Annotated in this window: 60 protein-coding genes, 1 tRNA gene and 1 other RNA gene (1 of these 62 running past the window's edge); 21 read left to right on the forward strand and 41 right to left on the reverse strand. The window is 41.9% G+C overall.

What is annotated here, in order from left to right; genetic code table 11:
* The 7 genes from LKO26_RS02250 to LKO26_RS02280 all read left to right on the forward strand — a co-directional run.
* Positions 1-2,895 (forward strand): peptidoglycan DD-metalloendopeptidase family protein (locus LKO26_RS02250; protein ID WP_227586200.1); only part of this gene is annotated, 2,895 nt, incomplete at its 5' end.
* A gap of 11 nt (positions 2,896-2,906) precedes the next feature.
* Positions 2,907-3,569 (forward strand): hypothetical protein, encoded by a 663-nt coding sequence (locus LKO26_RS02255; RefSeq protein ID WP_227586201.1) that lies wholly within the window; start codon positions 2,907-2,909, stop codon positions 3,567-3,569.
* Between the two features lie 114 nt (positions 3,570-3,683).
* Positions 3,684-4,685 (forward strand): hypothetical protein, encoded by a 1,002-nt coding sequence (locus LKO26_RS02260; RefSeq protein ID WP_227586202.1) that lies wholly within the window; start codon positions 3,684-3,686, stop codon positions 4,683-4,685.
* The gene (locus tag LKO26_RS02265; protein ID WP_227586203.1) at positions 4,673-5,332 is read left to right on the forward strand and encodes a hypothetical protein; all 660 of its coding nucleotides are present in this window, start codon (positions 4,673-4,675) and stop codon (positions 5,330-5,332) included. Before LKO26_RS02260 ends, LKO26_RS02265 begins: the two co-directional genes overlap by 13 nt.
* A 107-nt stretch (positions 5,333-5,439) precedes the next feature.
* Positions 5,440-5,721, forward strand: coding sequence for a transposase (locus LKO26_RS02270; RefSeq protein WP_227586205.1), 282 nt, complete (start codon positions 5,440-5,442; stop codon positions 5,719-5,721).
* Positions 5,722-5,740: 19 nt separating this feature from the next.
* Positions 5,741-6,016: a hypothetical protein gene (locus LKO26_RS02275; RefSeq protein WP_227586206.1), complete on the forward strand. Its 276-nt coding sequence runs from the start codon at positions 5,741-5,743 to the stop codon at positions 6,014-6,016.
* Positions 6,017-6,862 carry a hypothetical protein gene (locus tag LKO26_RS02280; RefSeq protein ID WP_227586209.1) on the forward strand — a complete coding sequence of 282 codons (846 nt, stop codon included), beginning with the start codon at positions 6,017-6,019 and terminating at the stop codon, positions 6,860-6,862.
* A gap of 111 nt (positions 6,863-6,973) precedes the next feature.
* On the opposite strand, the gene LKO26_RS02285 is transcribed toward LKO26_RS02280, so the two are convergent.
* A complete protein-coding gene (locus LKO26_RS02285; protein ID WP_227586210.1) occupies positions 6,974-7,255 on the reverse strand; it encodes a FoF1 ATP synthase subunit delta/epsilon in 282 nt (93 codons plus the stop codon).
* A gap of 92 nt (positions 7,256-7,347) precedes the next feature.
* Positions 7,348-8,856 (reverse strand): F0F1 ATP synthase subunit beta, encoded by a 1,509-nt coding sequence (atpD, locus tag LKO26_RS02290; RefSeq protein ID WP_227586211.1) that lies wholly within the window; start codon positions 8,854-8,856, stop codon positions 7,348-7,350.
* A 102-nt stretch (positions 8,857-8,958) separates the two neighbouring features.
* On the opposite strand from atpD, the gene LKO26_RS02295 reads away from it, so the two are divergent.
* On the forward strand, positions 8,959-9,879 hold the full coding sequence (locus LKO26_RS02295) for a bifunctional riboflavin kinase/FAD synthetase (RefSeq protein WP_227586213.1): 921 nt from the start codon (positions 8,959-8,961) through the stop codon (positions 9,877-9,879).
* A gap of 12 nt (positions 9,880-9,891) precedes the next feature.
* Here LKO26_RS02295 and LKO26_RS02300 read toward each other — a convergent pair whose 3' ends face one another.
* Positions 9,892-10,242 carry an MmcQ/YjbR family DNA-binding protein gene (locus LKO26_RS02300; RefSeq protein WP_227586214.1) on the reverse strand — a complete coding sequence of 117 codons (351 nt, stop codon included), beginning with the start codon at positions 10,240-10,242 and terminating at the stop codon, positions 9,892-9,894.
* A 67-nt stretch (positions 10,243-10,309) separates the two neighbouring features.
* On the opposite strand from LKO26_RS02300, the gene LKO26_RS02305 reads away from it, so the two are divergent.
* Positions 10,310-10,969: an NAD(P)H-binding protein gene (locus LKO26_RS02305; protein ID WP_227586216.1), complete on the forward strand. Its 660-nt coding sequence runs from the start codon at positions 10,310-10,312 to the stop codon at positions 10,967-10,969.
* A 77-nt stretch (positions 10,970-11,046) separates the two neighbouring features.
* Here LKO26_RS02305 and LKO26_RS02310 read toward each other — a convergent pair whose 3' ends face one another.
* The 8 genes from LKO26_RS02310 to LKO26_RS02345 all read right to left on the reverse strand — a co-directional run bounded on the left by LKO26_RS02310 (position 11,047) and on the right by LKO26_RS02345 (position 18,541).
* Positions 11,047-11,520 carry a glutathione peroxidase gene (locus LKO26_RS02310; protein WP_410681432.1) on the reverse strand — a complete coding sequence of 158 codons (474 nt, stop codon included), beginning with the start codon at positions 11,518-11,520 and terminating at the stop codon, positions 11,047-11,049.
* A 143-nt stretch (positions 11,521-11,663) separates the two neighbouring features.
* On the reverse strand, positions 11,664-12,326 hold the full coding sequence (locus LKO26_RS02315; RefSeq protein WP_227586219.1) for a histidine kinase: 663 nt from the start codon (positions 12,324-12,326) through the stop codon (positions 11,664-11,666).
* A 46-nt stretch (positions 12,327-12,372) separates the two neighbouring features.
* Positions 12,373-13,107, reverse strand: a complete 735-nt coding sequence (gene kdsB / locus LKO26_RS02320) for a 3-deoxy-manno-octulosonate cytidylyltransferase (protein ID WP_227586220.1) — start codon at positions 13,105-13,107, stop codon at positions 12,373-12,375.
* Positions 13,108-13,127: 20 nt separating this feature from the next.
* Positions 13,128-14,381: a pyridoxal phosphate-dependent aminotransferase gene (locus LKO26_RS02325; RefSeq protein WP_227586222.1), complete on the reverse strand. Its 1,254-nt coding sequence runs from the start codon at positions 14,379-14,381 to the stop codon at positions 13,128-13,130.
* A 60-nt stretch (positions 14,382-14,441) separates the two neighbouring features.
* Entirely contained in the window at positions 14,442-16,160 is a 1,719-nt protein-coding gene (locus LKO26_RS02330) for a phospho-sugar mutase (protein WP_227586223.1), read from the reverse strand.
* Between the two features lie 74 nt (positions 16,161-16,234).
* Positions 16,235-16,936: a GIN domain-containing protein gene (locus tag LKO26_RS02335; protein WP_227586224.1), complete on the reverse strand. Its 702-nt coding sequence runs from the start codon at positions 16,934-16,936 to the stop codon at positions 16,235-16,237.
* A 21-nt stretch (positions 16,937-16,957) separates the two neighbouring features.
* On the reverse strand, positions 16,958-17,926 hold the full coding sequence (locus LKO26_RS02340; RefSeq protein WP_227586225.1) for a glycosyltransferase family 2 protein: 969 nt from the start codon (positions 17,924-17,926) through the stop codon (positions 16,958-16,960).
* A gap of 3 nt (positions 17,927-17,929) precedes the next feature.
* Positions 17,930-18,541: a DUF4199 domain-containing protein gene (locus LKO26_RS02345; RefSeq protein ID WP_227586226.1), complete on the reverse strand. Its 612-nt coding sequence runs from the start codon at positions 18,539-18,541 to the stop codon at positions 17,930-17,932.
* 72 nt (positions 18,542-18,613) lie between these two features.
* Here LKO26_RS02345 and ffs point away from each other — a divergent pair.
* Positions 18,614-18,711, forward strand: an RNA gene (ffs, locus tag LKO26_RS02350) — signal recognition particle sRNA small type.
* Between the two features lies 1 nt (position 18,712).
* On the opposite strand, the gene LKO26_RS02355 is transcribed toward ffs, so the two are convergent.
* The 15 genes from LKO26_RS02355 to LKO26_RS02425 form a co-directional block, all read right to left on the reverse strand.
* Positions 18,713-19,495 (reverse strand): NUMOD4 domain-containing protein, encoded by a 783-nt coding sequence (locus tag LKO26_RS02355; protein ID WP_227586227.1) that lies wholly within the window; start codon positions 19,493-19,495, stop codon positions 18,713-18,715.
* 62 nt (positions 19,496-19,557) lie between these two features.
* A complete protein-coding gene (locus tag LKO26_RS02360) occupies positions 19,558-20,238 on the reverse strand; it encodes a metal-dependent hydrolase (RefSeq protein ID WP_227586229.1) in 681 nt (226 codons plus the stop codon).
* A gap of 61 nt (positions 20,239-20,299) precedes the next feature.
* Positions 20,300-21,229 (reverse strand): 1,4-dihydroxy-2-naphthoate octaprenyltransferase, encoded by a 930-nt coding sequence (menA, locus tag LKO26_RS02365; RefSeq protein ID WP_227586230.1) that lies wholly within the window; start codon positions 21,227-21,229, stop codon positions 20,300-20,302.
* Positions 21,230-21,267: 38 nt separating this feature from the next.
* Complete coding sequence (locus LKO26_RS02370) at positions 21,268-22,755, reverse strand: PH domain-containing protein (protein WP_227586231.1); 1,488 nt, start codon at positions 22,753-22,755, stop codon at positions 21,268-21,270.
* Positions 22,745-23,299 (reverse strand): PH domain-containing protein, encoded by a 555-nt coding sequence (locus LKO26_RS02375; protein ID WP_227586232.1) that lies wholly within the window; start codon positions 23,297-23,299, stop codon positions 22,745-22,747. The genes LKO26_RS02370 and LKO26_RS02375 overlap by 11 nt, the downstream gene beginning before the upstream one ends.
* A gap of 79 nt (positions 23,300-23,378) precedes the next feature.
* The gene (locus LKO26_RS02380; protein WP_227586233.1) at positions 23,379-24,215 is read right to left on the reverse strand and encodes a 1,4-dihydroxy-2-naphthoyl-CoA synthase; all 837 of its coding nucleotides are present in this window, start codon (positions 24,213-24,215) and stop codon (positions 23,379-23,381) included.
* 60 nt (positions 24,216-24,275) lie between these two features.
* Positions 24,276-24,503: a DUF2007 domain-containing protein gene (locus tag LKO26_RS02385; RefSeq protein ID WP_227586234.1), complete on the reverse strand. Its 228-nt coding sequence runs from the start codon at positions 24,501-24,503 to the stop codon at positions 24,276-24,278.
* A 127-nt stretch (positions 24,504-24,630) separates the two neighbouring features.
* Positions 24,631-25,512, reverse strand: a complete 882-nt coding sequence (locus LKO26_RS02390; protein ID WP_227586236.1) for a helix-turn-helix domain-containing protein — start codon at positions 25,510-25,512, stop codon at positions 24,631-24,633.
* Between the two features lie 42 nt (positions 25,513-25,554).
* Positions 25,555-26,679, reverse strand: a complete 1,125-nt coding sequence (locus tag LKO26_RS02395; protein WP_227586237.1) for an alanine racemase — start codon at positions 26,677-26,679, stop codon at positions 25,555-25,557.
* The gene (locus LKO26_RS02400; protein WP_227586239.1) at positions 26,624-27,118 is read right to left on the reverse strand and encodes a GNAT family N-acetyltransferase; all 495 of its coding nucleotides are present in this window, start codon (positions 27,116-27,118) and stop codon (positions 26,624-26,626) included. The genes LKO26_RS02395 and LKO26_RS02400 overlap by 56 nt, the downstream gene beginning before the upstream one ends.
* A gap of 13 nt (positions 27,119-27,131) precedes the next feature.
* Positions 27,132-28,043, reverse strand: a complete 912-nt coding sequence (locus LKO26_RS02405) for a universal stress protein (protein WP_227586240.1) — start codon at positions 28,041-28,043, stop codon at positions 27,132-27,134.
* A gap of 197 nt (positions 28,044-28,240) precedes the next feature.
* A tRNA-Ala gene (locus tag LKO26_RS02410) sits at positions 28,241-28,314 on the reverse strand.
* 39 nt (positions 28,315-28,353) lie between these two features.
* Positions 28,354-28,731 (reverse strand): bacillithiol system redox-active protein YtxJ, encoded by a 378-nt coding sequence (gene ytxJ, locus LKO26_RS02415; protein WP_227586241.1) that lies wholly within the window; start codon positions 28,729-28,731, stop codon positions 28,354-28,356.
* Entirely contained in the window at positions 28,728-29,186 is a 459-nt protein-coding gene (locus LKO26_RS02420) for a DUF1569 domain-containing protein (protein WP_227586242.1), read from the reverse strand. The genes ytxJ and LKO26_RS02420 overlap by 4 nt, the downstream gene beginning before the upstream one ends.
* Positions 29,187-29,723 carry a YfiT family bacillithiol transferase gene (locus LKO26_RS02425; RefSeq protein WP_227586243.1) on the reverse strand — a complete coding sequence of 179 codons (537 nt, stop codon included), beginning with the start codon at positions 29,721-29,723 and terminating at the stop codon, positions 29,187-29,189.
* Between the two features lie 121 nt (positions 29,724-29,844).
* On the opposite strand from LKO26_RS02425, the gene pncA reads away from it, so the two are divergent.
* Entirely contained in the window at positions 29,845-30,450 is a 606-nt protein-coding gene (gene pncA, locus LKO26_RS02430) for a bifunctional nicotinamidase/pyrazinamidase (protein ID WP_227586244.1), read from the forward strand.
* 64 nt (positions 30,451-30,514) lie between these two features.
* On the opposite strand, the gene LKO26_RS02435 is transcribed toward pncA, so the two are convergent.
* Complete coding sequence (locus LKO26_RS02435) at positions 30,515-31,570, reverse strand: pseudouridine synthase (RefSeq protein WP_227586245.1); 1,056 nt, start codon at positions 31,568-31,570, stop codon at positions 30,515-30,517.
* A 103-nt stretch (positions 31,571-31,673) separates the two neighbouring features.
* Here LKO26_RS02435 and aroB point away from each other — a divergent pair, with 103 nt between their 5' ends.
* Positions 31,674-32,708: a 3-dehydroquinate synthase gene (aroB, locus tag LKO26_RS02440; protein WP_227586246.1), complete on the forward strand. Its 1,035-nt coding sequence runs from the start codon at positions 31,674-31,676 to the stop codon at positions 32,706-32,708.
* A gap of 340 nt (positions 32,709-33,048) precedes the next feature.
* Positions 33,049-33,657 (forward strand): porin family protein, encoded by a 609-nt coding sequence (locus LKO26_RS02445; RefSeq protein WP_227586247.1) that lies wholly within the window; start codon positions 33,049-33,051, stop codon positions 33,655-33,657.
* Between the two features lie 120 nt (positions 33,658-33,777).
* Here the strand turns inward: LKO26_RS02445 and purF are convergent, their stop codons facing one another.
* The 11 genes from purF to gpmI form a co-directional block, all read right to left on the reverse strand.
* Entirely contained in the window at positions 33,778-35,265 is a 1,488-nt protein-coding gene (gene purF, locus LKO26_RS02450) for an amidophosphoribosyltransferase (protein ID WP_227586248.1), read from the reverse strand.
* A gap of 19 nt (positions 35,266-35,284) precedes the next feature.
* Complete coding sequence (gene purC / locus LKO26_RS02455) at positions 35,285-36,004, reverse strand: phosphoribosylaminoimidazolesuccinocarboxamide synthase (RefSeq protein WP_227586249.1); 720 nt, start codon at positions 36,002-36,004, stop codon at positions 35,285-35,287.
* A 98-nt stretch (positions 36,005-36,102) separates the two neighbouring features.
* The gene (locus LKO26_RS02460; RefSeq protein ID WP_227586250.1) at positions 36,103-36,804 is read right to left on the reverse strand and encodes a DUF3307 domain-containing protein; all 702 of its coding nucleotides are present in this window, start codon (positions 36,802-36,804) and stop codon (positions 36,103-36,105) included.
* 3 nt (positions 36,805-36,807) lie between these two features.
* Positions 36,808-37,410, reverse strand: a complete 603-nt coding sequence (locus LKO26_RS02465) for a SatD family protein (protein ID WP_227586251.1) — start codon at positions 37,408-37,410, stop codon at positions 36,808-36,810.
* A gap of 88 nt (positions 37,411-37,498) precedes the next feature.
* A complete protein-coding gene (locus LKO26_RS02470; protein WP_227586252.1) occupies positions 37,499-37,927 on the reverse strand; it encodes a DoxX family protein in 429 nt (142 codons plus the stop codon).
* Between the two features lie 66 nt (positions 37,928-37,993).
* Positions 37,994-38,875, reverse strand: coding sequence for a GTPase Era (gene era, locus LKO26_RS02475; protein ID WP_227586253.1), 882 nt, complete (start codon positions 38,873-38,875; stop codon positions 37,994-37,996).
* A 63-nt stretch (positions 38,876-38,938) separates the two neighbouring features.
* On the reverse strand, positions 38,939-39,706 hold the full coding sequence (locus tag LKO26_RS02480) for a class I SAM-dependent methyltransferase (RefSeq protein WP_227586254.1): 768 nt from the start codon (positions 39,704-39,706) through the stop codon (positions 38,939-38,941).
* Between the two features lie 75 nt (positions 39,707-39,781).
* On the reverse strand, positions 39,782-40,591 hold the full coding sequence (gene map / locus LKO26_RS02485) for a type I methionyl aminopeptidase (protein WP_227586255.1): 810 nt from the start codon (positions 40,589-40,591) through the stop codon (positions 39,782-39,784).
* A 40-nt stretch (positions 40,592-40,631) separates the two neighbouring features.
* The gene (locus LKO26_RS02490; protein ID WP_227586256.1) at positions 40,632-41,063 is read right to left on the reverse strand and encodes a BT0820 family HAD-type phosphatase; all 432 of its coding nucleotides are present in this window, start codon (positions 41,061-41,063) and stop codon (positions 40,632-40,634) included.
* A gap of 81 nt (positions 41,064-41,144) precedes the next feature.
* Positions 41,145-42,122: an acyl-ACP desaturase gene (locus LKO26_RS02495; RefSeq protein ID WP_227586257.1), complete on the reverse strand. Its 978-nt coding sequence runs from the start codon at positions 42,120-42,122 to the stop codon at positions 41,145-41,147.
* Positions 42,123-42,197: 75 nt separating this feature from the next.
* Positions 42,198-43,733 carry a 2,3-bisphosphoglycerate-independent phosphoglycerate mutase gene (gpmI, locus tag LKO26_RS02500; protein ID WP_227586258.1) on the reverse strand — a complete coding sequence of 512 codons (1,536 nt, stop codon included), beginning with the start codon at positions 43,731-43,733 and terminating at the stop codon, positions 42,198-42,200.
* A gap of 92 nt (positions 43,734-43,825) precedes the next feature.
* Here gpmI and LKO26_RS02505 point away from each other — a divergent pair, with 92 nt between their 5' ends.
* Both LKO26_RS02505 and LKO26_RS02510 read left to right on the forward strand, forming a co-directional pair.
* Positions 43,826-44,155, forward strand: a complete 330-nt coding sequence (locus LKO26_RS02505) for a translation initiation factor (protein ID WP_227586259.1) — start codon at positions 43,826-43,828, stop codon at positions 44,153-44,155.
* 55 nt (positions 44,156-44,210) lie between these two features.
* Positions 44,211-45,065 carry a nucleoside phosphorylase gene (locus LKO26_RS02510; protein ID WP_227586260.1) on the forward strand — a complete coding sequence of 285 codons (855 nt, stop codon included), beginning with the start codon at positions 44,211-44,213 and terminating at the stop codon, positions 45,063-45,065.
* A gap of 160 nt (positions 45,066-45,225) precedes the next feature.
* On the opposite strand, the gene LKO26_RS02515 is transcribed toward LKO26_RS02510, so the two are convergent.
* Together LKO26_RS02515 and LKO26_RS02520 are read right to left on the reverse strand one after the other, a co-directional pair.
* Positions 45,226-45,747 carry a hypothetical protein gene (locus LKO26_RS02515; protein ID WP_227586261.1) on the reverse strand — a complete coding sequence of 174 codons (522 nt, stop codon included), beginning with the start codon at positions 45,745-45,747 and terminating at the stop codon, positions 45,226-45,228.
* A gap of 166 nt (positions 45,748-45,913) precedes the next feature.
* Positions 45,914-46,477 carry a DNA-3-methyladenine glycosylase I gene (locus LKO26_RS02520; protein WP_227586262.1) on the reverse strand — a complete coding sequence of 188 codons (564 nt, stop codon included), beginning with the start codon at positions 46,475-46,477 and terminating at the stop codon, positions 45,914-45,916.
* A gap of 180 nt (positions 46,478-46,657) precedes the next feature.
* On the opposite strand from LKO26_RS02520, the gene LKO26_RS02525 reads away from it, so the two are divergent.
* The 3 genes from LKO26_RS02525 (at position 46,658) to LKO26_RS02535 (ending at position 49,201) form a co-directional block, all read left to right on the forward strand.
* A complete protein-coding gene (locus LKO26_RS02525; protein WP_227586263.1) occupies positions 46,658-46,969 on the forward strand; it encodes a hypothetical protein in 312 nt (103 codons plus the stop codon).
* Positions 46,970-47,068: 99 nt separating this feature from the next.
* Complete coding sequence (locus tag LKO26_RS02530) at positions 47,069-47,878, forward strand: enoyl-ACP reductase (RefSeq protein WP_227586264.1); 810 nt, start codon at positions 47,069-47,071, stop codon at positions 47,876-47,878.
* A gap of 141 nt (positions 47,879-48,019) precedes the next feature.
* The gene (locus LKO26_RS02535; RefSeq protein WP_227586265.1) at positions 48,020-49,201 is read left to right on the forward strand and encodes an acyl-CoA dehydrogenase family protein; all 1,182 of its coding nucleotides are present in this window, start codon (positions 48,020-48,022) and stop codon (positions 49,199-49,201) included.
* 159 nt (positions 49,202-49,360) lie between these two features.
* Here LKO26_RS02535 and ccsA read toward each other — a convergent pair whose 3' ends face one another.
* Positions 49,361-52,675, reverse strand: a complete 3,315-nt coding sequence (gene ccsA, locus LKO26_RS02540; protein ID WP_227586266.1) for a cytochrome c biogenesis protein — start codon at positions 52,673-52,675, stop codon at positions 49,361-49,363.
* A 361-nt stretch (positions 52,676-53,036) separates the two neighbouring features.
* On the opposite strand from ccsA, the gene LKO26_RS02545 reads away from it, so the two are divergent.
* The 3 genes from LKO26_RS02545 to LKO26_RS02555 all read left to right on the forward strand — a co-directional run.
* Entirely contained in the window at positions 53,037-55,526 is a 2,490-nt protein-coding gene (locus tag LKO26_RS02545) for an FtsK/SpoIIIE family DNA translocase (RefSeq protein WP_227586267.1), read from the forward strand.
* A gap of 118 nt (positions 55,527-55,644) precedes the next feature.
* The gene (locus LKO26_RS02550; RefSeq protein ID WP_227586268.1) at positions 55,645-56,292 is read left to right on the forward strand and encodes a LolA family protein; all 648 of its coding nucleotides are present in this window, start codon (positions 55,645-55,647) and stop codon (positions 56,290-56,292) included.
* Positions 56,293-56,362: 70 nt separating this feature from the next.
* Positions 56,363-57,671: the 5' portion of an LptF/LptG family permease gene (locus LKO26_RS02555; protein ID WP_227586269.1), read on the forward strand. It continues 149 nt past the right edge of the window; the window shows 1,309 of its 1,458 coding nt (coding positions 1-1,309); it begins with the start codon at positions 56,363-56,365; its stop codon lies beyond the right edge, outside the window.

Below are 57,671 nucleotides of genomic sequence, written 5' to 3' on the forward strand. Positions count from 1 at the left end.
GATGAAGGCGCCCATCATGAATATTATGTAACGGCCAGTTCGGCCGGTAAAATCGGGGGTTCCAGCCAAACCAATGTGAATGTGACCAATCCCGGTTATAAACCCAAACCCAGGGAAGATTCGCCAAAATTCCCGGCGACCTCTACCTCCACTGTCCCTGAAAAACCAGACTCCGAAAGCAAAATTCTGGACGCTTATTTTGTAAACGGCAAAAATCAGAAATTGACAAAGGCTGCCGTAGGAAATCACGTACAGGTGCAGATCATTACCCGCAACATGCTGGGGAAGCACGTTCAGTACAAAGTCTGGGAGTATGATACGGCTAAAAATGATTTGGTATACGAAAGCGGAAGAATTGAGGTGAAAGGAGACATCATCAACACTTCGGGATTTACCCTTACCCAAGCAATATTCGACAAAGGAATTGATTTCGGGAGACTGGATCCGGACAGCAGCAGTCAGAATTATTTTATAGAAGTCCTTCCACTGGACGTTTCTGCAGAGTCCCAACGTTTCGGCGTCACCCCAGAAGCCCTGATGACCGTAGAAACCGGAAAATCTGCCGCGGTGGTGAGGGAGCTGAAGGGTGAGAAAATTGAAAATATTATTGATGCGTATTTTGCCAAAAAAGAATATACCAAACAAACGGGTGAAGACGCAGGAACATTTGAATACAAATTTGCAGGAAATGGAAACAGAACAGCAGATAATGCCCAAAAAGAAAATATTGCCAAAGCTATTTTGGGCAAACCCAGTGTGGTAGCATTAAAAGATAAAAAACAATACACCACTATTGAAGCTATTAAAGCGGCACTTACTGCTGATGTGTATAATAAAGACCAAAAAATCACCTTTAAAACCTTTAAATTGGGTGAAGACTTCAAAAGAGTAAATAGTGCTCCTTTGGAAGAAAAATTGTATTTGGTAGCCACTACTTCTATGTTAGATGGCAAAGAAGCAACCATAATTATTAAAGAAAAAGATGGCATTATTAAAGGAAGTGCAGGAGCAATTTTGCCAGTCTTGGAAATTACAGAAGAGCAAATGGAACAAAAAAATTCTTCTGGAGAAGTACAGGGAACCGAAAAAACAGAGTTTAAAGGAACAGTACAAGACGGCATGGTAAAAATCCCTATACACCTCCGTCCAAAATCTGATGATGAACTGAAACAATGGAAAGATAAACTGGCGAAAGGTAAACAAGATGGCACCTACACTTATACTTTTGAAAACCAAACCTCTTTACCCAACGGTAGCGGTGACGAGAAAAAACGCATTGCAGGAATCATCTTAAACAATGCTAAAAACGGTTTGCGAGGAAACCCACCAATAGAAAACGGAAAAACCGCATATGCAGAAGAGATAGAAAATGCCTTAACAAAAGAAAAATATGCACAAGGAGAAACCATCACTTTTGTACTATACAAAAAACAGGAAGAATTATTATATCTTCATGTGAAATCAAAAGGACTAAAACAACACGACAAAGAGTTTTTAAAGCAAGAGGGAGCATATTTTCAGATTGGTGGTGGGAAATGTCCTAGATGTACCGAAAAAATTACACTTCAACAAATCGAAGAACTTTTTGGAGAGCTATCTTCTCACAAAGCTTTTAGACAAGAAATAGTTGACAGTCTAAATAAATATATTTTTGAAAAAGGAAGAGAAATTCATATTAATACTTGTTTAAGAAAAGCACATTTTTTCGCACAAGTAGGTGCAGAAACTTTAGGAATTAATCCAGATTGGATGGTAGAAACTGATAAATTTAGATATTCTGCATCACGTTGTTTAGGAATATTTAAAGAGAGGGCAAAAAGATTAAATGCTGCAGGATTATTAGAAACTTATTGTAATGATAATCCTCAAAAAAGACTATTAAATTATATGTATGCTCATGAAAATGGATTTGGAAATGGTAATGGAAATGAAGCGAGTGGCGATGGTTATCTATTTAGAGGAAGAGGTTTAAAACAATTAACAGGAAGAGGAAATTATAGAGATGCATCAAATATTTTAAAAGAAACTTTTTCTGAAGAATATATAGATTTAGAAGCAAATCCTGACAAGGTAAAAGAAGCAAAATATGCCGTATTATCAGCAATTGCTTTTTGGGAAAAACATGAAATTTGGAAGACAGCTGATAATTTAAAAACTTCGACTGATGAAAATATCAAGAAAATAAGAGCATTGGTAAATCCTGGATTAGCAGGATGGAGTGATGCTAAAAAATATTTTGAAAAAGGATTAACTGTATTTAAAGTCAACGAATGTCAACCTGTAGAATCAAGTGATAATTCTGTATGGCATGATCCAATCGATTACTCACAAAGAACATATTATAATTCTTCTGGAGTTCATAAAGAACAGAATGGAGCATTTGGACCAGTTAGATTATATCCAGATGGTAAACAAAAAAATCATCAAGGATTAGATATTTTTGCAGATATAAACACTCCTTGTAAAGCATGTTTAAATGGTACTATTGTAAGTTATAAAAATGAAGGAGCAAATGGATATGGCAATGTATTGGTTTTAGAAGTAGAAGGAAATGACTTAAGGAATGCAAAAAGAAATTATTCACATGAATTTTTATTGGAAAGTGAGAAAGGTGATGGTTTTGATATAAATGCTGACAAATTCTATTTACGATACGCTCATTTAGAATCTGCTGTAAAAACTAGTGGTAAAGTTGATGTGGGTGATGTAATTTGCTACTCTGGTGATACAGGAAATGCCAAAGGAGTTCCAAATCCACATTTACATTTTGAAATTGCAATGAAACCAACAGGTAATGGAATAGGTCTTACCAATCGTTATAATCCAGCCTATTTTGTTAGATTGAAGCCGATAAAAAAAAGTGAACAAGATATTGTAAAAAACAAAAGATCATAAAAAAATATTGTATGTTTAGACCATTTTCATTTTATAAATTAGTATTTATACTACCTTTATTCATAAGCTGTAAATACAGTAAAGAACATAACAAAACAGCTATACCAGCTACTCAGCAAGTTTCAGTATCCGATACTAAACAAGTACCAAAAATTGAAAATGTCAAATCTCAAGTTATTATTGAGACTGATTTTAATGTAATAAAACCTTTCAAATATATTGAAAATGACAATAAATATATTAACAATGACACTCAACTAATTATCAAATCTGATAATACTTTCATGCTGACAAAAAAGGATTTTGTTGTTGATGAAATTGATTTATCAGAGTCTAATTATGAAGGTCCAGGATACAATATATTTTCATTTCAATCCAAATCAAATTCACAATTTGAAATTGTTATAATTGAAGCAACAGCAGATATTGGTACAGATTGGTATTATGTAATTATCTTAAATAATGAAAATCTGATAGATAAGTTTTATATAAAAGAACCTAGAGCAAATTCTGAAAATACAAGTATTGGAGATTTTATAAAAATTTCCATGAAAAATGACATACTTAATATCAAATTTAAAAAAGATAAAATTGCCAAATATTCTGAAAAAATAAATAATTTAAAAAGTGATTCTCAGTATTATTATCTAACCAAACAAATAGGAAATAAATAATATATACATGTCCCTATTGAAGCAGCAAGGAGTTCATTTTTTGGAAGTATTCAAATTGACCCCTGAACAATTTATGAAAACTAAATTTGACTAAACCACAAAAGGGAATAAACTATGAAAATAAAGCTAATTATATTAAATCTAATATTATTAATCAATATTACGAGTTGTAATGGTCAAGATAAAAAACACACATCAGTAATTGAAAAAACAAAAAGCACTAAAATTTCTATTACGGATAACTTTGATAAAGTAGATAAAGTATATTTTGCCCCTAACGATAAGAGCATATATTCAACTTCATTAATTAAGAATTTGGGAAAATATACTATTTACTATATTCCTAAGTCCTCCAAAGACAATGATTATTATCAAAATTTCGAAAAGAATAATAATATTAAACCTTTGTATGACGAGTTAAATTCTTCAACCTATTACTCTCAAGATGACAATAGAAAAATAGATAAAATACTAAAGGAAAAAATAAAAAATGAAGCAGATTTCCAAATAATAGGAACTTTCATTGATAAGAAGTACATTAATATTGAAAATGAAAATGATTATTCAATCAATTTTCCTTTTGTGCAAAAATATTATAAGAAAGAAAACAAGAAATGGATTTTTCTATTTGACAAGAATATTACAAATGATGATGATGAAATAAAATACAATAATCGAAGTTTCATTAATTCACAAATATTAGATAAGGATAAAAAAACTGAAAATCAATATTCAATCAATGGTCAATGGCTTGTAGATTGTGAAAAAGGAGTTGGTAGTTTATTAGTTAATAATAATGATGTTTCATTGACTGTGCTTTATAATCAAATCTATATTGACATGGTAGAATTGAAAAGATATGATGATGAAAATGGTATTGCCTATAAACTTAAAGAAATTCCCGAAGATATTGGTAACATTGGACGAAATCTTAATTGGAAAGAATACTTAAATAATGAACCTATTGCTTATGTTAAAATGATTGATAACAAAACAATGCATTTTTACTGGTATGGATTTTATAATAGCAAAACGAAAAAAAGAGAATTTAAGGAGATTAATTTCAATCAAGAAACTGCTAATAAAGACATCATTTTAAAGAGGTGTACCCAATAAAAAATTATTTTATATTAACCTTATTTTTTATTTTTCTTTTCTCCTGCAAAAAACAAGAAGTCAAGAAAAACATAACTGTACAACAAGATACTTTATCCAAAGTAAAATCTAAATTTGAAAATGTTGACTCTAATAGCCATAAGAAAATTTATATAAATGAAATAGAAAAAAATAATATAACAAACATTGATAAATATAGTAAAGACAGTGCATATTTTAGCAGAACTTTTGACATTAACAAAGATGGAATATTAGATAAAGTTATTAGTAGTAATCCGTATGAAGGTGAAGACTTATTGGTCTATCTAGGTAATAAAAATTCTGAATATACATTAGCATTGAGAACAATTAATTTTTCACAAGATGGTGGGAATCAAATTTCAGATATAAAAGAATCAAAAGAAGGTTTTGAAATTATAACCAGATTTCCTGATCGAGGTGATTTTCAAACTAACTACAGCATCAGTTATAATAAGAATTCTTTTATCTTAAAAAAAATTAAGACAGAATCTTACTCATGGCAAGATAAATATACAAATACATGTATTCAGAATTTAAATTTTAACATGAAAAACTCAATTGAATCACTGTTCAAAACTATAGGAAGTACTAAAGAAGATTGCACAAAACAATATGATAATAAGTAGTCGCTCCTTAAAATAGCATCAACAGATTGACAATCAATATATTAATAGTGTTTTTTCTTGCTTTGTTTGCAGGATTTCGTATCTAGGAGCATTAAAACCTTGCAAATATGTTGGGGAAAAATCCAAAAAAGCAGCCAGAATTATTCCGCCCGATGTTGGTGGACTTTATTGATAACCAACACGAACTTTTTCTACTTTCCGAGAAAATAGACTGGAATTATTTTGAGGAAGAATTTTCCCCGCTATATTCCAAGACGGGCAATCCGAGCCATCCGATCCGCTTTATGGTGGGCTGCCTGCTTCTGAAACACCTTTATAATTTGGGAGATGAGACCCTTGCTTCCGCCTGGATCATGAACCCTTACATGCAGCATTTTTGTGGGAGGTAGTAAATCTCACAAAAATGGTATGAATGGTGATTTAAGATATTTGAGAAAAGATAAAAGGGGAGGAAAAACTGATTTATTTAATAATGGGGAAGATTTAGGTTGGAAAGGACTAGATGAAGATAGACAAAATAACTTTAATGATTTATTATATAAATTTGGGTGGAAAAGTATGCTTTCACAGAATTATGGTGAAAGAAAAAATAAAATTTTACGCAGATGTACTAATGATTCAGATAATAATCACAATGACCATTTGCATATACAAGGATATCAACCAACTTTAAAAGAATTATAAATGAAATATATACTATGCTTATTATTTTTAATACAATTTAAAAATTGTAAATCTGAGACGCAATCTTTAGAAAAAATTTCTAATGGAAATGTTGCATCGATTAAGCAACAAAACACCGTCCAAGATAATTATATAGTAAATTCTATAGACAAAAATTCTATTGGGGAAAAAATTGCTGATAAAAGTAAAATAGAATTTTTGAAAAGCAAATTATTAGAATCATTTGATAGAGAAATAGTAAGACCTTATATGTGGGATATTTTCACTTCATCAAATGACACTTTATTAGAATTTCATCCATTCAAAAATTTTACAATTAATGGTTTTGTCTTTAAATCATACTATATCAATATCCATTACGAAGATGCAACATACCAAGCTATTCTAATAATTAATGATAATAGCGATAACCTATTTGATAGTCTAATTATCTATGAAAATTTAGAATCAGAAGAAAAATACCAAAGAATATCTAGAATCATAGGTGATAAAATAGAAATTCAATTAAAAAACAAAGTTACAGAAAACAAAATTTTCATTATAAAAAACGGTTTATTCTTAGATTATTTTCAAGAACAAAACGTTGACATGAAATGGGGAAATAAAGAGGAAAGGCACTCAGATACAGTTTATGAATATGAGTTGAAAGGAAAAACAAATAATCATTTAAAAGATGGTTATTGGATTGAAAAAAAATACTCAATGAATTATGGAAAAATAATTATCGAAGATGGAACTTATAAAGATGGAATTAAAGATGGCGAATGGAACTATTCTCCAGATGGACCTGTAGATAAAGTTGATTTGTTTAAAAATGGAGTGAAGATAAAAACATATTACCCGTAATGGCATTCATAACTGACACCACACCCAATCATAATACTTACCCTCACCATAGCAAAAGCCCCGTTATTTCGGGGCTTTTACAGTATTGTATTCGTTGTCGTCGGGGTGCAGTCACTCCGCCAGAATGATTCCTTTGTTATTGCTGAATTCAATCACTCCGCTTTTTACCTTGAAGGAATATACATTTTCCTTTTCGTTTTCCTTCACAAACTTATCTGCGAACGGTTCCGAAATTTTATCCGTAAAAATCTTTACTTTCCCGTTGATCAGGGAAGCTACGATCGCGGCGTGATCTTTCATGATGTGAAAATCACCATTTTTTCCGGGAAGCAAAACAGATTTTACATCACCTTCAAAAACCACAAACTCGGGAGTTAATATCTTAATATTCATTTCATTTATATTTGAAGATTCAGATGTCAGATGTCAGATGTCAGACAAGCTAAAGTCTTATGTCTGGCATCTGCTATCCTGTGTCTTATTGATTAAGCGTTTTCTGCAAGCATTTTCTCACCGGCTTCTATAGCTTCCTCTATGGTCCCTTTCAGGTTGAAGGCCGCTTCCGGATATCTGTCCAGCTCACCGTCTATAATCATGTTAAATCCTTTGATGGTATCTTTAATGTCTACCAAAGCTCCCTTCAGACCGGTAAACTGCTCTGCTACGTGGAAAGGCTGAGAAAGGAATCTCTGCACTTTTCTGGCACGGTACACCACCAGTTTATCTTCTTCAGAAAGTTCTTCCATACCCAGAATCGCAATGATGTCCTGAAGTGCTTTATATCTTTGCAGAATTTCTTTTACGCGCTGTGCAGTATCGTAGTGCTCATCACCCAGAATTTCCGGAGTCAGGATTCTGGACGTAGAAGCCAGCGGATCTACGGCAGGGTAAATCCCCAGGGAAGCAATTTTTCTGTCCAGTACGGTAGTCGCATCCAAGTGGGCAAATGTGGTAGCCGGTGCCGGGTCGGTAAGGTCATCCGCAGGTACATAAACCGCTTGTACAGAAGTAATGGAACCGTTCTTGGTAGAGGTAATTCTCTCCTGCATGGCACCCATCTCAGAAGCCAGAGTCGGCTGGTAACCTACCGCAGACGGCATACGTCCCAATAGTGCAGACACCTCAGAACCTGCCTGTGTAAAACGGAAGATATTGTCTACAAAGAACAGAACGTCTCTACCCTGTCCCTGTCCGTCACCATCACGGAAATATTCTGCAATGGTAAGACCGGAAAGTGCCACACGTGCTCTTGCTCCCGGTGGTTCGTTCATCTGTCCGAAAACGAAAGTACACTTAGAGTCTTTCATTTCTTCCAGATTCACTTTAGAAAGATCCCAGCCTCCTTCTTCCATGGAGTGCATGAACTCTTCACCATATTTTATAATACCGGACTCCAGCATTTCTCTCAGCAGGTCATTTCCTTCTCTGGTACGCTCTCCTACTCCTGCGAATACAGAAAGACCACCGTGTCCTTTGGCAATATTGTTAATCAACTCCTGAATCAGTACGGTTTTACCTACACCGGCACCTCCAAACAATCCAATTTTACCCCCTTTTGCATAAGGCTCAATAAGGTCAATAACTTTGATCCCTGTAAAAAGCACTTCTGCAGAAGTGGAAAGCTGGTCAAATTTTGGAGCTTCTCTGTGAATTGGAAGTCCGTTTTCTTTGGAAACCTCCTGAATTCCGTCTATGGCATCACCCACCACATTAAACAATCTTCCGTAAACTGATTCACCGGTAGGCATGGTAATCTGACGTCCGGATCCTACTACTTCCTGCCCTCTCTGCAGTCCGTCTGTTGCATCCATCGCGATACATCTTACAGAATCCTCCCCTATATGTTGTTCTACTTCCAGAACTACCTTATTGCCATCTGCCTTGGTAATTACCAGTGCATCATAGATATTGGGAAGTTCATCTGCATTTTTAAAAACGACATCGATAACAGGACCGATAATTTGCGAAATTTCTCCTTTAATATGGTTTGCCATTGCTAAATTTTTTCTGTGTGCAAATATAGCCAATATTCCCAAATCTGCAATTGCTTCAAAAGAAGATTTTTATCATATTTGCACCACCAAAAAAATTTTCTTTTGAAAATCATTCAGCGCTTTCAGGATTACGAGCCACAGACGCCACTCGCACTTTCCATCGGAATGTTTGATGGGGTCCACATCGGCCATCAAACCATTATCCGTCAGCTCAATACGATTGCTGCAGAGAACCGTATGGAATCTGCCATCCTCACCTTCTGGCCGCACCCGCGCACCATTTTTAATCCGGATGATGACCTGAAATTACTGAATACCATAGACGAAAAAACTTACCTGCTCCAAAAAAACGGCGTTCAGCATTTATTTCTGAAGGAATTTGATGCCCCGTTCCGCAATCTTACCGGTGAAGAGTTCGTACATGAAATTCTGATCCGCACGCTGAATGTGAAACATCTCATCGTAGGCCATGATCATACCTTCGGGAAAAATAAAAGCGGTGATTTTGCTTTACTGGAGAAAATGGCTCCCGACCTGGGATTCGGGGTACAGCAGGTACAGGCCGTGGACTATCTGGGAAAACACATCAGTTCTACCCAGGTGCGCAATGCACTGGCTGCCGGAAACATTAAGGAAGCCAATGCCATGCTGGGCTACGTGTACTCGGTTACAGGAACCGTGGTACATGGTAAAAAAATAGGCCGCACCATCGGATTTCCTACCGCAAATATTGCCACCGATGCATTGAAATTTCTACCCGGAAAAGGGGCGTATATTGTGGAAGTCTTTGTTTTGGGCGAGCGGCACAAAGGAATGCTGAGCATAGGCCACAATCCTACCATAGGAGAGAACGCACTCTCCGTAGAGGTACATATTCTGGATTTTGACCGCGATATCTATGGCGAAAAGATTTCAGTAAATTTCCGTGATTTTCTGCATGAGGAAATCAAATTTGACGGGCTGGAGTCCCTTACCGCACGCCTGGCAGAAGACGAACAACTGACCAGAGATTTCCTGTTTTAGAACGTTTGTTCATCATTTATTCAACGCCTCCTGTACTTTCTTTGTCAATGTTTTAAAAATCATTTCGTAAGAATGATCGATCAGCCGGAAAATCAGATCGGGTTTCAGACCTTCGCAGACCACCGTATTCCAGTGGGTTTTGTTCATGTGATATGCTCCGGTAATCTGCGGATGATGCTCCCGTAATTCTGCAGTCCATTCCGGGTCGGTCTTTACCGTAATCTGCAGAGGTTGTTTCTCCAGCGGAATCAGTAAAAACATCTTGCCGCCCACTTTCAGAACCAGCGTATCGGCATCAAAGGGAAATGTTTCTTCTACGCCTTTCTTTGCGGCACAATAGGTTAAAATATCATTGACTTCCATATCATCTCATTTGGGTTGAAACAAATTTTTGTAAATTTATACATTAATATTTCTTAATCATAACAAAATGAAAGCTTTGGTCATAGGCGCTACCGGCGCTACCGGTACCGATTTGGTACAAACGCTCCTGCAAGATAATGATTTCGAGACCGTGGAAGTGTTTGTAAGAAAGCCTTTGCCCCTGTCGCATCCTAAACTGAAAACGCATATCGTGGATTTTGACAAACCTGATGACTGGAAAAACCTGGTGCAGGGCGATGTGGCTTTTTCCTGTATGGGAACCACCCTGAAAGCCGCCGGCAGTAAGGATGCACAGCGCAAGGTAGATTACCATTATCAGTATGATTTTGCCAAAGCGGCGCGGGAGAATAAGGTGGATGATTTCGTGCTCGTTTCCGCTTACGGTGCCAGCCCAAAATCAAAGATTTTTTATTCCCGCATGAAGGGCGAACTGGAACGGGAGGTAAAAGGTCTGCATTTCAATAAACTCACCATCTTTGCCCCGGGAATTCTGGACCGTAAAAATTCTGAACGCACCGGCGAAGTGCTGGGCGGTAAAATTGTAAAATTCGCCAATAAACTCGGTATTCTGCAGCAACAAAAACCCTTGCCCACCGAAGTTCTGGCGCAAGCCATGGTGAACTCGGCCAAAATAAAATCCAATGGCTATTCCAAGATTAAACTGGGCAATATCTTCAGTTTTGCAGAGAAATCCAATCGCTCCTGATTCTGGCTTGTAAAATATTTCATCCACAAAAAAATCCGTTTCCAGATAAGAAAACGGATATTACAGATGTCTGTATTTTATTTCAGATGTTTGGTAATGGATTCTGAAGTCGGTTTCGTAGTGCTCACATAGGAATCAATCAGTTTCCCTTCTTCATCCACCAAAAATTTGGTAAAATTCCACAGGATTTTGGTGTTTTTTACGCCATTCAGGTCTTTGCTGGTGAGGTATTCAAAAATGGGTGCGATATCGCTGCCTTTTACCGATACTTTACCGGCCATAGGAAAGGTAACGCCATAATTTTTCTGACAAAAAGCGCCGATTTCTTCATTGCTGCCCGGCTCCTGGCCTCCGAAATTATTGGCCGGAAAACCTACCACAACCAGTTGGTCCTTATATTTTTGGTACAATTCTTCCAGATCAGCATACTGCGGGGTAAAACCGCATTCAGAAGCGGTGTTCACAATCAGAATTTTCTTGCCTTTGAAATCGGCAAAATTAATGTCGTTGCCATCCAGGCCTTCCACGGTGTAGTCATAAATATTTTTCATAGCAGTGGTTATATCGGTTTCAGTTTTTTGTTCCGTATCTTTTTTCTGATTGGTGCAGCTCTGAAAAAAAGCGGCAATAGTCAACAGAAATATGAATATTCTTTTCATAAGTTTCAGGTATGGGGTGTTCTATATATGAACGGTTAAAATTTAAAAGTATTGGCCGGCAGTACTTTATTGACCTCAATTTTATGCAGACTGATTACGTAATCACTGTCTTTTTTGGGAGATGAAGACTCCAGTCTGTACGGCATAATGAGACTGCCGGTCTTCCGGAAATCACTGTACGTAAGTGTTTCGTCTTTTTTAATCTCCTTCAGCAGCATAAAACTCTTTACATCAAAAAAATAAATGGTTGTATTCACATTTTTCTGGAGTTCCACCTTATGACAAAGGGCATCACCTACCCTTTCTTTGCCGGTGTACTTTGCGGTAAACCCTTTGCTTTCCCAGTCTATAAAATCATTGTCAAAGTTTTGCGCTTCATAATTCGGATATTCCTGAAGTTTGTTGCTGGCGTAGTTCATGGCATAGCCTTTTTTACCGTCATACCCTTCTATAGCCGTTTCTTTTTTGCTGATGGAAATGGTCGTTTTGGCAAGATTTGGCCTTTGCTGGTAAATGGTCATCGGGTACTCATCATTTACCCCCAGCGTTACTCTGCCATGCAGAATCACACTGTTCAGCAGCTTCCAGTTGGTAAGTCCGCCGGTGGCTTCTATATTTCTGTCAATGATTTCCTTCGCCGTCTGCGCATATATAAAATGTGCTGAAAACAGCGCCAATACCCAAAATATTTTTTTCATTCCTTCGCTTTAATGCTCAAATATAATTTATTTTTTCAGAGAATACCTATTTGTTGCGGTCTATTAATCTTCTTGCTTTCTCCAGATCTGCCGGTACATCAATGCCTACTCCCACGAAATCGGTTTCAATCATTTTTATTTTCATTCCGTATTCCAGATACCGCAGACACTCTATTTTCTCTGCCGTCTCCAGCGGTTCTACGGGCAGCGCAGCAAATTCCAGCAAAGCTTTTTTCCGGAAAGCATACACCCCGATGTGCTTAAAATAATTAGTCTTCACAACAGTTTCACGGGCATAAGGAATCACCGACCGGCTGAAATACAGGGCAAAACCATTGCGGTCTGTAATCACTTTCACATGATTCGGGTTTTCTATATCATCCGGCTCTGTGAGTTTAATCTTTAAGGAAGCCAGTGAAATTTCCCTCTCCGGATCGTCATTAAAAACGGCAATCAATTGCTGCAAAGGCTCGAGTTTAAGAAATGGTTCGTCTCCCTGCACATTCACCACAATATCGCAGTCCAGATCCTGCACTGCTTCGGCAATCCGGTCGCTCCCGGTTTCATGCGCTCCGGTCATGACGGCCTTTCCGCCGGATTTTTTAATTTCTTCAAAAATAATCTGCGAATCTGTGGCCACAAAAACATCATCAAAAAGAGCGGTATCCATCACATTCTGATACGTGGTGGCGATTACCGTTTTATCTCCCAGCATCTGCATCAGTTTCCCGGGAAAACGGCTGGCTTCATATCTGGCGGGTATTACAGCAATTACTTTCATGATATGGTTTAAGTGCTGACTTATTTTAATTGTTTCAGTGCTTCTTCCAGCCTTGGAAGCATATTTTTGATTTCTTCTTGGGACAGACCGCCTGCCGAAGCACGGAACCACGGCATATTCCGCGAATTACCAAATGCAGAAAATGGCACCAGTGCCACGCCGGCATGCTCTATCAGATAAAATACCAGATCTGACGAATCTGCTACAGAACTGCCATCCGGCTTGGTTCTCCCCAGATAATCCAGCTCTATGGTCAGATACATAGCGCCCATGGGCTGAATGGCATTCACAGAGAGCCCGTGGGAACGCATTTCCTGAATCCCGTCGTAGAGCACTTGGAGACTGTCTGCAATTTTCCCTTTGAAGTCCTGTACAAAAAGGTCCACTTCAGTACTTTCATTCAGAAAAACAGACACTGCCTGCTGTTCCGGCTTGGGTGCCCATGCACCAATATGTCCGAGCAGTGCTTTCATTTTATCCATAATTTCCGCAGGTCCGAAACTCCAGCCCACACGGAGTCCCGTGGCCGCAAAACATTTGGATGTTCCGTCTATGTACACGGTATAGGGTTTCAGCTCAGGGAACAAACTTACCGGATTGTAATGCGCCTCACCAAAAGTAAGCAACGCATAAATCTGGTCGTACAAAATATAAAGTGGTTTCTGATCGGCTGTCCGGCTCTTGTTTTCCTCGATGACCAGACTGCAGATTTCGCTGAGTTGCTCCTTCGTAAACATCGTGCCGGTAGGATTGAGTGGTGAACAGATTGCCAGCAACACTGCATCCTTTAAATGCGGTTTCAACTCTTCCGCCGTAGGGAGGAAATTGTTGGCCTGCGACGTTTCCACCTCTATTTTTTCTGCCTGGGTAAGGTAAGAATAGTGATTATTGTTCCAGGAAGGTGTGGGGTAAACCACCTTGTCCCCTTCATCTACAATGGCCTTAAAAGCTGCGTAAATTAACGGTCTGGATCCGCCTGCAATCAGAATTTCATCTGCCGAATATTCCAGACTCCAGCGCTGTTTCAAATCCGATGATACTGCTTTGCGCAGGGACAAAAGTCCGTTGGCCGGAGGATAATTGGTAAGGTTATGCTGGTAAGCTTTCTGAATTTCACTTTTCAGCAATGCCGGAATCGGGTACAGATTGGCGTCCAGATCCCCGATGGTAAGATTGGCAATTTCTGCGCCCTGACTTTTCATATCATTGACCAGATTTCCGATTTTTATAATTTCTGAACCAATGAGATTCGCGGCTAATTTTGAGACTTTCATAAAAATGATGTTTATTGTTAATATTGCCGGCACCGGCCAGCAGGTCAGTGATACTGTGGTTTACAGATTAAGGTCTGCTTTTACCTGCAGAATTTTTGCTTCCAGCAGAGGCAGTTTTTCCCTGAAATCCTCTTCAGAGGTCACGGAATCCTTTACCGATACATAAAATTTAATCTTGGGCTCGGTTCCGGACGGGCGCACACAAACTTTTGTGCCGTCTTCGGTATAGTAAATCAATACGTTCGATTTCGGAATGTCATCCATTATCGTTTTCTTTCCGGTGAGCACATACTGGCAGGTTTGCTCCTTAAAATCTTTCAGTTCTGCTACTGCCGAACCTGCAATCTGCTTAGGAGGATTTTCCCGGAAGTCCGTCATCATCTGTGCTATTTCTTCAGCACCGGTCCGTCCTTTCCGCACCACATTGACCAGACCTTCATAATAAAACCCGAGTTCTTTATAAATATCAATCATGTACTGGTACACTGACTGTCCATTAGCCTTACACCAGGCGGCAAGTTCGCAGGCCACCAGAATAGAGCCGCAAGAATCCTTATCTCTTACAAAATCACCCGTCATAAAACCAAAGCTCTCTTCGCCACCGCAAATGAATTTTTCCTGACCTTCAAAGTCGCGGATCATTTTGCCAATCCACTTGAATCCGGTAAGGCCCACTTTGCAGTCCACCCCGAATTTTTCGGCGATATCAAAGAAAATATCTGAAGTCACAATGGTGGAACCAATGAATTCTTTGCCCGATATTTTACCGGCCTTCTTCCACTGATCCAGAATGTAGTAGGTAAGAATGGTATTGGTCTGGTTGCCGTTCAGCAACTGCATTTCTCCATCCAGATTACGTACGGCAATGCCCAGGCGGTCACCATCCGGGTCTGTACCGATTACAATATCTGCATTGGTGAGCCTGGCAAGATCCATGGCCATTTCCAGCGCAGCCGGCTCTTCCGGATTGGGAGATTCCACCGTAGGGAAATTTCCGCTGGGAATCATCTGTTCCCGCACCAGATCTACCCTGGTAAACCCTGCTTTTTTTAATGCCTTCGGAATTGTGGTATAGGTGGTTCCGTGTATAGAGGTAAATACAATATTCAGATTGTCATAGCCAGTTTTATCTTTCTGATACAGGGAATTTTCTATGCAGGCATCTATATACACATCATCCTGTTCTTCGCCAATCCATTCTATCAGTTCATCATTTCCTTCAAATTTGATTTCATCAAACCGGGTGGCATAGACTTCACGGATGATATTTTCATCATCCGGCGGAACCACTTGTGCACCATCATTCCAGTACACTTTGTATCCGTTATATTCCGGTGGGTTGTGGGAGGCGGTGAGCACAATTCCCGCATTGCATTTTTTGTCCCGTACGGTAAATGAAAGTTCAGGTGTAGGGCGGTGTTCGCGGAAAAGCAGCACACGAATTCCATTGGCCGTCAGTACATCTGCAACCAGTTTCCCGAACTCTCTGGAATTATTTCTTACGTCATACGCAATGGCAACTTTAATGGTCTGATCCGGAAACTGCTGATGCAGATAATTGGCCAGTCCCTGGGTGGCCTGTCCCAGCGTATATTTGTTGAGGCGGTTGGTTCCCACGCCCATAATGCCGCGCATGCCGCCGGTACCAAATTCCAGTTCGCGGTAGAAGGAGTCTTCCAGATCGGGTGAACCGGAGTCTATAAGGAGTTGTACAGCGTCCCGGGTTTCCTGGTCAAAGGTGTCACTGAGCCAAAGATTTGCTTTTTCTAATGTTGTCATAGGTGTTTATTTTTCTGAAAGTAATCCCATTATTTGTGGATTTAACTTTTATAATTTTTAAACTGATAATCATGCTAATCCAGCATTTTATTTTCTATAAGAGCCGTTTTATCTGCTTTGAAAGCCCGGATCGGGTCATTATAGTACAGAAATTTTGCAGTGTTTTTAATGCTACCTTTTAGGGAATCCTTTACTTGAACTTCTGCATAATTGCCGTTTCGGGAGTCAATATCCATATTCTCTACCAGCCAGTACGGTGCTATAAAATTGGCCGTATCCTGAATTTTGAGCACCGCTTTGCCGGTACTTCCTTTAAAATTGGCACGGCTGGTATCAAAAAGTTCCACTTCAGCTCTCCTGGATTTTACTGAACCTATAAAAATAGCATTATTTTTTAAATGAAGCCTGAAATTATCGGTCTGTATTTCACTGGAAATATTCATTTCCACAGAATCCGTCACCGTGATCCGTTCCGGGTTGTATCTGGAATAAACGGTTACACTATAGAAATCAACGCCTTCGGTTTCGCGTTTTTCGCTGATATCCAAAGTACGGTCCTTTACTTTAATATTTAAATTTTTAAAGATATTGGGATAGGTTTCCACACTCACGAAATTTTTATCGCTCTGTACATAAAATACGCGGTAACTGCCCTGCAGGCTCAGGTTTACAAATTCCTCCACTTCCACTTCTGTGGTTTCAATATCTCCTTTTGGTGAAATATTCCCGCAGGAAATGAGGGTGAGGAATACAAACAGGTACAACAGATTTTTCATGGAAGAAGTTTAGAAGGTTAATTAAATAATCTCGTCAATTGTATAATTTTTGTGCTCACGGTTACTGCGGATGATCATTTCTCCCAGGAAACCGGCTATGAAGAGTAAAGTTCCCATCAGCATCATGGTAAGGGAGATAAAAAACCACGGATTATCTGTGATGAGATGACCATACACTCCTTTTGAGACCGCAATCAGTTTGGAAATTCCCAATCCCAGTGCTGCAAAGAAGCCGATGATGAACATGAGCGTGCCCACGGCTCCGAAGAAATGCATGGGTCTGCCGCCAAAACGGCTCACGAACCACAGGGTCACCAGATCCAGAAATCCGCGGATGAACCGCTCGGTGCCGAATTTTGAGGTCCCGTAAGGCCGTGCCTGATGTTTTACTTCTTTCTCTGTTATTCTCCTGAAGCCGGCATTGGCCGCCAGCACCGGAATGTAGCGGTGCATATCCCCGTACACATCTATGGATTTTACTACTTGTTTTTTATACGCTTTCAGTCCGCAATTGAAATCATGCAAATCTACTCCCGAAACCTTTCGGGCAGCAGAATTAAAGAGTTTTGAGGGAAGGTTTTTGGTCATGACGTTATCAAAACGCTTCTTTTTCCATCCGGAAACAATGTCATAATCGCCGTTCACTACCATGGCATAAAGTTCCGGGATTTCTTCCGGAAAGTCCTGAAGATCCGCATCCATAGTGATGATGACCTCACCGTTTGCCCGTGCAAAAGCGGCATGTAAGGCTTGTGATTTTCCATAATTACGGGAAAACCGGATGGCGTGCACCTGTGGATTTTCAATCTTCAGATTTTCAATAATACTCCAGGAAAGATCGGTGCTTCCATCATCTACAAACCAGATTTCGTAAGAAAGATTTTCGCTGCTGCAAACGCGCTCTATTCTGCCGAAAAGTTCTTCCAGAGATTCTTCCTCATTCAGAAGGGGTATGATGATGGAAAGGTTAAGGGTATTCAAGTTAATCATTCTTTAGGAGTTAGAGGTCTGTTCGGTATCGGGCATTTCAGAAATTCTGGTTCTGTAGAAGCTCCCGAAAAACAATGACAAAAGTAAAAAATACACACAATACCCTGCAAAGACATAGCCGAAATATTTTAGGGTAAACATATCTTCATTTTTGGATTCTTTGGCTGCAATCCGCACTTTAGCTTCTTCATATTTGGCAACCAGCTCATCCATCTCCACACTTTCCGGCTTAATCATCTGCCTGGCATCGCTGTATTCTTTTTCCAGCGACCTTTTGTAGCTGTCTATATACTGGTAGTTCAGCAGATCTTTGGTATCAGTATCCACATAGGTTATGTACACAAAAATAGAAGCCACTGTAAGCAGGCCGCCTGTGAACATGGGAATAAATGCGCGGCCATATGCCTCTTTGAAGGTGAGGTATTTCTTCCACCGGCTATAAGAACTCACAGAGAAATAAGCGCCCAGAGCAAAAACCAGCGGAACAAAAAAAGCATTGAGGGTAATGGAATTGCGATAATAGTCTACATCTCTGAAGAAAATATTCGTGATAAAGAACGCAGTCATGATGACGGCAAAAATCAATAAACCAACGGTATAAACGTTTCTGAACATAAGTTTTAGTTATAATTTTAATTTTTTTTAAGTTTGAATTTTGAATTTTAAATTAAACCCGTATCTTTGCATCGGCAAGTCCTACACAACCAGCTCCTGTGAATCCTCCAGGGTGGGAACGCAGCAAAGGTAAACGGTTGTAGCGGTGTGATGTAGATCGCTTGCCATTTTTTATTTCTTTTTTTCTTCTATTAAATCTTCCAGTAACTTTACATGACCCCAGTTCTCACCGGTTTTGATGCGGTGAATCTGCATGTCTGTCACATGAAAACGTTTGGCCAGTTTGCGCAGGGTATCCCCTTTTTTCAGCCTTTTTTTGATAGCCAGCACATCTGCTTCGCTTAGTTTTGCATTTCCTGCGGTAGGTTTCAGATCCATGAATTGCTTTTTAAAAGCATACAGCACATTTTTGGGATGCTTCTTGGCACGCGCATTCAATTCTTCCTGTGAAGCCCACGCCAGATTATTCATGTGATTATTTTCTTTGTCAAAATCTTTATGAATAAGAAATTCTTTATGCTGATCTGCCGGCGGATCCAGAAACAGTTCAGCCACCGCTTTATGCTTCAGAACAGCCACATGAATACAGCGTTTTTTGTCTATTTGCTGGTTCAGTTTTTTTCTTTTCTGTATCAGTAAATCCCGTTCCTCCCGTAACTCAGCAATATTGCTCAGCTGATGGTCTTTTTTGCGCGAAGTTTTAATCAGATCATTAAGTTCATCTATTTTTTCCTGCAACGTTTGAATTCTTTTCTGATCAGCCGCAGACCTTTTTTTAAACAGTTTCATCCGCAATATGGGATACCCGCCCTGCAGCGAGCCTTTTACGATCTTACCTTGCGGATGGAATTTCGTAAAAGTTCGGGTATTGCCGAAATTAGATACCTGAAGCCGGAAAACACCTTCATACTCATAATTCAACGGATAATCTTTCCAAATTTCTTCTTGCGTCATTGTTTTATTACTTGAAAAACAAAAGTACAAAACCACATAGAGACTCCGATGATATTTCTGATTTAAAAATCAAACACTTCGCCCAATGCAGGCAACACCAGCTCTATTTCCCTTTCGGCAAAGAGCGCTTTTGCAGCTCCGTGATCTATGCGGATGGGCGGGAATGTATCAAAGTGACAACCAATTACTTTCGGGGTTTTCAGCAATTCGGCGGCGGCAAAAGATGCTTTTCGTGCGCACATGGTATAATGCGCTCCCACCGGCAAAACAGCCATTGTAATATCTCCGTACAGCCTGGGAAACAGTTCCATATCTGCCATCACACCGGTATCCCCCGCGAAATAGAGGTTCTTGCCGGGCAGTCTGAAGATATATCCGCAAGGCTGACCACCATAGGTACCATCCGGAAAACTGGACGTATGAGATGCGGGAACCATAGAGATTTTCAGATCTTCTATTTTGGCAGAACCGCCGAAGTTGATATCGATGGAATTTTCATGCCCGAAATACTCGCAAATCTCCGGCTGACCAATGATCTGAGCATGCGGATGATTTTGAAGCACCTCGCGCACATCTGCCGTATGGTCACCGTGTGCGTGGGTAATCAGGATATAGTCAATACTTTGTGCGGAAAGATCAAAACCACTCTGCTCTTTCTGAAAATTATAAAAAGGATCACTTAAAATATTCTTACCCTTGTAGCTGAACAGAAAGCAATTCTGCCCCAGAAATTTAATCTTCATATACGGTTGATTTTGTAGATTTATTGATGATTGATGATGCTAAATTACACAATTATGCCGGTTAAAAATAATTGAGTCCTACCGCCAGCATTACCGACATGGTGAGGGTGAAAATCCCGATTTGCTTCAGATAAGGATCCAGTTCCCGGGGATCTTTGGTCTGCAGAATTCTTCTTCTCATCGCAGCCATCGGGAATATCAGAATCATCACGATAAACGCATAGTAATTTCCGGTTTCATGAAATTTGTTCATCATTAAAAAAACCAAAATCAGTAGAATTGGCAATTGCAGCAGCACCATCTGATAGACCATGGCGTAGGTGAATCCCAGCCTCAGGGCCAGTGTTTTTTTGCCGCTGGCTGCATCGCTTTCTATATCCCGCATATTGTTGAGATTCAGCACTGCTGCGCTCATCATACCAATGGCTGTTGCCGGCAGTAAAATATCCCAGTGGAAAGTTTTGGTAAAGAGAAAATAACTTCCGCATACCGAAACCAGACCGAAGAAAACAAATACAAAAACATCTCCCAGCCCCATATACCCGTAGGGTTTTTTACCCACGGTATAGCCTATAGCTGCCAGAATACAGGCAATACCCAGTGCCGTAAAGATATAAAATTCGCTCATGAGATGATCTCTGAAAAACGCAAAATACAACAGTGCCAGTGTGGCCGCCAAAGCAAGAATTGAAAACAATATTACCGCATTTTTCATCTGTGCGGCAGTAATGCGGCCGGCAGCTACCGCACGCATTTCAGCTTCTCCCAGCCGGTTAGTATCTGTACCCTTCACCCCATCACCATAATCATTGGCAAAGTTAGAGAGAATCTGATACAGCAGCGTGACCAGAATGGCCAGGGCAAAAATCTTCCAGTCCCAGAAGCCTCCGTCTTCGGTGAGTCTCCAGCGGGCAATAAAACTTCCCATAATAATGCCGCTCATAGAAAGCGGTAACGTGCGCAGCCTTGCGGCTTGTATCCAGTCTGTCATATATTTTTGATCTCAGAAATGATTTTACATTTCTTTCATTAAACATTCCAATTTTTATTTTCCGCTTTAAAGATGATGTAATTGGTCCATCTTTTCAAAGTACACAGTGGTGCCGATTCCATGCCCAGACTACCGCCCGCAGTGTAGACCGTCACAGCTCCGGTATTTCGCTTTCTTTGCCAGAAAAACTGCGAAACTTCCACCATCTGGGCATCCTCTACCCGAGCCATTCTTTCGTCCACATCCCAGATTCCGGATCGCTCTCTGATGTAATTTTCACCGAAAAACAATGTACTGTTACGGTATTTTAGCACAATTAAAGGGCTCACAAATATACTGATGATAATGCTAAAATACATGGGAAATTCCAGGAAATACAAAAACGGCAGTATGCAGAGCGGAACCAGAATTGCCCAGATGGCCAAAACATAAAATAATCTGCGCTTTACCGGCTTTACCGCCTCCTGAAAAACAACTTCTCCGCCGAACAGAAATTTTTGCAGCACATCTTTTTCCTTGCTATTGCATGCCGGAACTATGGTGCTGGTTTTTTCTTCATCTTCATCCTCGCCAATTTGAGTAATCTTCAGGCTCAGCACGTCCATTTTCTTTTGCAAAGGATTCTGCGTCACACAGAAAATCTGAACTTTCTCCGGATTCACCATTGTTTCACGGCTATTGAAGAGGCCATAAGACACTTTCATCCGCTCATTAACCATTGAAATCCGTGCATCCCAGAACCTGATGATTTTCCTGACCGCATTGATGAACACTGCAGTGACCAAAAACAGAAACACCCCTGCAACGATGAGTATATTGGACCACAGAATATAATCCTGCAGCAACTGATCATTCATCCAGGGCGGCATGCCGGTCATAAAATACTCTGACAGTTTATCATAGAGGTAAAAAATCACTCCGATAAGCGCAAAAATGCTGTAAATGTAATCTGAGGTAAATCCCCATTTTATCAGGGAGACCACGGAAATCCGGAACTGTTCTTTTGTCTGCACAGGGGCTTCACTATCCGCGGCAGCCATTTCCGGAATCGGTTTGTCAGTTTTTCCTGCCATGAGGGCTTCCCGCAATTGTTTTGCGGTCCCCGCTGCCACTGCATTGATTCTCAATTCTTTTTTATCGGTGCCCGGCGAATCTATCTCTACCTGATAGATGCCCAGAATTTTATGAAAAAAAGGCTGATTAAGGGTCACTTCCTGAATTTTATGACGTTCTATCACGGTAATGGACTTATTGACAATGGCCTTTTCAATAACAAATTCACCGGTTTCCGGATTCAGATGATAAGTAAAATTCCGGTATTGTATAAAGGCGATAACAGCGGCACCCACCATCAGCAGGAGTATGCATCCGCCAATGAAAAGCTGGCGCTGTAATGTATTCTCCCGGGTAAAAATAATGACAAAAACAAACCAGAAATTCTTCAGAAACTTGCCCATCAGATACAGGAAAAGAATTCCCACACCCAAGAGGGACTGTCGTTGTGGCAAAGAAAAATCAATCTTCATCCGGCGTATTTAAAGAAACTGCTGTTGCGGTTTCGTTCTCAATCTTCTCCATAATCAGGCCTTTTATCCTTTCTGCAACTTCTGCCGGCAACCCCGGAACCCGGAGCATTGCTGCACTACCGCCTGCAGTATATATCACCAGTGTTTTGAGTTTCAGTGTCCGGGAGAGCCATCCTTCCAGCAGCGTAATATGCTGTATTCTGTTGAAAGGGACTATTGATGTTATTTCGCGAACCAGCCCCCGGCGATAAATAAGATCCCTTTCACGTACGGCATATTTGCGGTACTTGAATTCCCTTACGGTAATTAATCCGGACAAAATCATCATTACCAATAAAAATACACCCCCGCCATACGCCCACGGTATCCATTCTGCCGGTAAAAAGTACAATCCGGTCATAAATCCGGACCACAAGATGAACCAGAACACCGCAAAATTAAAGTAAATGACGGTCCGGTACCGGCCGGAAACAGGTTCCAGCGAAACTGATTCATAATCCGGCAGCGCTGTCATATGGAGCTGCGCATTCTGAAATTCGGTCATGGGCTACAGGAATTTAAAACAAGCGAACGGCGTTTTGCCAGTCTGCTCCGTTTTACGGGAATTTATTTTTGATTAAACGTTAAGATATCCACTGATTTTCTCCGAAATCGGGCTTTCTTTTTTCGAGGAAGGCGTTGCGTCCTTCCTTAGCTTCATCGGTCATATAAGCCAGTCTGGTGGCTTCGCCCGCAAAAACCTGCTGCCCCACCATGCCGTCGTCCGTAAGGTTCATGGCAAACTTCAGCATTCTGATGGAAGTAGGTGATTTGGCCAGGATTTCCTGTGCCCACTGGTACGCTGTATCTTCCAGCATAGCATGTGGAATTACCGCATTGACCATTCCCATAGCCTCGGCCTCCCGTGCGGAATAATTTCTTCCGAGGAAAAATATTTCGCGTGCTTTCTTCTGACCTACCATTTTGGCCAGATACGCCGAACCGTAGCCACCGTCAAAGCTGGTGACATCTGCGTCTGTTTGCTTGAAAATAGCATGCTCTTCACTGGCCAGCGTAAGGTCACACACCACGTGCAGTGAATGTCCGCCGCCTACAGCCCAGCCATTTACTACGGCAATGACCACTTTTGGCATGAAACGGATGAGTCGCTGAACCTCCAGGATATTGAGTCTGTGGCGACCGTCCTGGCCTACATAACCCTTGTGGCCGCGTGCTTTCTGATCGCCCCCGCTACAGAATGCATGACCGCCGTCTTTCGGACTGGGACCTTCTCCCGTGAGCAGCACGACCCCTACCGACGGATCTTCCGAGACATGGTAGAAGGCATCGTAAAGTTCGGAGGTGGTATGGGGACGGAAGGCATTGCGCACCTCGGGTCTGTTGATTGCAATCCTGGCCACTCCGCCGGATTTCTGGTAGGTAATATCTTCGTATTCTTTTACGGTAGTCCAGTTGATCATTTTCTGAAAATTTTCGGTAAAAATACGAAAAAATAAGGCGTGATTCAAAGCGTGAACAGGTCAGTCACTTTCCTCTTCTTCGCGTTCATCATTCACTTCGCGCAAAATTTCTGCAGCGCTTTCAAAATCAGCTTCATTCACCATCAGCATATAATTTTCTGCCACAGGCATCACGGCCACATGGTTGACGAACTCATTCCGGATGTACGATGGTATACCGCGCGATTCCAGTTTGGTCTGCGCAATCTGTACTTCATACAGGTAAAAGGTTTTCAGCAATATCTTCATCGGATTCATTTTACCTAAAGGTACGATAATCCGGCCAAACTCTTGTTGCAAAAAAAATGCAGGCTGGATTTCTGCTAATTCCTGACCAGTTCATATTTTCAGTTCAAAAACCAGGTTCACTTCACTATTATCCACCATAAGAACTCTTGCGAAAATTATCCGGAGTAATTCCTGCGGCTTTTTTAAAGTATTTGCCAAAATGGGAATTATCTGTAAACCCCAGTTCCAGAGAAATCTGCCGTACCGATAAATCTGTGTGAGACAGCAGTCTTTTGGCTTCCAGAATGACGCGTTGTCTGATGATTTCACCAGCCGGCTTGCCAGTAAATTCCTTCACGAGAATATTGAGGTAATTGGGCGTAACAGACAGTAGTTGAGCATAATCCCGGGTGGATTTCCATTCTCTGAAATTTTTATTCACCCGCTTTTTAAACTCAATAACCAGTGTTTCCCGGTAATCCGGCGTCACGAAGTCCGACTGATTGCGGTCTGATAGAGAATCCATCTTCAGCACACATGATTTGAGTAAGAGGCAAATGATTTCATCTGTCACCGCACCTTCTTTTTTAAATTCCAGTTTGATATTTTCAAAGGTATGGAGCCAGAAAGGCAGTTCATCTTCAGGAATATCCACAAAAACGGGCAGGTTTTCCACCGCTGTATCACTTTTCACCAGATCGTTTCCGGTGAAAATAAGGTTGTAGAAAGATTTGGTAAAGAGAAGAATGTAACCTTTGATATCATCATTCAGTTTCCAGGTATGAATCTGGTCGTAGTTGATGAAGAAAAGCCTGTTGGGCAAAATTTCATACTCCTCAAAATCGATAATATGTGATCCCGAGCCCCCCAGACACAGAATGAAACTGTAAAAATCATGACGATGCGATTTTAAAAGATGTCCTGCATTTTTTAAAAAATGTGCGAATGAATACATACTGAAATCCATCATATCTCCCCCATCTTTCTGAATGGTGCGGAGTGTATATTTCACCGGTAGTTCATTGTTCATCCCTAATCAATCTGAAGACAAAGATAAGTGATTACTCCTGAATCAGTGCAGCAGATTGTGCGGTATACTTTTCTGCACAGGCAATTCACAACCACTTGTATCCAGTTGTTTTTCCACATAATCAGAACTCATAAGGCGGAGAAGCGCCATATAATTGATGCGAAACGGAATGAAATCGCCCACCTGATATTCACAGTCTGATGCATCCAGATCCAGCACCATCATATCACTGCTGCTGCCTGCAATTTTCAGATTTTCATCCTTTGCCCGGATATTGGACGGCGACAAATCCAGCAGCCCTACATCCACAATGGCACGCGTGGTTTTCTCGCGACGCTGCTGTTCCGTAAAATCCTTTTGTTCGCCGCTGAGATTACTGCCCAAAGTACCTTCAGGAATATTGGGTTTTGTTTTAATTTCAATGATTTCTGCGTGTAGGGTAAACACATCCTGATGCATTTCTCCGATCAGGGAATCATCATAGACATTGGTCCCGAAAAACAGGGTCTCGCCCACCCTGAAATGGTTGATATAGGGAGGCATTTTATTGTCTATAATCAATGGAACTGCCACAGACGCTCCCCCCGAAATATAGGGGATTTTCACACCGAAGTTGGCTTCAATCTCATCCTTACACTCTTTCAGTTCGCGCATTTTTTCGTAATCCGGCAGCACCCCGTTCATACAGGTAAGATTTGTCCCGATGCCTACCACCTCAATATGGGGCAACCCGTCTATTTTATTGAAAAAATCAAGCAATCTGCTCCGCACAACGCCTTCACGGAGTTCGCCCATCTCTATCATGATGACAATTTTATGAACTTTTCCTGCCTGTACTGCTTTTTCAGACAATAATGCCAGTGTTTCGGCTTCCGTATTGAAACTCACATCAGCATACTGCAATATCTCATCAGCAGAAGTAAGCGGAACGGGCTTTATGTACACCGTCTGAGCATGAGGATTAAGTTCCTTAATTTTACGGAGATTAGATATTCTGGAATCACAGAATTCGTTGATAGGTAAAGATAAAACCTCATTCAGAAAGGTTTCATCTCCACACAATACTTTGGTTACGATACTCCATTCTATATTTTTCTGTTGAAAAAGACGGTTAAGAAATATGAAATTCTCCCTGAGCTTTTTCGTGTTCAGTGTTACTATCGACATTGTTGTTTTTTGTTAGGCGCATCTCCAGATACTTGGAAGTAAAGCCCAGTTTTTCGTAAAGTTGTCTGGCCGGGTTGTCCGGTTCGCAATGCAAAGCAATATCGCCCTCACAAGCATGGATTGCTTCCTGCATCAGTTTCCCGCCTATTCCTTTGCCTCTGTACCCGGAATGAGTGGCAATATACACCAGAATATTCTCCGGTATATACCGCTTCATTCCGGTTTTGTTTACCACTACAGCACCCAGAATTTCATTATTCTCCTTGGCGACCAGAACGTGTCCGCCCTTTCCACCATTTTTTTGTCCGGCATAATCCAGTGCCAGTTGTATATCTTCTGCAGGATCACCAAACTCCTGCAGATGTTCAAAGAGAAATTCTGTGATTTCATTCTGAAAAGATTGCGGCAGTTGCTGATCTGAAAATCTGATTATTTGCATATTTCTTTATTTTTTATACCGGAAAAACCGGATAAGGCATCTCTGTATATTGCTCCAGCGCCGTAACTGTTTTCGGCTTCCGGCAGAACAAAACAGGTATTTTTGATTTATAGATGATATTTTCGGTAAAATTATTCTTGAATATTTTGGTAAGCGGTTTTTCTGTGGTCACATTTACTGCCAGTAAATCAGCATCACACTGCTCACTTTGTTTCAGAATTTCCTCTTCGGGATTCTCAGAAAAAACAATCTCGCCCACATGGCATTTCAGTTTCTCTTCCCTCAGTTTATCCTGCAGAGCACTGACCGTCTGCGTAACTGCCGATAAAGCCGCTTGCTTCTTTTCTGAAGCAATGCCCTGCAACCGAATTTCGGAATCATTCTTCAGAGCAATAGGCAGCACCGGATCCAGTTTGGCCATCACCCCTTCTGTATGTCGTACGGGATACAAAACTTCTGAAAAATCTGAACGGGTACATACTGACGGCACACTGAGTACCGGCACTATACTGCTGCTGATAATTTCGTAAGAATTGGAACTCACAAAACCTGGTCTTTTGCCGGGATAACGCACTCCCAAAATAATGAGACTCATGCAGTGTTCTGCGGCATAATCCGCAATACAAGCGGCCACCGAACCTACTGCAGTAGCCGTTTCTACCGGAATTTTATATAAACTTTCAAATTTTTTTCGTGTTCGGTTCAGTTGCGAGCGTGAATTGTCCAGAAGTGCCTTTCCATGGTAGTAAAATTTACCCGAAAAGGCGCTGCCGGTGCCCAGCAGACCAGATTTCACCACATGAAGAAAATGAATTTTCGCATGGTGTCTGAGTGCCACATCGGCGACTATTTTAAGGAAGCGGTCCTGATTTCGTGAGAAATCCAGCGGGACCAGTATTTTATTAATTTCATTAACCATCATCATTAATTTAATGGTGCAAAGGTACGTTGCCTGCACCGGAAATGATGGTTTGAGCACACGGAACCGTGGTACATTTTATCTTTTGGAAAAATATGGTTCTTGGGAAAACTTTGCCAAAGTTTAAATAAAGCGGTGCAAACTTTGGCAAAGTTGAAGTTTCACAAAATAAAAAATCGCCTGCCGGAGCAAGCGATTTGAAGTGGAGAATACGGGATTCGAACCCGTGACCTTTTGACTGCCAGTCAAACGCGCTAGCCAACTGCGCCAATCCCCCGTTTTGATGGTGCAATATTAAGAATATTTTTTGAATTATCTAAATTTTTTCTGCAGAAATACTGTGATGAGAAGCATCATGGATCACTTTGCCAGATTCAATCACCAATACCTGAGGGCTTTGGTGCTGAACCTCAAATATTTCCGAAATACGGTTGGATAAATCCCTGTGTTGTAATAAATCCAGAAAATAATACTCCGCCTGTTTTTCTTTGGCCTCTGTCGCCTTCTCAAAATTCCGGAGTACAGTTTTACTGATATGACAGCGGGTAGAATGTTTGAAAATAACCACTTTGCGCTCAAATGATTTTTTGACAGCCTCATCCAGCATGTCTTCCGTATGCAGTGGTTTCCAGAAATCTGCCGCGCCGGAATTATCCTGAGTGCCACCGCCAAAAATATTCTTAAAAAAGCTCATAATCCAAATTGTTTTAAATGATGATTGATATGTTTATATTCCATGAATCCCCAATCTTCAGGTTCCATGCTCCCGAAAAGCTGATGTGTAGCCGGCAGTTCATTGTTCCGGACTAATTCCTGATAGGTGCCTAGTGCCCGCAGTAAATTCTTCATCGCTTCATCAAAATCTACTTCACATTCCACTTTCAGCACCTTATAGGTGGGCATATTTCGCGGAATGCCATTATTGAACAGCCGCATTTCTGTCCGGGTCAGCATCCCGATCCAGCGTACAAATCCGGAAGTTTCCGGCAACAGCACTTTTCCCAGTGGAATCTGCAGTACCCGCATGCAATGCTCCAGCATGCAGGCAGCGTTCATCTTTCCCCAGCGGGGCGTGGACTTTTCCTCCAGTCCGGAGAGCCGCTGTAAAATCTCCCGGTAATCACTTTCTCTGTGAAGACTTTTCAGCATTTACCAGTTCCTTTCCTTTTTTAATGATTGCAGGTGCGCCAGATGATGATTACAGTGCCATGCGTAAAATGCAAGACTCTCCCTCAGGGTCACGTTGCGGTTCAGTTCCGGGTGAAAAAATGTACTTTCAAACTCTTTATTGGTCAGTGATTTTAATTCATGCACCCACCTTTTATGAAGTCCGCGGAGAATCTGGAGGGCGGGCTTGATTTCAATGGTAAAACTGTCCTGCAATTCAGCCCATGCGACTTCATTATAAGTTTTTACCGTGGGATTATCTTCCGTAAGTGCCAGTTTAAACCGTATAAAACTGTTCATATGACTATCGGCCAGATGATTAACCAGTTGCCGCACCGTCCAGCCACCATCCCGGTACTGGGTATCCAGCCGGTCATCATCCCAGTCTGCTACAAGATTTTTCAATTTGCCGGGAAATTGTTTCAAAACCAGGATATGGTCATCCAGATCAGTATCAGTCACTTCAGAAGGCGACTCATATTCACCGATAGGAAATTTTTTGAGGTCTGTTGTTTTCATAATCAGGACGATTTGGCATGGTTGCTGTTTTGGCTGGAATTTTGAATTTTTATCTCTGTAAAGTTACAGTTTAAACCTGATATTTCCATACAGGTGTTTTTATTTTATTTATATTTAAAGCATGAAAAAAGCGCTTATTATTATTGATGTTCAAAATGACTTTTGCGAAGGCGGTGCACTGGCCGTACCAGAAGCCAATTCCATTATTCCCTATATCAATCTGCTGATGGAAGAAAATGAGTACGACCAGATCATTCTGAGCCAGGACTGGCATCCTGCAGATCACAAAAGTTTTGCATCTAATAACGGTAAAAAAGTGGGAGAAACCATTACCCTGAACGGCATCCCTCAGTTTATGTGGCCGGACCACTGTGTGCAGGGAACTTATGGAGCCGAATTTCACAAAGATCTGAATCAAAGCAAAGTGACTCATATTGTACAAAAAGGCAAAAATGCGGATTTCGACAGCTACAGTGCGTTTCAGGACAACAACCATTTTATGCAGACCGGTCTGGATGATTTTTTAAAATACCATGAAATCCAACTGGTGGAAATTGTGGGACTCGCACTGGATTATTGCGTGAAAGCTACCTGTCATGATGCGGTACAGAAAGGTTATATTACGTGCCTTCACTTTAACGGCACCAAGGCGGTCAATGTAAAGCCCGACAACGGAAGGGATGCCATATATGAAATGATTCAGAATTCGGTAACGGTTCTGGGCTAAGGAATGGCAGTAAAGGTAAAAGCAACCCCAGCCGGGTTGCTTTTTTTATGGGTTGTAAATAAACTTAAAGCATTTTCAGGTTGTTAACTTCCAGGTCGGTGAGGATCCGCCAGTGTCCGCGTTTGATGTTTTTCTTGGTCAGTCCGGCAAACATTACCCTGTCCAGTGCTTCCACTTCATATCCCAGACGGGTAAAGATTCTGCGTACCACACGGTTCCAGTTCAGGGAGATCTCTATGCCCACTTCATTTTTCGGACTTCCTTCTATATAAGATATTTTATCTACCACCGCTACGCCTTCTTCCAGACGGATTCCCTCTGTGATGGCGTTCAGGTCATTGCGGTCAAGCTTTCGGTCCAGTGTGACATGATAAATGGTTTTGGATGAAAATGACGGATGCGTCAGCTTTTTTGTAAGATGGCCGTCATTGGTAAGCAAAATCACACCGGTGGTTGAACGGTCCAGTCGTCCGATCGGGAACACGCGGTATGGCGATGCGTTTGCCACAAGATCCATTACTGTTTTACGGGCCCGTTCGTCTTTGGTGGTCGAAATATAGCCTTTGGGCTTATTCAGCAGCACATAGACCGGCTTTTCAGGGGTAATCCCCTGCCCGTCGAACACTACTTTATCGGTTTTTTGAACCTGGTAGCCCAGCTCCGTCACCACTTTACCATTTACCTCTACCAGACCTTGCAGAATGAGGTCATCTGCTTCGCGGCGACTGCAGATTCCTGCATTGGCAATATATTTATTAAGGCGGATGGTTTCCCGCGGAACCTCCTTGGAAATTTTCTGAAGTTTTCTTTTTTGCACATAAGAGCGGGTTCTTTCAGATTCATCCCTGGGGCCATGTGGCTTTTTGTGATAATCTGCAGATCCTCTCTTTTTAACACCCGGATTTTTCTCAAAAGATTTAAATTCTCCTTTGGTATAGAGTTTAGCCTCTCTGGGAGTTCCCGAACGTTCATCGCCTTTTGCCGGTCCGGATTCTACCCTGTCACTGCCTGTTCTTCTGGTTTTGCCTACCCGTGGCATGCTTTTACCATATTGAGGCTTATCAAACTTCCTCTCTCCTGTACGTTTAGGTTTTCCGGAATTGCTGTTATCGCGACTCATATATTCAATAATTTTTGCAAAGATATGCTTTTTTGGGTGGAAGGGTATGGTACGGGAGCCAACTTTAATCATCCTAAAATCTTACATTTGCGAAAAATTTCTGATGATTACATTTCTGGACTCCGGTTTTTCACAACTCAACGATTTTATAGACCAGCTCAATCCCGGAAGGCTGCTGATTCTGGTAGATGAAAACACCCATGAACACTGCCTGCCGACCCTTCTGGGTAACCTTGAAACTACCGTACCGTTTGAAATAATAGAAATTGAAGCCGGTGAGGAAATGAAAACCATAGAAACAGCTGTACAATTGTGGGAAATTCTGGCCGAATTTGAGACAGACCGCAGTTCGGTGCTCATCAATCTGGGCGGCGGAGTCATTACAGATTTGGGCGGGTTTGTAGCTTCCACGTATAAAAGAGGCATCAGATTCATCAACATTCCCACCACCTTATTGGGAATGTGTGATGCGTCCATTGGCGGAAAAACCGGTATCGATCATCGCTTTATTAAAAATCTGGCCGGAACGTTCTGCCTGCCTGCACACATTTTCGTGTATCCCGAATTTCTGAAAACCCTTCCCTCTACCGAATTGCGCAGCGGCTTTGCAGAAATGCTGAAACACGGACTGATTGCCGACAAGAAGCACTGGCAGGAACTGACCTCCATCACACAACTTAGTCCGGAAGCGGTCATTGCGCATATTGAAAAATCCATGAACATCAAACAGCGAATTGTGGATGAGGACTATCATGAAACCCATATCCGTAAAACCTTGAACTTCGGCCACACGGTGGGTCATGCCATAGAAAGTCTGTTCTTACAACTGGGAACTCCCCTACCGCATGGTGAAGCTGTTGCGGCAGGAATGATATGTGAAACCTGGATTTCTTATCTGGAAGATTTTATTTCTGAAACGGAGGCAAATAATATTATTACTGAACTGCGCAGATTTTACCCGACTATCCCTGTTGATTCGTCTTATTTTGAAAAATTATTATTGCTGATGAGCCATGACAAGAAAAATACCGGCAGCAGCATCCGGTTTGCCCTTCTGAATGAAACAGGTAAAGCGGGTTATCATTATGAAGTCTCAGTGGAAAACATACTGCTTGCTTTAAAAATTTATCAAAAATAACGCAAAATTTTACGCAATTGATGGCAGATGAAATTCCTTAACAAGCCGTTGTCAGAATTACAGCATCTTTTTCTATTAATTTGATTAACAAATATTTACATACAAATTATATTTTTTGCATAATTTAAACATTGGTTGGAATAATTCTTGGCACAGCGTTTGCAAAATACACTCCCGTAACAAAGAAAATTTATATAAACCCTTTGGCAATACACGTTTATGGTAATTGTATAAGCAATAAAAAAAATTATATAATTCCTTACTTATTGAAAACAACGACTTTTGCTGAATCGTTAATAAATTAACAAAAATTAAGAAAGTAAAATTTAAAATTAAAGTTATGAAAAAGTTATTTGTAGGTGCAGCTATCGCCATGAGTTCATTGGCATTTGCACAACAATTTGGTATCAAAGGAGGCATGAACCTGTCTACTATTTCGAATACAGAAGATGCATTTGCCGCACCGGGTGATGCCAACGTAAACTCTAAGTCAAAAGTAGGCTTCAACGTGGGTGTTTTTGCAAACCTTCCTATTGCTGAATCATTCTCTATTCAACCTGAACTTTTGTACAATGCTCTGGGTACTAAACTCACCGGCGAAGATGAATTAGGAAACGAGGATGCTCTAACCTGGAACCTGGATTACCTGTCACTGCCGGTTATGTTCCAGTACAATGCTACTCCTGCTTTTTATCTGGAAGCCGGACCACAGTTCAGCTACCTGCTGTCCAGCAAATTAAAATACAATGATAACACCACAGACAACGATACCGATGGAATGAATAAATTTGATGTTGGGGTAGGTATTGGTGCCGGATACTGGATTACACCGAACTTTGGGGTAAACGCGAGATACATTGCCGGTTTCACAGACATCGTGGAAGACAACCCAACAGACAATATGCTTAAAAACAACAACCTTCAAGTAGGTTTAGCGTATAAATTTTGATATCAAAAACACCTATGTCATCATAGAGAAAGGCCGGATTTTCCGGTCTTTTTTATTTGGCATCAACAATAAAAAAAAGCAGCTCATCACGAACTGCTTTTGCTTTTATTCTTATTGTTTCTAACTGAATAGTTGGGTTTCATTTCCTTTGGCAACCGGGTATTTCTCGGTAAAGCAGCCAAAACAATGGTTGGGACTGCCCAGAATTTCAATGAGACTTTCCACACTCAAAAATTCCAGGGAATCCACCCCCAGATAATCTCTGAGTTCTTCCTTGCTCATATTGGCAGAAATCAAATCATCCTTTGACGGCGTGTCTATTCCCAGAAAACAAGGCGCTATAATAGGCGGAGAAACACTTCTGAAATGAATTTCCTTCACCCCGGCATCTTTCAGAATCTTCACCAGCCGCTTAGACGTTGTTCCCCGTACAATAGAATCATCAATAATCACAATCTTCTTATCCCTGATTTCGGAGATAATGGGATTCAGCTTCAGATTGACAATACGCTCTCTCATTTCCTGAGTCGGCACAATGAAACTCCTGCCGATATACCGGTTTTTAATGAGTACCGGACGGAACGGAATTCCCGACGCTTTAGCAAATCCAATGGCAGCCGGCACACCAGAATCCGGAACCCCGATAACCATATCTGCCTCCACAGGAGCCTGATGCCAGATTTTCTCTCCGGATTTCTCCCGGATTTCATGAACGTTGATATTCTCCAGCGTAGAATCCGGACGGGCAAAGTAAATATACTCAAAGGAACAGATTTTGTTCTGGCAGTCTTCTTTCACTAGAAAACTGTGCAAACCTTTCTCGTTTTCGTTGGTGTACACAATCTCACCGGGCAAAATATCCCGCATATATTGTGCACCCACTGCATCCAGTGCCACAGATTCTGAAGCCACCACATAGGTATTCTCATCTGCCACCCCCAGCACCAGCGGGCGGATTCCATGAAAATCCCGGAATGCAAAAAATTTGTTGCGGGTCATACCCACAACCGAGTATGCCCCATGTATTTTCTCCATAGTCACCTTGATGGCAGCCCGAAGTCCCAAATCCAGATTTTTCTGAATCAGCCTCAGAATCACCTCAGAATCAGAGGTCGCGCGGAATACCACCCCTTCGTCTTCCAATTCTTTCTTTAGTTCTGCCGCATTGGTCAAATTTCCGTTGTGTGCAATGGAAAGTACAATCTGGTCATATTCATTCTTGGCAAAAAACGGTTGAAAGTTATACTTCTTTTTATCACCAGCCGTCGTGTAGCGGGTATGTCCTATAGCAGCATTACCCATAAAGGCTTCCGGTTCCTGGATTTCTTTATACACATCCAGCACCAGACCTTCGTCTTTGATGTTCACAATTTTTCCCTGCTTCATTACCGAAATACCACAGGCTTCCTGCCCGCGGTGCTGCAATGCAAACAGTCCGAACTGTGAGAGCGAAAAAGTATCCAGATCGGTATCCGAATACATGCCAAAGATTCCACATTCTTCTGATGGTGCATCAAAAGGATCGTCGGACTTCAGCAGATTTCTTCCATAAACCCGATCATTAAATTGCTTTAAATAATCCTGTTTATATTGTTCTAAATCAGTCATTTTATTATGAGATGATATATTATTTATTTAATACTTTTTTCAGTCTTTCATAGATTTCCACATAGGCTTCGGTGACTTCTCCCAGATCTCTTCTGAAACGGTCCTTGTCCAGCTTTTTCATGGTGTCTTTGTCCCACAGGCGGCAGGTATCCGGAGAAATTTCATCGGCCAGAATAATGGTTCCGTCCGAAGTTTTGCCCAGTTCAATCTTAAAATCCACCAGGATGATATTCATCTGATCAAACAGATCAATCAAAATATCATTGATTTCTGAGGTAAGTTCATACATCCGGTCCAGTTCCTCATAGGTAGCTGCACCCAAAAACACGGCATGGTGATCATTAATAAGCGGATCTCCCAGTTCGTCTTTTTTATAACAAATATCAAAAATGGTTACGGGCGATTTGATGCCCTCTTCTACTCCCAGACGCTGAGCCATGCTACCGGCCGAATAGTTGCGCACCACCATTTCCAGAGGAATAATGGATACTTTTTTCACCAGCTGCTCTCTCTCGTCCAGTTTTTGAATGAAATGGGTAGGAATCCCCTTGTCATTCAGATATTCAAAAATCAACGTGGTGATAGCATTGTTCATTTCACCTTTCAGGTCCACGTTTCCTCTTTTTTGTGCGTTAAAGGCGGTTGCATCGTCCTTAAAACGTACCACTACTTCATCCGGATTACTTGTTTCAAAAACCTGTTTTGCTTTTCCTTCATAAAGCATTGCTCCTTTTTCCATTTTTACTTTCTATTTTTATTCTTTATTAATCTGAGAAGCTGCCCTCCTCTTATTTCTTTCAAAAAAAATCGTTTTCTATGATGTTCCTCAGAGAAGCATCAAGATATCATCACCAGAATCCCGGCAAGCACCGCTATACCGAAACTCAGTAAAGTTCCTATCAGCACATATTCTGTAAGTTTCCGCTGTTTCGCTTCAGCCAGATCACTGAATCTGAAGACTGACTTTGCCGCAATCATAAACCCCACTCCTTCCCAGTGGTTCACCACAATAAACGTAAACACCAATAATCGCTCCAGATAACCGATGTATTGTCCCGCATTCGAAAGGCTGTCGGTTTGCAGTTTACTGTGCTCCACCGTAACCGGCGACCAGGTACTGAGGAGTGTTTTAATGATGATGGACGAAGGTATGGTGAGAAAAACTGCAGCAGTAATATATTTTATGGTCTGCGGATGCTGTAGAAATGAGAAATCAAGCGCGCCGGCCAGCCCGGCAATCCACATCAGAATAATCAGATGAAGGGCCTGATCTGCAAAGAACCAGATTCTTTTGGTTTCGGGTTTCTGAAAATGAAGTTTCAGCGCATCTACCGCCAGGTGTGACACTGCTGCCAAAACCGCCACCCACCATAGTTTAAGATTCCAGAGCAACAACAGAGCCAGCAGAAAGTGGACCCCGGTATGGAGATACAAATAGGCACTCCGGGTTTTGTGCGTTTCTTTGTGGGCAACCCATTTGTTCGGCTGCAAGATAAAATCTCCGATGAGGTGAGCCAGAATGAGTTGGGTAATGATCATATTCTAAAGTTGAGCTATTTTTTTGCGGAAAAACAAATCCGTTTCAGCGATGAGGTCATAATTAGCCCGTTTCAGACGCTGGCTTACGGAAGACTGAGAGATATTAAGCTGCTGTGCCACCTGTTCCTGATTCTGATCCGAATCCCGGATAAAAATGTTGACGATTTCAGCGGAAACCACAGACCAGTTGTCCATACCTACACTCATCCACTTGAAGGTGAGGTTCATCATTTCATCAAATTCCGGATGGTCTGAGCAAATGCTTAAATTCAGTTTTTCAGCCTTAATTCTTTCAAAATTACGGCCGGAATTCACAAATGCAGACCCGTTGGACTGGGTCACCTTCGGTGCCAGAAAATCATGTCCGCCTATACCGATGGACAAACGAACATCCAGCCCGGGAATGTTCTTGATTTTCGATTTGATTTCAATGGATTTACTGAACGCTTCAGCAGGATCATCAAGCAGATACTGAAACTCATCTCCGCGGTAAATTTCCCAGCGTTTTTCATCTGCCCCGCCGAATACCTCGTGCAAGGCCTTGAGCCATATTTCAGGCTGTATAGACTGGGAGTTGATGATGTCTCCGGTGATGACCGCTTTCATGAATGCAAATATAAGAAAATAACCTCATAACTGAGGTTATAAATTAAATAGCTTATAAATGTAATTATTATTGAAATAGCTTATAAAATCACCACGAAGATTCCCTTCTGTGTGCAATCATGCGATCTACCGAATATTTACCAGGACCAAATGCAGATAATATCAGATACACGGAAAGATAGAGCAGACTGGATTCCCGCTCGCCAAAAGCATCACCACTGTGAACAAAAAGACTGATGACCAGCATGCACATGATGAGGAAAAATACCGCAGGTCTGGTAAAAAGACCTAAAATAATAAAGATGGAACAGACAAATTCTGCAAAAACCGCCAGAATCATCGAAAAACGCTCACTAAGTCCCAGGAAGCGGTAAAATTCTACTTCCTCACCGGAAGCCAGCAGCATGAGTTTGGGAAAACCATGGGTAATCATTGCAAATCCAATAAAAATACGGACGATCAACAAAACAATATCAGCAAACAGAGGATTCACTCTGGTTGAGGAAAAATAATTCATACCATTCAAATTTCATTCAAATTTAAAGAAAAACCTTCAAATATCGCCGAAGATAAAACGAATACTCTACCGGTACCCGAAATTTTTCAGATCCCGGTCATTTTTCCGCCAGTCTTTTTTCACTTTCACAAACAGATTCAGATGAATTTTTTTGCCGAAAAATTTTTCCAGATCCAGCCTGGCCTGGGTACCCACTTTTTTTATCGCATCACCTTTATGCCCTATAATAATGCCTTTCTGAGTATCCCTTTCCACATAAATAATGGAATCTATAAAAATAATTCCTTCTTTTTCCTTAAACAATTCGGTGACGACCTCTACGGAATACGGAATTTCTTTTTCGTAATTGAGCAGAATTTTCTCACGTATGGCTTCGTTCACAAAAAAACGTTCGGGCTTGTCTGTAAACTGATCTTTGTCGTAATACGGCGGATTTTCCGGCAGGAGCGACTTCAGTTTAGGCAAAATAACATGGGTATTAAAACCCTTCAGCGCCGAAATAGGTAAAATTTCAGCTTTGGGAATCCTTTCGTGCCACGCTTCCATGGTTTTCTCCAGTTCTTCCTGGTTAGATTCATCTATTTTATTGATGAGAATGAGCACCGGAACCGGAATTTTATTCAGCTTATCTACCAGAAATTCAAAGGGTTCGGTCTTGTCCAGAATATCTACGATAAAGAGAAAAACATCTGCATCCTGCAGTGAGTCTTTCACAAAATCCATCATTTTCTCCTGCAAACCGTATTTGGGATCCAGCACACCGGGCGTGTCCGAAAATACAATCTGTAAATCATCTTCATTATAAATCCCGAAAATACGATGGCGGGTAGTCTGTGCCTTTTGGGTCACAATGGCCAGCTTTTCGCCCATCAACTGATTCAGAAGGGTGGATTTTCCGGCGTTTGGCTTGCCTACAATGTTTACAAAACCTGCTTTATGATTGCTCAAAATGATAAAATTAAAAGTTATGAAGGGTTCTTATTTCTGCAAAGTTAACGATAAATGAGCAGACTAATCCTTGAATATCAACGGAAGAATTTCGTTCTCCATTAAGCCGTAGCGTTTAATTTCTTCTGCTGAAAATTTTCTGGAATAATAATCTGGCACTGTCCGGAACCCCACGCTTTCCAGCCGTGAGAAATAATCCATTCCGTACCAGCGCACATGGTCATACTGCCCGAAATGTTTTTGTCTTTCCTTCGGATCACGGATGGTGAAATCTTCATAGGTCTCCTGCAGACTATTTTTCATAGGCACCTGCACGATACCCCAGCCGCCTTTTTTCAGTACTCTGAAGAGTTCACTCATAGCCTTGCGGTCATCCTCTATATGCTCCAGCACATGATTGCAGAACACGACATCAAAGGTTTCATCTGCAAAGGGTAAATCCAGCAGGTCTGCTTTTACATCCACAATCGGCGAAAACAGATCTGCCGAGAGGTAATCCAGATTTTTCATTTTCCTGAACCTGCGGAGAAACTCCTGCTCGGGTGCAATATGCAGCACCTTATAATTTTTACTGAAAAAATCGGTTTCATTCTGCAGATACAGCCACATTTGCCTGTGGCGCTCAAGACTCAGTGTCCCCGGCGACAAAGCATTTTCACGGGGTTTGCCATATCCGTAAGGCAAAAATTTGCGGTAAGATTTTCCGTCTATGGGATCGGTAAACCGGTTTCCTTTAAAAAACTGATAGATCACCGGCCGTGCCCATACGCTGAACTGAATGAGCCAGGGTCGCGGAATTTTATTCAGGATAAATTTTGTAAGTTTTTTCAATGATCTGTTTGTTATTTGAAGAGAATCGGGCTGATTATAAATCATTAAAAACACACGTATTCACGGAGCCTCCCGCTACCAGTCATACTGAAAAGGCGCTTCCTCGTCACTTGCGATGCCGAGTGCCTCATAGACATATCCAAAGGTAGAGAGTAAGACCGGCTTCCCGCCGATGATGCATACGTTATGTTCAAAATGCGCAGATGGTGAATTGTCTTTGGAGGTCACCGTCCAGCCGTCACTGTGAAATTTCACTTCATGAGTCCCCAGATTAATCATGGGTTCTACAGCCAGTACAATTCCGTCTTTCAGCACTTTGCCACTGCCCTTTCTTCCGTAGTTGGGCACTTGCGGATCTTCGTGCATTTTTCTGCCCACACCATGTCCTACCAGTTCGCGAACCACGCCGTAGCCGTGCTTTTCGCAATGGGTCTGAATGGCATTGGAGATATCGCCCACCCGCTTGCCGCGTACGCACTGCTCCAGACCTTTGTACAAAGATTCTTTGGTGATGTCCAGCAATTTTTTGGTTTCCGGAGCTACCTCGCCCACTTCAAAAGAATAGGCATGATCTCCGTAGAAACCGTTCATGTACACCCCACAGTCCACAGATAAAATATCTCCTTCCTTCAGTGGAGTATCATTCGGAATCCCGTGAACTACTTCTTCATTTGGAGAAATGCACAGGTTTTTCGGAAATCCGTACATTCCCAGAAAAGCAGGTTCGCCTCCATGGTCACGTATAAATTCGCCACCCAGTTTATCCAGATGGTTGGTGGTGGTTCCCGGCTTTATTTCTTTAGCCAGCATTCCCAGTGTTTTGGAAACCAGGAGCGCACTTTCGCGCATCACCCGCAGTTCATCTATTGATTTTAATATAATCATAAGTACTTCTAAAATTTGAGAATCATCAAAAATCAGGTGTTTACCAGAACAGTCCTTTCTTTTTGTCTTTTTTCATTTTGGAATAGGCCAGAACTTCGCCGCCATCTACCCGGAACTCTATTCTTTGGTTGATGATATTGTAAATTTCGCCCCATCCCGGAAAACCGCCCAGGTTTCTGTCATCTATAAATAGATCCACATCAATTTTTCTGGAGGCCTCCGCTTCTGAAAAAACTTCACCTTCAAAACTGGCATTAACGGCATAAAATTCCACGCCGTTTTTTCTGCAGAATTCCACTGCTTCGTCCAGGCTTTTACCATGACGGAAGGTCCAGAGAATAAGCCTGTACCCCTCCGACTGTAGTTTTTTAAGTGTTTCAAATGCAAAGGTCTTAGGCTTTCCTATTCCCGGATAGGCATCATCTACAATAGTACCGTCAAAATCAATGGCCAGTTTTTTATTGCTTCTCATCGTATATTATAAATTTTATAAGATGCAAAGATACAAAAAGCGCCGGAGAATTTCCGGCGCTTGTATTTGTACAGTATCGCATTAGCTTTTCACCCATTTGAACTGGTATTCCTGATCCGGAGTAGCAATTCTGTCAGTAATTTTCTGCAGTCTGCCGGGAAGTTTCATCAGATATTCCTGGGCTTTTTCTGCTTTTTCATTAAGACCGGTAATGTGTTCAATTTTCCAGTCGTTCAGCAACTCTGCCAGAATATTGATATAGTCCTGACCGGTATAGACCATAGCGCGCTGCGCTGCATCTGAGAAATGCCCCCACAGTTCGCCCGCTTTCTGACCGGATTCCCGCATTAAATGCGCAGGCATTACAATTTTCTTGCGCATCATATCTTCAAAAGCCAGCATCATTTCAGATGCGTCCAGTTCAAAAATTCTGGTCACGAAATGTTTATACGCTTTTGCATGCCGTGCCTCATCTGCTGCAATAACGCCGCACATTTTGGCGAGTTTTGTGTTACCCGACTGCTTGGCAAGGGTACCCACCCGACGGTGCGAGATATTGGTTGCTGTTTCCTGGAAACTTGTATATACAAAGTTTCTGTAAGGATCCATGGATGTACCCAGATCAAAGCCATCCTGAATCAGGTATTGGGTGGTAATCTCAATTTCCCGCATATTCACGCGGCCGCAGAGATAGAGGTATTTATTCAGCAGGTCTCCGTGACGGTTTTCTTCTGCAGTCCAGCTTCTTACCCACTGACTCCAGCCGGTTCTTTCTTCCTGATCTACGCCGTCTATGCCCATAATCCAGGACTCATAGCTGGGAAGTGCTTCTTCCGTGATACAGTCTCCGATTAATGTCACAAATAAATCATACCCCATTTCCCGGGCGTAAGTCTGAAGCTCCTCCACATCATATTTAAAATTATCTGAGGAAGGATCGGGCAGAAAATCTGTCGGCTGCCAGATCTTTTCAACCGGCGTCAGATAAGAGGAAATGAAGTCTCCAACCTCTTTACCCAAGTTCCGCATTACTTCTATTCTTACTAATTTATTGTACATTTCTTAACATTTATAGCCTACAAATATAGGAAATTATATTTTTTACCGGCGATTTACTCTGCATTTGTGCAGGTATTAACTGACCAGAATTTCTCCGGTCATGATCTCCGGTAGTTCAATGCCCATCACGGTCAGCACCGACGGGGCTATATCTCCCAGTTTTCCCGGTTTCAGATTCCAGGTCCGCTCTTTATCCATGACAATCAGCGGAACCAGATTTGTGGAATGCTGGGTATTGGGACTGCCATCGGGATTCATCATCACATCAGAATTGCCGTGATCTGCCAGTATAAATACCGTATAGCCATGCTCATAGCCGGCCAAAGCTACTTTCTCAATGCACTGATCCACTGTTTCGGCCGCTTTAACAGCCGCCTCAAACACGCCGGTATGACCTACCATATCTGTATTGGCAAAATTGAGACATATAAAATCTGCAGATTCACTGATGATTTCCGGCAGAATTTTTTCGGTAATATCAAATGCAGACATTTCCGGTTTGAAATCGTAGGTAGGCACGTCTTTGGGACTGGGACACAAAATCCTTCGCTCTCCCAGAAAAGGAGCCTCTCTCCCTCCGGAGAAAAAGAAGGTCACATGCGGGTATTTCTCAGTCTCGGCAACGCGAATCTGCGTTTTACCATGTCTTTCCAGAATTTCACCCAGCGTGCCCTGCAACACTTCTTCGTCAAAAACAACTTTAATATTTTTAAACTCCTTATCATAATTGGTAAGGGTTACGTAGTATAAATCCAGATGTTTCATACCATATTCCGGGAAATCACGCTGAGAAAGCGCCTCTGTAATTTCGCGGCCACGGTCTGTGCGGAAATTAAAGCAAATGACCACATCTCCCTCTTCAATTCTGGCAACCGGCAATTCATGTTCTCCCAGGCAAACGATGGGTTTCAGAAATTCGTCGGTAACCCCGTTTTCATATGAATCTTGTATGGCATCGAGTACGCGGCGTGTTTCATATCCGGTGCCTACCCCCTTCACCATGGCGTCATGCGCCAGTTTGACACGCTCCCAGCGGCGGTCGCGGTCCATTGCATAATACCGGCCAATAACCGAGGCCAGTTTACCGGTAGTTTGATCCATGTGCTGAAGCAATTCTTCTATGAAACCTTTTCCGGAGTGTGGATCACAGTCGCGGCCGTCTGTAAATGCGTGCACAAAAACATTATGTTCAAACCCATATTCGTGCGCTGCGGTAAGCAAGCCTTTCAGGTGGTTGATGTGAGCATGCACGCCTCCGTCTGACACCAGTCCTGCAAAATGTATTTTTTTATGATTACGGAATGCATATTCAAAAGCCTGGGTAATCACGTTTTCTTTACCCAGTGTGGCGTTTTCTACTGCCATATTGAGTTTCACCAGATTCTGATACACCACCCGGCCGGCGCCCAGATTCATATGCCCCACTTCTGAATTCCCCATCTGTCCGAATGGTAAACCTACAGCAATTCCGCTGGCTTCCAGAGATGTATTGGGATAGTTCTGGTAACACGAATCTATAAACGGAGTATGGGCTTTACTGATGGCAGATACTTCCGGGTTAATCCCTAACCCCCACCCGTCCAGGATGGCTAAAATGGCTTTTTTTGACATTTCTCACTTTTATTTGACCTACAAATTTACTTATTTTATGTAGATTTGAGTTTTTAAACAACGAAATTTAAAATCAAACCCAATAAAAGCCTATGGATCTGAGAGATCAACTGAAAAATCTGTTTCCGGATCATGAAGAGCAGGACTTTGAAATGCCTGACGAAAAAGAACCTTTCAAACAAAAGGAGCCTCTGGTGTGTAAATTTGAAAAGAAAGGAAGAAATGGCAAACCTGTAACGCTGGTAGAAGGTTACGAAGGCAGTGACGAAGACCTGAAAGACCTTGCGAAAAAGATTAAAACAACGCTGGGAACCGGCGGCTCTGCAAAAGACGGAACCATTGTAATACAAGGCGACAGCCGTGACAAAGTGATGCAGATTCTGAAAGATCTGGGTTATAAAACCAAGCGCGTGGGCGGCTAATCATCCTTCCCTTTCCAGCAATTCCTTTTTTTGAAATCATTAAAAATAAAAAATTATGCTTAATAAACTTGCAGCCTCAGAACTGGTACTGAATGAGGACGGAAGTGTCTATCACCTGAATTTATTGCCCGAAGATATTGCCGGTAAAATCATTCTGGTAGGCGACCCGGACCGCGTGCCGAAAGTATCTCAGTTTTTTGATAAAATAGAAATCAGAAAGAATAAACGGGAGTTTTACACCCACACCGGAACCCTCCGTGGCGAACGCATTACGGTCATGTCATCCGGAATCGGGACAGAAAACATTGACATCGTGATGAACGAGCTGGATGCGCTGGTTAATATCGACCTGCAAAAAAAGGCGTTCAAATCCGAACATACTGCGCTGGAACTTTTCAGACTGGGGACCTGTGGCTCCGTAAATCCCGATATAGAAGTGGATCAGATGCTGGTGACGGAGAATGTAGTGGGCCTGGACGGATTGCTTCATTTTTATTCTGATTATCAGTTTGAGAATGACTTTTCCCGAACATTTATGGCCGGATTCCCATATGAAAATATTAAAGGGATGCTTTACTTTTCAGATTGGGCACAGGATATTGCACATTATTATGAGGATGCGAAATACCGTGGCAACACAGCTACATTTCCGGGTTTCTACGCACCACAAGGCCGCCAGCTGCGTCTGAAGGCGCTGGATGATCAGTTTCTGGAAACCCTGAATGATCTGGGAGTCAGCAATTTTGAGATGGAAACTTCTGCCATTTATGGACTGGCAAAATTACTGGGACATAAGGCTTTGACCGTGAACAATGTGATTGCGAACCGGCGCCGCGGAGAATTTGCTGCAGACCATCACGCTTCAGAAAAAAAGATGATTGCCTGGGTGCTGGACCGCATTATTCCTTAAAATTGAAAAGCGCCTCACGGCGATTTTTTTATTCAATGCTCACAGTTTTTTTCGTATTCTGCGATGACTTTCTGATAGAAATCCAAATGAAAATCCAGGGCATAATTTTCAAAAAACCGCACTCTTTCCCGGCCACGAAGCCCTCTGGCTTTGGTTTCCTTTAGAGCACGCTGACGAAGATAATCCCGGTCTCTTCTAAACTTTTTTTGAACTCTTTATCGTTCTTCAGGTTGTCATAAAAAAAATCAATATACTTACTAAACTCAGGGCAGTCTTTGCCCACCAGACGCAAGGCTTCCACCCTTTTTTCATCCATCTTACCCAAATTCAACAAGTTAAGACGGTCAAAGTCTATAGGCATTACCGTAAAATCATCTTTTTCATTTCTAAGATAAAATTTACTGAATAAAAATGTGCAAATGCTTCCAGAGCACGAATAGAGATTGGAGCCATAAATTTTAATTTTGCCATCGTATAATAAAGGTTGCCATGAGTTATAAGCTTTATCGTCTACTACACCTTTGTCGTTTACAGCCTTCAGTTTCAACCGCTCCAGACCCAAACGTTCATCCTCGAACTCATCCAGGAACTTTACTTTTTGTAATTCCGAAGCATCTACTTTTAATAATTTACCTTCTGGCTCCAGCTTATATTCAAATTTATAGATATCTGATTCTTTCATGAATGCATACAGACTTTCGGTAGGAAATGTATATACCACAAACAGAACAGCAGTGAGCGCAAAGAGCAGACTGAAACTCAGTAAAATTTTCCTTATAGTTTATTTTTTCTCAAATATAATCAAGAAATCGAAACGCTGAAGATTAATTTCCGTTCTCGTCAATTGATTAATTTGTTGCATAAGCAATACAATTGACCAGGTGATCATTCACCATTCCCGTAGCCTGCATATGGGCGTACACCACCGTAGAACCCATAAACTTGAATCCGCGCTTCTTCAGATCTGCAGCCAGCGCATCTGAAATAGTTGTAGTGGCAGGAATATCCGATAATTTTTCACGGTTATTGACCAGCGGTTTTCCGTCTACAAAACCCCAAATATACGCAGAGAAAGTTCCGAATTCTTTCTGTACCTCCATAAACCGCTGTGCATTGTTAATGGTGGCCAGAATTTTCAAACGGTTGCGGATGATTCCGGGATTATTCATTAAATCTGCTACTTTATCGGCGTCATAGCGGGCAATATCCTGATACCGGAAACCATCAAAAGCCTGCCGGATGTTCTCCCTTTTTTTCAAAATCGTATACCAACTGAGGCCGGCCTGAAAACTTTCCAGCACCAGAAACTCAAAGATAGTATCATCATCATACACCGGTTTACCCCACTCCAGGTCATGATAATTACGGTACAGGTCATCCTTTCCGCACCAGCCACAACGTATTATTTCCATTTTGTAAAATTTGAGCTAAAGGTAAATAAGTTTAATCAAAATTGCTTCATCAGCGAGCCGTTTACAGAAATTGCGTAATGATTTATACAATCTTCAGTTTAACATAATATTAAGAACATGGGGGAACAGAAATTGATGCTTTTCTGATACCAAATCATATTAACAATAAATATTACAACAATGGACAACCGAGATTACAACAACGCAGAAAACGCAGTGAACAAAGCACAGTGGAAAGCAAATGAATATGCTGAACGGGCAAAGGATTACATCCGTGAACAAAAGCGAAACAATATGGAGCCTACTCAGGAAGGCTGGATGGAGCGCGCGCGGGAGAATGTTGCTGATGCGTGGGAAGACACCAAAGATGCTGTTTCAAACGCTTGGGAGAAAACCAAAAACTGGACAGAAAATGCCTGGGAAGACACCAAAGATGCTGCAAGCGATGCTGCAGATAAAACAAAACAGGCGTGGAATGATAAAACCAACTGATTATAATTTCTTTTAACAATGGGAGCCGAAGCAATTCGGCTCTCTTTTTTTGTGCAGCCAACAAGAATTTTCATACATTTGTTTTTTAAATAAAAATTTATGTCACACGGATTACTCAAAGGAAAAAAAGGAATTATTTTCGGTGCTTTAAACAACCAGTCTATTGCCTGGAAAGTTGCAGAAAAATGCCATGAAGAAGGTGCGGAGTTTATTTTATCTAATGCGCCCATAGCTATGAGAATGGGCGAACTGAATGAACTGGCAGAAAAAACCGGCTCCGAAGTAATAGGTGCAGACGCCACTTCTGTAGAAGACCTGAACACCCTCTTTGATCAAGCCATTGCCAAATTCGGTAAAATTGATTTCATACTGCACTCCATCGGGATGTCCATTAATGTGCGCAAAGGCAAACATTATACAGAAATGAACTATGAATGGCTGGAGAAAGGCTGGGATGTTTCTGCTGTTTCATTTCACAAAGTAATGCGTGTAGCCTGGGAAAAAGACTGTATGAACGACTGGGGATCCATCCTGGCACTTACCTATATTGCCGCACAGAGAACCTTTCCGGATTATAACGATATGGCAGATAATAAATCTTACCTGGAAAGCATTGCCAGAACCTTTGGGTACTACTGGGGCAACAAAGCAAAAGTCCGGGTCAATACCATTTCCCAATCTCCTACCATGACGACCGCAGGAAGCGGCGTGAAGGGATTCGGTGGATTTTTCGGTTATGCAGATGATATGTCACCACTGGGCAACGCTTCAGCTGAAGACTGTGCCAACTACTGCGTCACCATGTTCAGTGACCTTACCAAAATGGTGACCATGCAGAATCTGTTTCACGATGGCGGCTTCAGCAATACCGGGGTTTCACAGAAAGTGATAGACCGTTACGATTCTTAAATCAACAGAAAATTCATCAGATACAATCCGTTCCTTGTGAGCGGATTTTTTGACTTATGTCATATTGATAAATATTCTGACTTTTACGAGCATAAATTTCCCTGAAACACCAAAAAGCCTTATTTTTAACAAAAAAATATTATGTCTTATTATCCTCTTACCACCATCCCGGATTATATGCAAATGGATGCGCTGCTTACAGATGAACACAAACTCATCCGGCAGTCTGTGCGGGACTGGGTAGAAAGTTTCATTATGCCGAAAATAGATGATGCGGCACAAAACCATACGGATATTCCGAATCTAATGAAGGAACTGGGTGCCATAGGTGCGCTGGGGCCTTATATTCCGGAAGAATACGGAGGTTCCGGTCTGGATCAGATTTCCTATGGCATCATTATGCAGGAGCTGGAGCGTGGTGATTCTGCTGTGCGTTCTGCCGCATCGGTACAGAGTTCACTGGTCATGTTTCCCATTCATGAGTTTGGTTCAGAGGAACAAAAGAAAAAATACCTCCCGCAGCTGGCTACCGGAGAAATGATCGGAGCCTTCGGACTTACAGAACCTAATCATGGTTCTGATCCCGGTTCCATGGAAACATACTTTAAGGACAATGGCGATCACTATCTGCTGAATGGTGCTAAAATGTGGATTACCAATGCGCCGCTTTGTGACATCGCGGTGGTCTGGGCCAAAAATGAAGCAGGAAAAATACAGGGACTGATTGTAGAACGCGGATTTGAGGGCTTTACCACCCCCGAAACTCACAATAAGTGGAGTCTTCGTGCTTCCAAAACCGGAGAACTGGTTTTTAACAATGTAAAAGTGCCTAAAGAAAACCTGTTGCCTGGAGTAACCGGACTGAAGGGTCCTCTCTCCTGCCTCAATTCTGCACGATACGGAATTTCCTGGGGTGTGATCGGTGCTGCCATAGATTGTTATTGCACCGCTCTGCAATATTCCAAAGAACGGAAACAGTTTGGAAAGCCCATTGCATCTTTCCAGCTCCAACAGAAAAAACTGGCAGAGTTTGTGACTGAGATTACAAAAGCTCAGTTGCTGTGCCTGCAGCTCGGCCAACTTAAAAACAAGCATGAGGCTACACCGGCACAGATTTCCATGGCCAAAAGGAACAACGTGAAAATGGCAATTGATATCGCCCGGGAAAGCCGTCAGATTTTGGGGGGCATGGGCATTATGGGCGAGTTCCCGATGATGCGGCATGCAGCCAATCTGGAATCGGTGATTACGTATGAGGGCACACATGATGTACATTTGCTGATTACGGGACTGGATGTTACCGGAATCAACGCATTCGGATAAGCAAAAATCAACCTTTTGATACGGCCGGAACACAGTAATGAATTCCGGCTTTTTCTTGTCTGCTTCAGCACCATGCCTCATTAACCATGACATGAAAAGTGATGAAACCGCAAAAAAAAGGATCCGACAAACGAATCCTTTTTTATACAATCAGTAATTTTATGCAGTCTTCTTTTTGAAACTTCTGAATTTCAAATAAGAGATGATGGACAAAAGCAACATTCCGCCGCTGCCTATGTACACCCACATCGGTACAGGAATCGGGTCACCGGCGGCATACGAGTGCAGTCCGCTCAGGTAATAATTCACCCCAAAATAAGTCATGACAATACTTGAAATAGCGAGCATGGCAGCTACGTGAAATGCCCAGCGGCTTCTGAGTCCGGGTACCAGACGCATATGCAGTACAAATGCATACACCATTACCGAAATAAACGCCCAGGTTTCCTTCGGATCCCAGCTCCAGTAGCGCCCCCAGCTCTCATTGGCCCAGATACCGCCCAGGAATGTTCCCACCGTAAGCGCATAGAGACCTATGGTTAATGACATTTCTGAAACGATGGTCAGTTCCTTCAGGGTGTGATCATTGTGCTTTTTAAAGTCTTTTTTACGGGCAATAATGTAAAATACCAGGCAAATAATAGCGATGACAAATGACAGACCGAAGAATCCGTAGCTGGCTGTGATAATGGCCACGTGAATAATGAGCCAGTAAGATTTCAGTACAGGAACGAGCGGTGTGATCTGAGGATCCAGTGCAGAACCACCATGGGCAAAGCCCATCATGATTACAGCCACCATAAATCCGGCTGCAGGAATCAGCGCATTGGAATTCCGGTACAGGACAAACCCGGCCGTAATTCCTACCCAGGAAATAAACACGATGGCTTCATAACCATTACTCCACGGTGCGTGACCGGAAATATACCAGCGGCCAATCAGTCCCAGCAATTGCATGAACCAGCCAATGCCACCCACAATTAATAACACTTTAATCACCGCATCTACAATCCTGTGGGGTCTGAAGAGATGTACAAATCCCAGAAGAACCAGCAGCCCACCAATCATGGAATACAGAATCATCAGCCAGAAATTGATATTGACACGGGTCATCAGTACTTCCAGATCCACTTTTGTTTTGGCCGGAACCACATTTTTACCCCAGTTTTGCTGATAATCTGAAAGCTTTTTCAGTTCGGCATCTGCTTTATCCCAGTTTCCGGTTTGCTGTGCTGCCAGCACCTCAGAAAAATAAGGTCCCATTACCTGCTGGCTTTCCATATCCGGTTCAAAGTTTTGATCCAGCCAGGAATGCCATGTGGAATTCGGATCGTTTTTCACCGGTACAATTCTCATAAACTGCCCGCTGAAGAACTCATTAAAAATCTGAACCCTTTCGTTTACCGAAATGACTTCTTTATCATAATTGCTTTGTTCTGCAGGTTTTTTGCGGAAGGCTATATTATAATCCTCTTCCAGAACGTAGTTCAGGTTACCCGATGCATCAGAAGGAAACAGATTCATTAAACTGGTGTATCCTTCATCATTGGCTTTAGTTTTTTTCTTCAGCTCATCACCGCCTTTGGTTCCGATTTTAATGAGTGGAACCATGGTCCAGCTGGGTGTATCTGTATTAATGGAAAGGAACCATTGTTCTGCAGTCAGAAACTGATCTCCGGATCCTCTGAATTTATCTTTCTTATAAAGCTTTCTCAGAACATCAGTCGCCTGGGTACTCATCGGTACAATGCGTCCTTCGTAATTCTGCACCAGCAGATAGGCAAATTTATCGGCGTGCTCTTTAGAAACCCTTGTTCTGGCAATGGCTTCATCGGCCGTAATGGTGCGCATGGTATTGAATGATCTGGCCACAGAATTCTGCTGCTGCGGTGCAGGCTCGGCTCCTGCAGGTGCCACCGGCTCATGATTGCCGTCATGCACCGTGCCGTCTTCATGCACATGGGTTTCCTGTGGTGTGGCAGAGGCAGAAATACGGTCTCTGCTGCCGTCTGAAGTGCCGTGCGTTTCAATTTTTTGTGCGTTAAAAGTCGTTACAGATAACAGTAATGCTACCAGAACAGCCGTTTTGTTTTTGCTCATTCTTTTCAGTTGCTGATTCAGTTTCCAGAAGTGAGTTCCCTTCCAGAAGAAGATGACAAACATGGCGGTAAAGAGAAAGAAATAACCAATATAGGTAATGAGGGTACCCCAGAAATCATGGTTTACAGACAGTACCGTTCCCTGACGGTCTTCATCAAAACTTGCCTGAAAGAAGCGGTAACCTTTATGATTCAACACATTATTCATATAAATTTTATACGGCGTCTGCTTGCCTTCATCTATAATTTGAACATGACTTTCGTATGCACTGGGCGAGGAACTTCCGGGATAAGTTTCCATCACAAAATCATCCAGTTTCAGTGCAAAAGGTGTGGTATATACTTTCGGCCCGAAACCGATCATAATGTTGAGACCATCCAGTGTAACCTGCTTAAAGAGGTTCGGGTTTCCTCGCTCCACAACCAGTTCCACGGTCTGTTTGGTTTGCGGCCCCTGGATTTCCATCATCAGTGCATCCGGTACATTCTGGTCTTTCTTCCGGTCTCCTTCAAAGGCCATCAGTTTTCCTTTCTTCAGGCCTTCGGGTACTACAATCCGGATATCGTTAATGGTATATAAACTTCTTAATGCCAGCGGCTCGTACACATTTTCCTTCACGCTGCCGCTGTCCTGAGTAGCCATCACCATGTATTCTGCTTCTACTGGGCTCTTGATGAAGAGATTACCATTCTCGGACTTAAATTCAATAGCACCATCTATGGGTCTGTTATAACTTACCAGCGTTCCGCCCAGAGATTTACTCTCGCCCGGTTTCAGATAATAATTGACACGGCCACGGTCTCCTGTAGAAACAAAATGCAGATATTCCATTCCGTTTTCATCAGCCACCAGACTGTCTTTTTTGCGCTGAACGAAATCAATTGTTTTTACAGATATTTTTTTATCATGATAATTATAAGAAGCGTTCAGGTTTTTCTTTAACGGAGACATCATGTATGGAATATCCTTGTAGCGCAGCACATCTCCGTTTTCTTCAATCTGAATTTTCAGAAAGTTTTTATCCGTGATAATTTCGTTGGAGGTAGCCCCTTCTCTGATGTGCATGATGCCTTCGTAACTAATGTAGCGGGTAATGGCGCCCCCTATGAAAAGCAGAATAAAAGCCAGGTGAAAAATCAGTACCGGCAGTTTTTCCTTACGCCATAATCTGTATCTGGAAATATTTCCTATAAAATTCAGAATCAGTAAAAACATGACCAGTTCAAACCATTTGGCTTCATAGATCAGTGCTTTGGCGGTAGGCGTTCCATAATCATTTTCAAGGAAGGTGGCATAACCCATAGCAGCGGCGTAAACCAACAGTAAAACAGCCATGGTACGCGTAGAAATCAGAATATTCTGGAGTTTTTTCATAAGAATTTAAGTTGTTGTTCAGCTGCACATGAGCGAAACCTATTTTTACTTTGAAGATTTGCAAAAATACATGCAATTAATTTAAAAAGCGAATCCGACAGGTGATTTTTATCAAGTTCACATTAAATTAACATGAACACTAATGGGCAGCCGATTGGATTTATAATCAATGGAATAGCAACATTGCTGCCCGAAAAAGAATACGAAAAAGAAGGATTCCCGGTTGATTTATTCTTCTTACGGTAAATTTTTCCGCAGCAAGACGGAAAAATCAATTCAAAACCATTCTTTTTTTCCAAAGCACTGCAGTACGTCCTTATATTTCACAACATTTTTTAGTACTTTTGCCGGGATTGAACCTATGGAAAAGAACGCAAAAAAGAATCCCCCCGTTAGTACAGAATCCGGAAAGCCCCTGTCTAAAATCAGAATATTTTTCGGCTTGCTGTTTTTACTTATTGCATTTGTAATGACTGCGTCATTCATCTCCTACCTGGCCAACTGGAAAGCAGACCAAAGTCAGGCAGGTACCATGCTGGACAAAACCATCAAATCATCGAATCTGTTTGGCAAGGTGGGCGACTGGCTGGGCAAAGTTTTTATTTTTGACAGTATAGGCGTGGCTGCTTTTCTGGTTGCTTTTCTGGTTTTTGTTTTCGGACTGCTTATTCTGAAGAAGAAATATTTCAAACCGTGGAAAACCATTGGTCACTCTTTATTCTTTATTTGCTGGATGCCGATTCTCTTTGGCGCCATCACAAAGGGTGCGGGGACACTGAGCGGTGTTTACGGATTTCAGATTGCAGATTTTCTTTCGGCAGTAATCGGACAACTGGGACTTTGGGCAGTGGTAGTGTGCAGCATTCTCATGTATTTTATTCTGGAGTTTAATCTGAGACCTTCTGCGGTAAAAGCAAGATTAAAAAAGGTTAATGATAAAACGCTGGGTCAGCTGAAAAAACTGAAACCCGAAGAAGAAGATGATGAATTAGGGTTTGAAAACGACTTAGTTTCTGAAGAAGAGCCCGAACTCTCTGGAACAGCGGTTTCTGCGGCCACACTCATCCCTGAAACCACCTTCCCCGATCTGCCAAAAACAGTTTCCGAAGCGGAAAATAAAACAGAAACCATCGTCACGCCCAACAAAACCTCGTTTACCGAAAAGGTTTCAGAAGAACTGCCGGCAGCCGTTCAGCTGGATCCTGCTCCTCCAAAAGAGCCTGCCAAACCCACAAAAAAGGAAGAGGACACTTTTGACTTTACCGTAGAAGTGGCCCAGGAAGTAGATGAACTGGATGAGTCTGACCGTAAGTCTGCCGAGTTGGTGAAAGAACACGGACTTTATGACCATACCCTGGATCTGGCCAATTTCCAGATGCCGGTGATTGATTTATTAAAAGATTATGGCTCCGAGGAGATTTCAATTAACAAAGAAGAACTGGAGGAAAATAAAAACAAAATTGTAGGCCTGCTGAAAAATTTCAATGTGGGCATTGCGGAAATCAAAGCCACCATAGGACCAACCGTGACTCTGTACGAAATTGTTCCGGAAGCAGGAATCCGCGTGGCAGCCATTAAAAAACTACAGGATGACATTGCACTTAATCTTTCTGCATTGGGCATCAGAATCATAGCACCCATGCCGGGTAAAGGAACCATAGGCATTGAAGTTCCGCGTAAGAATCCGACCATGGTTTCCATGCGTAGTGTTATTGCTTCTCAGAAATTCCAGAACACCGATATGGATTTGCCGGTTGTTTTCGGAAAGACTATTTCCAATGAAATCTATATGGCCGATCTCGCCAAAATGCCCCACCTGCTGATGGCCGGAGCCACCGGTCAGGGTAAATCTGTGGGAATAAACGCCATTCTGACTTCACTTTTATACAAAAAGCATCCCAGCGAACTGAAGTTTGTGATGGTAGATCCCAAGAAAGTGGAACTGACCCTTTATTCCAAAATAGAACGCCATTACCTGGCCAAACTACCCGACAGTGAGGATGCCATCATTACCGACACCCATAAAGTCATCAATACGCTGAACTCACTTTGCGTGGAGATGGATACGCGCTATGAACTGCTGAAAAATGCATTCTGCCGAACCATTAAGGAATACAATAAGAAATTTTCTGAGCGCAAACTGAATCCCGAGAACGGTCACCGCTATCTGCCCTACATTGTTTTGGTGGTAGATGAATTTGCAGATCTGATTATGACTGCCGGCAAGGAAGTAGAACATCCCATTGCCAGACTGGCACAACTGGCCCGAGCTGTGGGAATTCACCTGATTGTAGCCACGCAGCGGCCGTCTGTAAACGTTATTACGGGGATGATTAAAGCCAACTTCCCCGCCCGTGCGGCTTTCCGTGTGATTTCCAGCATTGATTCCCGTACCATTCTGGATGCTACCGGCGCTGACCAGCTGATTGGCAAGGGAGATATGCTGTACTTTAACGGCAATGAAATCCTGAGAATACAGTGCGCGTTTGTTGATACCCCCGAGGTAGAAAAAATTGTCGACTATATTGGTGCTCAAAAAGGCTACGCTTCCGCATTTATCCTTCCCGAAGCTCCTTCAGACGAGCCTCAGAGCGGTGCCGCAGCTTTTGATCCGAATGAAAAGGATGCCTTATTTGAAGAGGCAGCAAGGATTGTGGTCTCTACCCAGCAAGGCTCTACGTCCATGTTACAGAGACAACTGAAACTGGGGTACAACCGTGCCGGCAGAATTATGGATCAACTGGAAGCCAGCGGAATTGTGGGCGGATTCAACGGTGCGAAAGCCCGTGAGGTGCAAATTTCTGACCTCAATGCACTGGAGGAATTTCTTCAGGAACTTCGGAACCGGTAAAAATCATCGTGATTAAAGTGTTTTACAGAAATGGAATGCTTTTTGAGATTAAACCTGTGACCATTGCTCCTTGCAGTGAATCAGGAAAAAATTTAATTTGACAAAACAGAACAACAGAATGAAAAAATTTATTTATAGAATTACATTAAGCCTTATGGTAGCCGGTACCACTACCCTGCTGCATGCTCAAAAAGCAGATGCCAAATCCAAACAGATTCTGGATGGTGTGACCGCTAACTATAAATCCAAGAAAAATTCTTATTTCAAATTCTCCTTCGGAAGCGGAACCAATGGCCAGGTGAATAAAACAGAAACCGGAATTTACTACGCTCAGGGAGACAAGTACAAGTTGAAAATCATGGAAACCGAGCAGATTTTTGATGGAAATAAAATTTACAATATCAACGAAGAAGATATGGAAGTGACCATTGCAAAACCCAATGGCAGTGATGCCCTGTTTTCTCCCGTGAATTATCTGGATTCTTATAAAAAGGACTTCAATGTGACGTATGTAGGCAAAAGAATGGTAAACGGCGTAAATGCTGATTTCATTAAGCTGACCCCGGTAAAGAATAATGGCCTGAAGCACGTGTATGTTTTCGTGGATTCTGCAAACAAGCAGCTGGTAAAACTGGAACAGCACGGCACCAATAAAGATGTTTCCGTGATTGCCATTAAGGATTACAAAGAAAATCAGAACCTTGCCGCCGATATGTTTACCTTTAACAAGGCTAAATACCAAAACTATGTGGTTACGGAGCTCTGAAAAAAGGGATAACTCAAATAAATTTAAAGTCACAAAGCATTTCTTTGTGGCTTTTTCTTAATTTTGGAGCATGTTTAAAAAACTGGACTGGTACATTGTAAAGACCTTCTTCGGGCCTTTTTTCTTTATCTTCAGTGTATTGTTTTTCATATTTATTGTGAACATCATCTGGATTCAGCTGGGGCAATTTATGGGAAAAGGGCTTACATACTGGGAAATTCTGAAGTTGCTCTTCTACTTTGGTGTGGGCGTCATCAATATGGTGTTGCCTCTTACTATTCTGCTTTCGTCTATCATGACTTTCGGAGAACTGGGCGAACGCTATGAACTTGCTGCCATGAAGGCCGCAGGCATTTCTCTTACGCGCATCATGATGCCCCTGTTTCTGATTTCGGTGATGCTCTCCGGAATTTTATTTCTGTTTCAAAACAATATTACTCCGGATTTTCAGCGCAAGGCCAAAAATATGCTCTATAATATTGCACAAACCAGACCCGCTCTGAACTTCACTCCAGGTCAGTTTATAGACCAGATTCCCGGATATCTGGTAAAGTTTGATAAAATTGCCGGTGAAAACGGTGAAAATCTGGAGGGAATCTATATTCACAAGAAAGCGAACGCTTACCAGAACCAACAATCCATCCGGGCGGCAAAAGGCCTGCTGGTTCCCTCTACCGAAAACAAAAATTACCTGAAGCTGATTCTCTTTAACGGCTATGTTTTTGAAGACAATATTGCAAATCAGAGAATCAACGACCGCATCCGGCAGCCGGACCAGGCCATCAAATTCGACACCCTTACCTCTCATTTTGACATCAGTGAAATCATCAATAAAGCGATTGAAGAAGAAAGAATCACAGATGACTACCGTTTCAAAACATATGGTGAACTGAATATCACCATTGCAGACCGTAAAAAGGAAAACACCCAAACGTTCAATAACATCAACAGTGATCTGCTGAGTTATGTCAATTCATACATCACCTATATTGACAAGACGCCCAGCCGCAGTGCTGTAACTCCGCAGCTGAAACTGGATACTGTGAAAAAAGTCAAACAGCTGGAAATTCTGAATGCAGCCCATCAAAAGCTGGAAAGTCTGAAAGTTTCGGCCAAAAACCGGGAAAGCCAGATTAATCCGATCATTAAAAGCTACAGCCGCATCGTGCTTTATCAGCAGCGGATTATAGCATTTTCGGTGACCTGCATTATCTTTTTCCTCATCGGGGCCAGCCTGGGCTCCATCATCCGGAAAGGCGGAATGGGATTGCCGGTAGTGATTGCCATTGTGATTTTCATTGTGTTTTATGTAATGAATCTTTCGGTAGAAAATCTGGCCTGGGACGGCACGCTGAATCCTTATCTGGCGGCATGGCTTC

This window comes from Chryseobacterium sp. MFBS3-17 (genome assembly GCF_020687745.1).
Classification (GTDB): Bacteria; Bacteroidota; Bacteroidia; order Flavobacteriales; family Weeksellaceae; genus Marnyiella.

Bases quoted from the DNA above. Each gene is read 5' to 3' on its own strand.
- LKO26_RS02545 (WP_227586267.1), top strand. From the start codon at position 53,037: ATGGAAAAGAACGCAAAAAAGAATCCCCCCGTTAGTACAGAATCCGGA.
- LKO26_RS02460 (WP_227586250.1), bottom strand. From the start codon at position 36,804: ATGATCATTACCCAACTCATTCTGGCTCACCTCATCGGAGATTTTATC.
- LKO26_RS02525 (WP_227586263.1), top strand. From the start codon at position 46,658: ATGGACAACCGAGATTACAACAACGCAGAAAACGCAGTGAACAAAGCA.
- purF (WP_227586248.1), bottom strand. From the start codon at position 35,265: ATGACTGATTTAGAACAATATAAACAGGATTATTTAAAGCAATTTAAT.
- LKO26_RS02385 (WP_227586234.1), bottom strand. From the start codon at position 24,503: ATGAAGATATTGCTGAAAACCTTTTACCTGTATGAAGTACAGATTGCG.
- LKO26_RS02425 (WP_227586243.1), bottom strand. From the start codon at position 29,723: ATGAAAACAACAGACCTCAAAAAATTTCCTATCGGTGAATATGAGTCG.
- pncA (WP_227586244.1), top strand. From the start codon at position 29,845: ATGAAAAAAGCGCTTATTATTATTGATGTTCAAAATGACTTTTGCGAA.
- LKO26_RS02335 (WP_227586224.1), bottom strand. From the start codon at position 16,936: ATGAAAAATCTGTTGTACCTGTTTGTATTCCTCACCCTCATTTCCTGC.
- LKO26_RS02345 (WP_227586226.1), bottom strand. From the start codon at position 18,541: ATGTTCAGAAACGTTTATACCGTTGGTTTATTGATTTTTGCCGTCATC.
- atpD (WP_227586211.1), bottom strand. From the start codon at position 8,856: ATGGCAAACCATATTAAAGGAGAAATTTCGCAAATTATCGGTCCTGTT.
- gpmI (WP_227586258.1), bottom strand. From the start codon at position 43,733: ATGTCAAAAAAAGCCATTTTAGCCATCCTGGACGGGTGGGGGTTAGGG.
- LKO26_RS02325 (WP_227586222.1), bottom strand. From the start codon at position 14,381: ATGAAAGTCTCAAAATTAGCCGCGAATCTCATTGGTTCAGAAATTATA.
- LKO26_RS02465 (WP_227586251.1), bottom strand. From the start codon at position 37,410: ATGAAAGCGGTCATCACCGGAGACATCATCAACTCCCAGTCTATACAG.
- LKO26_RS02535 (WP_227586265.1), top strand. From the start codon at position 48,020: ATGTCTTATTATCCTCTTACCACCATCCCGGATTATATGCAAATGGAT.
- menA (WP_227586230.1), bottom strand. From the start codon at position 21,229: ATGACAGACTGGATACAAGCCGCAAGGCTGCGCACGTTACCGCTTTCT.
- LKO26_RS02280 (WP_227586209.1), top strand. From the start codon at position 6,017: ATGAAATATATACTATGCTTATTATTTTTAATACAATTTAAAAATTGT.
- LKO26_RS02330 (WP_227586223.1), bottom strand. From the start codon at position 16,160: ATGACAACATTAGAAAAAGCAAATCTTTGGCTCAGTGACACCTTTGAC.
- LKO26_RS02275 (WP_227586206.1), top strand. From the start codon at position 5,741: ATGAATGGTGATTTAAGATATTTGAGAAAAGATAAAAGGGGAGGAAAA.
- LKO26_RS02375 (WP_227586232.1), bottom strand. From the start codon at position 23,299: ATGACCGAATTTCAGAATGCGCAGCTCCATATGACAGCGCTGCCGGAT.
- LKO26_RS02355 (WP_227586227.1), bottom strand. From the start codon at position 19,495: ATGACGCAAGAAGAAATTTGGAAAGATTATCCGTTGAATTATGAGTAT.
- LKO26_RS02470 (WP_227586252.1), bottom strand. From the start codon at position 37,927: ATGAATTATTTTTCCTCAACCAGAGTGAATCCTCTGTTTGCTGATATT.
- LKO26_RS02370 (WP_227586231.1), bottom strand. From the start codon at position 22,755: ATGAAGATTGATTTTTCTTTGCCACAACGACAGTCCCTCTTGGGTGTG.
- LKO26_RS02310 (WP_410681432.1), bottom strand. From the start codon at position 11,520: ATGAAAAATATTTATGACTACACCGTGGAAGGCCTGGATGGCAACGAC.
- aroB (WP_227586246.1), top strand. From the start codon at position 31,674: ATGATTACATTTCTGGACTCCGGTTTTTCACAACTCAACGATTTTATA.
- LKO26_RS02255 (WP_227586201.1), top strand. From the start codon at position 2,907: ATGTTTAGACCATTTTCATTTTATAAATTAGTATTTATACTACCTTTA.
- LKO26_RS02405 (WP_227586240.1), bottom strand. From the start codon at position 28,043: ATGATGATGGTTAATGAAATTAATAAAATACTGGTCCCGCTGGATTTC.
- LKO26_RS02510 (WP_227586260.1), top strand. From the start codon at position 44,211: ATGCTTAATAAACTTGCAGCCTCAGAACTGGTACTGAATGAGGACGGA.
- LKO26_RS02380 (WP_227586233.1), bottom strand. From the start codon at position 24,215: ATGATCAACTGGACTACCGTAAAAGAATACGAAGATATTACCTACCAG.
- LKO26_RS02550 (WP_227586268.1), top strand. From the start codon at position 55,645: ATGAAAAAATTTATTTATAGAATTACATTAAGCCTTATGGTAGCCGGT.
- purC (WP_227586249.1), bottom strand. From the start codon at position 36,004: ATGGAAAAAGGAGCAATGCTTTATGAAGGAAAAGCAAAACAGGTTTTT.
- LKO26_RS02395 (WP_227586237.1), bottom strand. From the start codon at position 26,679: ATGTCGATAGTAACACTGAACACGAAAAAGCTCAGGGAGAATTTCATA.
- LKO26_RS02490 (WP_227586256.1), bottom strand. From the start codon at position 41,063: ATGAGAAGCAATAAAAAACTGGCCATTGATTTTGACGGTACTATTGTA.
- ytxJ (WP_227586241.1), bottom strand. From the start codon at position 28,731: ATGAGCTTTTTTAAGAATATTTTTGGCGGTGGCACTCAGGATAATTCC.
- LKO26_RS02435 (WP_227586245.1), bottom strand. From the start codon at position 31,570: ATGAGTCGCGATAACAGCAATTCCGGAAAACCTAAACGTACAGGAGAG.
- LKO26_RS02315 (WP_227586219.1), bottom strand. From the start codon at position 12,326: ATGAAAAAAATATTTTGGGTATTGGCGCTGTTTTCAGCACATTTTATA.
- LKO26_RS02515 (WP_227586261.1), bottom strand. From the start codon at position 45,747: ATGAAAGAATCAGATATCTATAAATTTGAATATAAGCTGGAGCCAGAA.
- ccsA (WP_227586266.1), bottom strand. From the start codon at position 52,675: ATGAAAAAACTCCAGAATATTCTGATTTCTACGCGTACCATGGCTGTT.
- LKO26_RS02495 (WP_227586257.1), bottom strand. From the start codon at position 42,122: ATGTACAATAAATTAGTAAGAATAGAAGTAATGCGGAACTTGGGTAAA.
- LKO26_RS02305 (WP_227586216.1), top strand. From the start codon at position 10,310: ATGAAAGCTTTGGTCATAGGCGCTACCGGCGCTACCGGTACCGATTTG.
- LKO26_RS02420 (WP_227586242.1), bottom strand. From the start codon at position 29,186: ATGCTGAAAAGTCTTCACAGAGAAAGTGATTACCGGGAGATTTTACAG.
- LKO26_RS02285 (WP_227586210.1), bottom strand. From the start codon at position 7,255: ATGAATATTAAGATATTAACTCCCGAGTTTGTGGTTTTTGAAGGTGAT.
- LKO26_RS02260 (WP_227586202.1), top strand. From the start codon at position 3,684: ATGAAAATAAAGCTAATTATATTAAATCTAATATTATTAATCAATATT.
- LKO26_RS02340 (WP_227586225.1), bottom strand. From the start codon at position 17,926: ATGATTAACTTGAATACCCTTAACCTTTCCATCATCATACCCCTTCTG.
- LKO26_RS02445 (WP_227586247.1), top strand. From the start codon at position 33,049: ATGAAAAAGTTATTTGTAGGTGCAGCTATCGCCATGAGTTCATTGGCA.
- LKO26_RS02300 (WP_227586214.1), bottom strand. From the start codon at position 10,242: ATGGAAGTCAATGATATTTTAACCTATTGTGCCGCAAAGAAAGGCGTA.
- LKO26_RS02360 (WP_227586229.1), bottom strand. From the start codon at position 20,238: ATGAAGATTAAATTTCTGGGGCAGAATTGCTTTCTGTTCAGCTACAAG.
- LKO26_RS02505 (WP_227586259.1), top strand. From the start codon at position 43,826: ATGGATCTGAGAGATCAACTGAAAAATCTGTTTCCGGATCATGAAGAG.
- LKO26_RS02520 (WP_227586262.1), bottom strand. From the start codon at position 46,477: ATGGAAATAATACGTTGTGGCTGGTGCGGAAAGGATGACCTGTACCGT.
- LKO26_RS02530 (WP_227586264.1), top strand. From the start codon at position 47,069: ATGTCACACGGATTACTCAAAGGAAAAAAAGGAATTATTTTCGGTGCT.
- LKO26_RS02270 (WP_227586205.1), top strand. From the start codon at position 5,440: ATGTTGGGGAAAAATCCAAAAAAGCAGCCAGAATTATTCCGCCCGATG.
- LKO26_RS02400 (WP_227586239.1), bottom strand. From the start codon at position 27,118: ATGCAAATAATCAGATTTTCAGATCAGCAACTGCCGCAATCTTTTCAG.
- LKO26_RS02390 (WP_227586236.1), bottom strand. From the start codon at position 25,512: ATGAACAATGAACTACCGGTGAAATATACACTCCGCACCATTCAGAAA.
- kdsB (WP_227586220.1), bottom strand. From the start codon at position 13,107: ATGAAAGTAATTGCTGTAATACCCGCCAGATATGAAGCCAGCCGTTTT.
- map (WP_227586255.1), bottom strand. From the start codon at position 40,591: ATGATTATATTAAAATCAATAGATGAACTGCGGGTGATGCGCGAAAGT.